Below are 57,671 nucleotides of genomic sequence, written 5' to 3' on the forward strand. Positions count from 1 at the left end.
CCCAGCACCTAACCATGCAGGGAGCATTAAGCGGTTTTGCGTCCAGGCAAAAATCCATGGAATTGCACGCAAGGTTTCCACACCACCCGTCGGGCGACGTTTTGCTGGACGTGAGCCTAATGGTAATTTACCCAGTTCTTGCTCGGGGGTTGCAGCACGGAAGTAAGGGACAAAGTCTGGCTGCTCACGCACATAGTCTCGGTACATAGTACAAGAAACGTCAGACAGCGAATCCATGACAGATTTCCACTCATTTTTTGGCTCTGGTGGTGGTAATAAATTCGCTTCTAAAATCGCACTTGCATACAACGCAAGGCTGCTAATGGTGACTTGTGGTAGACCGAATTTAAAGCGGATCATTTCCCCTTGTTCAGTCACGCGTAAGCCACCCTTTAAACTTCCTGGTGGTTGAGACAGTAATGCAGAATGTGCTGGTGCACCGCCGCGACCGATGGTACCACCACGGCCATGGAATAACGTCAGCGTAACACCTTCTTTTTCACACAGTTTAATTAACGCATCTTGCGCACGATATTGCGCCCATGATGCGGCCATCACACCCGCATCTTTCGCGGAGTCTGAGTAACCAATCATCACCATTTGGCGGTCATCGATAAGCTCACGATACCAGTCAATGCTTAACAGTTTTGTCATGACGCTTTGTGCGTTATTTAAGTCCTCAAGGGTTTCAAATAACGGAGCAACAGGCAGTCGAATAGAAGCACCCGCCTCTTTGAGCAATAATTTGACTGCTAAAACATCTGAAGGGACTTTTGCCATTGAAATCACGTAGGCTGCGATGGAATCATTCTTCGCTTTCGCAATCACGCGACACGTTTCAAACACTTCTTGGGTTTCAGCACTTGGTTGCCAATCTTGCGGGATCAATGGACGGCGGGACTGCAATTCTGTTAATAAAAATTGCTGCTTTTCTTCCTCAGACCACTGTGCATAATCGCCTAATCCCAAATACTGAGTAAGTTCTGCAATCGCATCGGTATGACGTGTGCTTTCTTGGCGCACATCGATACGCACCAGTTGTAAACCAAAGCTGCGAATACGGCGTAAGGTATCTAACAACTGACCATTGGCAATAATTTTCATATTGCAGGCAATCAATGATTGATAACAGGCGTATAGCGGGTCCCATAATTGGGCGTTATCCGTTAACAGATCTGCAGGTGGCAGAACTTGTTCGCCTTTCACACGACGTTCTAAATATTCTAACGTAGAGAATAATTGACTACGCAGGTTTTTTGCGATCTGACGATAAGGTTCGTCAACATCATCTCCCCCTGCTAACGCACGCAGCTCAGGTGTGGCTTCCGTCATGGATAACTCAGAGACTAGAACCTGAATATCTTTGAGGAATAAATCTGCCGCTTTCCAACGGCTTAATAGCAAGACGTGGCGAGTGACATCTGCTGTTACGTTTGGGTTACCATCGCGGTCGCCACCCATCCATGATGTAAAACGGATTGGGTTAGCTTCGACAGGAAGAACAGCCCCAATAGACTCTTCCAGTTGCTCGTTAAACTCGCGTAAAAACGCAGGAACCCCTTCCCACAACGAATTTTCTACAACCGCAAATCCCCATTTTGCTTCATCAATTGGCGTTGGGCGAATTTTACGGATTTCGTCCGTATGCCAGGATTGAGCCACTAATTGGCGCAGACGGCGCATGATGTTATTACGTTCATAGTCGGCAATATCATCGTGATCGAGTTGTGATAAGCAATTATTTACCTCGACCAATTTGTGGATCAGAGTACGACGCGCAATCTCAGTTGGGTGCGCGGTTAACACCAGCTCAATGGATAACTGCTCCACCGCTTTTTGGATATCGTTATCGGTAAAACTTTTGTCTTTTAAGCGGCTGAATAATTTTTTCAGTGCCACTGGGTTGCTTGCCGCTTCCCCGTGTGGAGAAATACTGTGGTACTGCTCAGCCACGTTAGTCAGGTTTAAAAATTGGTTAAATGCCCTTGCAACGGGAAGCAATTCATCATTCGAAAGGTTTTGTAATGTCATCAACAATTTTTGGCGTTGAACTTCATTACCTGCACGGGAGGATTTGGAAAGCTTACGAATGGATTCAACTTTATCAAGTATGTCCTCGCCTAGTGCTTCCTTGATGGTATCGCCGAGTAGCTTACCCAGCATACTGACATTACTGCGCATTGCGGAATATTGCTGATTCATGAGACTCCTGACCTTGTGCTTCTGGCAGAATGCATCCCCGCACTAAGCACGGTTAACAGACTGCGACCTGTTTCCTGTAACAAAATTTCAGTCGGCTGCGTTAGAGTTGTCGTTTTGTGATGCAGCCCGCTAAATTTACCCTTGAGTGTATATTCATATCAGAAAAAAATGGCTTTGGGGGATTTTTCTGAAATTTAATTACAGCCTTATTTTTATTAATTTTTCTTATTTAAGTATTGTTTCAGCGCAATATATCGTCGATTCAGCACTTTTAAGACATGAATAATGTTGAAGAATTAAATCATCAGAATAAAAAAAGGGAAAAAATGGCGAGAATTAAAAAATTTCATGGATGCATTGGCGCTCTTTATAAAAATAAGAGCACCAATACAAACAAAAAATAACTACAGCAATTGAGATAATCGGTTTAAATCCGATTGAATTGCCCCAGCAGTGACATCGCGTCCAGCACCAGGGCCGCGGATGACTAATGGGTTATCACGATACCAACGACTTTCGATAGCAAATACATTATCGCCTGGCAATAATGAGGCCAATGGGTGGTCTGGTTTTACCGCTTCCACACCCACTTTCGCTTTCCCTTTCACTGCATCAAACCGAGCCACATAACGCAGCACTAACCCTAGTTCTTGTGCCGCTTCTAAACGCTGTTGCATTTGCTCGTTGATCACCGCGCTGTTTTCGAAAAACTCATCCAAAGAACCTGTCTGTGCTTGTTTTGGTACTAATGATTCAACACGTACTTCATCGGGTTCAATATCATAACCCGCCTCACGTGCTAAAATAATCAATTTACGCATCACATCTTGCCCAGAAAGGTCAATTCGTGGGTCAGGTTCAGTTAAACCCTGCTGCCACGCTTGCTCGACAAGTTCGCTAAACGGTACTGAGCCATCAAATTGCAAAAATAACCAAGACAACGTCCCCGAGAAAATACCGCTAATCGCCAGTATTCCATCTCCACTTTCTTTCAAGTCACGCACTGTGTAGTTGATGGGTAACCCTGCACCTACAGTCGCGTTATACAACCAGTGGCGACCTGTTTTTGAAAAGGCGTCACGAATTTGGCGATATTGCTCTGTTTGTGCCGCCCCAGCGATTTTGTTGGCACTGATCACATGGAAGCCATAACTGGCAAAATCTATATAGCTTTCAGCTAATGCCTCACTGGCTGTAACATCTAAAACCACTAAGTCATCATAAGGATGGGAACGCATCCAAAGAAATAAGTTGTCGTCTGCATGTTCAATGGCTTCATCGTCAAAAAAGGCTAATGCACGACTTGGGTCGATACCTTGATAATTCAATAAGCTGCGACGACTATCCACCACACCTGCCAACACAAAATCGAAATCACTGCGAGCAGAGATATTCGGTTGTTCTGCCGCGAAAAGCTCTAACCAACGTGCGCCAATATTCCCTTTACCAAATAACACTAAGCCAATACGTTTTTCGGCGCGGAACAAGCTTTGGTGCATACCTTGGATCAGGTGCTCAGTTTGATTAGTTCGCAGCACTGCAACCAAACTAATGGCATCTTCTGAATGCCAAATGAATTCGACAGGCTGGCCTTTAAGCTCTTCATAGAAACGATGGCTATGTAGTGGTTTTTTGCAAACACCTGCGCCAACTAAAGCGACTAAAGAAAAACCTTCCCGTAACGATAATGCCCCTGGTAAAGCCGCTTCTTCGAGAACATTTAGCGCACTTTCGACAATTTCAGAGGTATAACACAATTGAATTAACGCACGGTCATCGTGAATTCCCCGCGCAAGTGGACGTAACTGAACGCGTTTGAGCAGTAAGTCCACATCTTTGCAAATTTGTTTGAAATCACGACCTGCTGCAATACGCAGCTCAATCAAACAGACATCATCATGGCTTGTGACAATTTTTGCCCCTGCACCAGAGGCTAAAACGCGTTCAATTTTTGTAGAGCCCTGCTCTGGCTGGTAACTACACCTAAGTTGCAAATCAATATTGCTTACAGAAACAGGCTGTAAAGTACGTGTATGTAAAACAGGAGCCGCTAAACGCGCTAATTCACTTGCTTCATCAAGGCGCAATAAGGGCAGCAAACAGGCATCTTTCACTTTACGAGGGTCCGCACTGTACACCCCTGCAACATCACTCCAAATTGTGACTTTTGCCACATCTGCCAATGCTCCCACTTGGGTCGCCGAATAATCACTCCCATTGCGCCCCAATAGAACTGTTTCACCCTGCTGATTACGCGAGATAAACCCAGTCACAACAATACGGCGATTAGGTAATTGCGTTAACTGCTGCTGTAATAAATAACGTGATTTTATTTCATCAACTTGTGGCTGTGCAGCACGTTCAGCGCGTAGAAATAGACGTGCATCTAACCAAGCACTTGGCATGCCAGTTTGTGTGAGTACTTCCGCCATTAAGCGTGCCGACCAAATTTCACCATGGCCAACCACTTCCGCATAAACCGCATCATTAACGGGATGATCAAGCAAAGCGCTTAAACGCTCTAAGTCTTGAATAAATAACCGCCCTAAAGTCTCTGCCTGTTTTTCTGGCAAAAGATTTTCAATTAGCTCAAGCTGATAACGACGTAAAGATTGCTGTACCTGATGAGCCGAAATACGGTCACTTTGGCTCAATTTCAACCAATTAATCAATTGATTAGTTGTACTGCCAGCTGCAGAAACCACCATTAAATCATCGGGTTGGCTATAGTTTGCCATAATAGCTGCGACCCGCTGATAACACTTTGCATCCGCTAAACTACTTCCCCCAAACTTATGTAACTGACGGTGACAAGGAGCCACCTCAACCGCTGTTAGTACACTCATCAAAAAACTCCGCTAACGTTGTGCCGCAACCTTAAATGCTTGATCTAAATCTGCAATTAAATCCTGCACATCTTCAATCCCGACTGAAATACGCAATAAACTGTCTGTAATACCTGCCTCAAAACGCGCCTGTGCTGACATCCCTGCATGGGTCATTGTGGCTGTATGTGAAATCAATGTTTCTACCCCACCTAATGATTCCGCTAATGTAAACAGCTTTAGTGCACGCAAGAAATGACGTAATTGTGACTCATCACCTGCAAATTCAAAACTTAACATCGCCCCAAACCCTTTTTGTTGTTTGAGTGCAATTTCATGGCCTGGATGATCTTCCAGTGCAGGATAATACAATTTTTTGACCAAAGGCTGAGCTTTAAGATATTTTACGATTTCATGTGCATTTTGTTGTTGCTGTAAAATACGCGGGGACAAGGTTCGAATGCCCCTCAACAATAAATAGCTATCAAACGCCCCGCCTGTTACGCCAATATTATTGGCCCACCACGCTAATTCTATTGCCCATTTCTCTTCTTTTGCAATCACAACCCCTGCCACAATATCTGAGTGACCATTAAGATATTTTGTACAGGAATGCACAACAAAATCGGCACCGAGCGAGATAGGTTGCTGAAGTATCGGGCTCAAAAACGTGTTATCCACCACGACCAATGCGCCAACTTCATGGGCTAACTGAGTAATCTGCTGGATATCAAAAATTCTTAATAGCGGGTTACTTGGCGTTTCGATAAGAACTAATTTTGGTTTTTTCGCCAACGCCGCTTTTAATGCCGTTTCATCACTTTGGTCGACAAACTGAACTTGATATGCCCCGCGTTCATGCAGACTGTTAAATAAACGGTAGCTGCCGCCGTAACAATCATGTGGGGCGACTAATAAATCTCCTGGTCGCAAAAATACAGTACATATTAGGTGAAGCGCCGACATACCGCTATTTGTCATCACTGCTCCGCTACCACCTTCCAGCTGTGCCAATGTTTTTTGCACAATATCACGTCCTGGGTTGCCACGACGTGAATAATCATGAGCCCGAGGCTCATTAAAGTCAGTAAAATTATAGGTACTGGATAAATAAATGGGAGGCACTACGCAACCAAATTGTTGGTCTTCATTTAATCCATTATGAATTGCGATGGTTGACGGCTTGTAAGTCATAAACGCTTCTCCTGAACAGTGATAGACCAAATCATACCCATTGGATATTTAGACGTCAACATATCTAGACGTCTAAACCTCTTTACGTTTATATCAAGTAATGGAATAATCAGCCTTAATAATTATGTGTTAATTGATAGTCAATCGCATAAGTAGGCTTAGATCGTTAATTTTACGCAATATTTTGTGTTAAACTACATTAAGTCGCGCCTAACATATATGCAGGCATTCTCGATTTAGAGCTTAGAATAAGTTTCTATTAAAAAGAATATGCATATTATTTTTTATTATTACTGAAAATATCCAAGGTATCTCATGGCTGAATGGAATGGTGAATATGTCAGTCCGTATGCTGAACATGGCAAAAAGAGTGAGCAAGTAAAAAAAATTACAGTATCTATTCCGTTAAAGGTACTCAAAATTTTAACTGACGAACGTACTCGCCGTCAGATTAACAACTTACGTCATGCCACTAACAGTGAATTACTGTGTGAAGCATTTTTACATGCGTTCACTGGACAACCACTGCCAAATGATGAAGATCTGCGTAAAGAACGCAATGACGAGATCCCAGAAGCCGCAAAAGAAATTATGCGCGAATTGGGTATTGACCCAGAAACGTGGGAATATTAATTCTTACGAATTGCACTTACGCATTCCAAATACCCGTACTACGCCACAATCTCTGTGGCGTAGTGCCGTTTCCTAGATAAAAAATGGGCTAGATTCTTCTGAATTATTTTCAATTCAGAATCCCCCTCAGGCTTTATTCACTCCCACGTTCTACACTTTCGAGTATTAATCCATAGCCATAGCTAATAGTTAAAATCACGAAGGATAGTGCAATGAATAAATACAATCTGGCTTTAATTGGGCTACTAAGCGGTATGTTACTGGTCACCGCGGGGTGTGGGAATCGCCCATATGCGGAATTCCAAGACAATAAAGATGTCGCAGCCTCCCAATCTTCAGCGAAAAAACTTGGGACAAAATGGGGGGAAGATGTCAATTCTGCGGTTACCACCGTTAATGCCACACGCTTAACCAACACGCCTTTTGATACTGCTGCTATCTATTACCGTGGCGAACGAGTTCCTAACCATCTTCAAACCATGAGCTATATCGCGTTATCTCCCGTCGAAATTCAGGTGACAGATGAACGTGGTCGTAAAATGCCAATGTACCGTAATAACCAAGGGCAATATATTTTGCCTGCTCAAGAAGGCCAACGTTACCAATTAACCATCAAAAATACCGATAGAAATCGGATTTATGAAGTGGTGACAAGCGTCGATGGCATTGATGTATTAAATGGCCGCACAGGTTCTTATCAAAATAGTGGATATTTAATTCGCCCTAGAAGTGAAGTGACTATTGAAGGCTTCCGTAAAAGCCAAGACCAAGTCGCCGCATTCCGTTTTGCCGCTCCGCAAGAGTCCTATGTGAATCAAAATGCCCAAGGCGATGAACGAAATATTGGCGTCATTGGTTTTGCACTTTTTGAAGTCCGTGAAGAATTACCTGATTGTGAAGCCAATCCGTTCCCAGCAGATACGCAATACGCACCGGCTCCGTGCCGTAAGCGATAGATAATAAGCTATCGCTTCTTAGACGCGGGTAAATCTGATGTCAGTTATAACGACGATGGCGATACACTCAAGTCTAAAGTATAAGCCCGTAGTAATGATGGCATGTTCGTCATGCTTAACCGTTTCTAATTTATTCGGTTAAAAACAAGAAACGCCTATTTTAGGCATTAAAAAAGGGAAACTGAGTTTCCCTTTTTTTCGCATTTCACAAGTTCGATTATTTTTTAGAACCTGGGATGCTGAAACGTTGGTTGAAGCGATCAACACGACCACCAGTTGCAACATCACGCTGTTTACCAGTATAGAACGGGTGGCAGTTACCACAAACGTCCAGGTTCAGCGAGTGACCAGCAGTTGAATTAATTTTCATTACATTACCGCAAGAACAAGTTGCAGTAACTTCTTCGTATTTAGGGTGAATACCTTTTTTCATGGGAGAACCTCTATTAAGGCCGTGTCGCCATTCCAGCCCTAACGCCGGACACCACACGTCGTGTTGATTGAATTTACGTATTGGTAAAATTAAGTACCAAAGGCGGCGGATCATACAGAAATTCTGTTTATCACGCAATGAAAACCGAGTAAATTTTGTGATACTCTAGTGAAATATTATTGTTATCATCGCATAAAAAATAGACGGAAACCCAGTTATGATCGTCGTTCAGGTGGCTTTACCTGTTCCTTTAAACCGCACTTTTGATTATCGACTGCCAGATAACATGCCTCTTCCTGTTGTGGGGAGCCGTGTGATGGTACCATTTGGTAAACGCCAAGCCCTTGGTATTGTGGTCAAACATAGCGATAAAAGCGAGTTTACAGAAGATCAGCTAAAAACCATCGAACTGGTTCTCGACACACAAACACTGTTTCCTGATGATGTGTGGCAGCTCTTACTGTGGTCTTCTCAATATTACCATTACCCGATAGGCGAGGTTCTCTTTCATGCCTTACCAATATTACTGCGCCAAGGGAAAGCCGCTGAATTTACGCCAATCTGGCAATGGCAAGTCACTAAAACGGGAAGCGCTGCCGATCTCAATGAATTTAAGCGATCGCCCAAACAGCAACAAGCGCTAGCACTCCTCAAACGCCGCGCGGTTTATCGCCATCAAGTTAGTGAGCTTGAAATCAGTGAAAGCGCGCTACAATCCCTTAAAAAGAAAGAGTATGTCGAACTACATCCTGTGCAACCGACTGCCGAAAAATGGCAATCCACTTTTGAAGTGTGCGGTGAACGGTTACGTCTTAATAGTGAACAAGCTACAGCTGTCGGGGCGATACGTGCTCAAGACGATGAGTTTTCGCCTTGGTTACTAGCAGGTATCACGGGCTCAGGGAAAACAGAAGTCTATTTGAGTGTGCTAGAAAATGTGCTGGCACAAGGAAAACAAGCGCTCGTCCTGGTGCCTGAAATTGGTTTAACGCCACAAACGATTAACCGCTTTCGCGAACGGTTTAAAGCCCCTGTGGATGTGCTACATTCCGCTCTTAATGATAGCGAACGCTTAGCCGTCTGGTTACGCGCTAAATTAGGCCAAACCGCCATTATCATTGGTACGCGCTCTGCCCTTTTTACGCCATTTGCCAACCTCGGCATCATTATTATTGATGAAGAACACGACAATTCATACAAACAACAAGATGGCTGGCGTTATCACGCACGGGATTTGGCCGTTTTTAGAGCGAAAAAAAATAACATCCCAATAGTGATGGGCACTGCAACCCCTTCACTCGAAACCTTACTCAATGTGAAGCAACAAAAATATCGCCAACTAAATCTGACTATCCGCGCAGGAAATGCACGCCCTGCTACACAGCATTTAATTGATTTAAAAGGCCAACCGTTGAAGTTTGGTCTTTCACACTTGCTTATCCAACACATTAAAGAGCATCTAGCACAAAATAATCAGGTGATTTTGTTTTTAAATCGCCGCGGCTACTCCCCTGCGCTGATTTGCCATGAATGTGGTTGGATTGCTGAGTGCCAACGCTGCGATCACTACTATACGTTGCACCAAAACTTCCACCAGTTACGCTGCCACCACTGTGATAGCCAGCGCCCCGTTCCTCGCCAATGCCCACAATGCGGCTCAACCCATTTAGTTCCCGTTGGCATGGGAACGGAACAACTCGAAGAAGGGATATCGGAGCTATTCCCTAATACCCCTGTCACACGCATTGACCGAGATACAACAAGCCGTAAAGGGGAACTTGAACAACACTTGAACCAAGTCCACGAGGGCGGAGCTCGCATTTTAATTGGTACGCAAATGTTAGCCAAAGGCCATCATTTTCCTGATGTTACGCTAGTCGCATTACTGGATGTCGATGGTGCCCTCTTTTCCAGTGATTTTCGCGCCGCAGAGCGTTTTGCTCAACTGTATGTGCAGGTTTCAGGTCGTGCAGGTCGTGCGGGTAAACAAGGGGAAGTACTTTTACAAACTCACCACCCTGAACACCCTTTACTATTAACCTTATTGGAAAACGGCTATAACGCATTTACTCAAGAAGCGATGGAAGAACGCCGTGTAGCAATGCTCCCACCTTATACCAACCATATTTTGATCCGCTCAGAAGATCATAATAACCAGGACTCACGACAGTTCTTACAAAATGTCCGTCAGTACATCACAGAGCACCCACAAAGCGATGCTAAGCTATGGATTTTAGGGCCATCTCCGTCGATTCAAGCAAAACGTGGCGGTCGTTTCCGCTGGCAACTGCTGTTACAGCACCCTTCTCGCCCTTATTTACAACAATTTATGGCGCAGTTACTCCCTGAAATTCTTAAGCAGCCAGAAAGTCGCAAAGTAAAATGGAATGTAGATGTCGACCCAACAGACGGCTAAAGCATGACCGATATTTAAAGGGGTATTTTATTTTACCCTGATTATTCTATCAGTCGTTCTTCGTCTCTTGGCGTTCAGTTTATTGATATTATGAGCTATCTACTTTTTTTGCATAAATATCATTTTTTGTGTGAATTTCGAACAGATTGAGTTTCACCTATCTTTTTGCATCCTAAATTATTTTTGAAATTTGCGAAGCAGCTCTAAAAAATGACGCATGTCACACTTTTTATGCAAACTAGGTAACAGATATTATTGAGAATCCAATTAGAATAACTTCTAATCATAAATAATGACGTGCTTGCGCCATTCAAAAAAAAGCAAACGATTAAATCAATCTAAGGAAGGCGTTGTGGAAAGTAAAAAACACAATAACACAGCAACAATGAAAGATGTTGCTAGTGCCGCGGGCGTTTCGACAGCGACGGTCTCCAGAACATTAATGAACCCTGAAAAGGTCTCCTTACAGACCCGCCAAAAAGTCGAACAAGCGGTTATGGATGTTGGCTACTATCCTCATAACTTAGCAAGAAGCTATAAACGCAATGAATCAAAAACCATTTTGGTGTTAGTTCCCAATATTCGTGACCCGTTTTTTAGTGACGTGGTCTGTGGCATTGAAGAAATTGCCGCACAAGAAGGCTACTTTGTGTTGATTGGTGACTGCAAACACCAAGAAAAACAGGAAAATGCCTTTATTAATCTAATAATCACCAAACAAATCGATGGCATGGTGTTATTAGGCTCAAATATCCCGTTCGATATTTCGACTGAAGAACAAAAAAACTTACCCCCTATTGTGATGGCGAATGAATTCGCCCCTGAATTAAAACTACCGACTGTACACATTGACAACTTAACAGCAGCATTTAATGCCACCCATTACCTTCAAAAACAAGGCCACAAGCTGATTGCGTGTATTGCAGGGCCATCGCATATGCCACTTAGCCAGTATCGTTTAGAAGGCTACAAAAAAGCGATGTTGAGAACAGGGGAAAAATTGCGTGATGACTATATTATTCGTGGTGACTTTACACATGAGGGTGGCGCTGAAGCCGTGAAAACACTGTTATCTCTCCCTGAACCACCAACTGCGATTTTTTGCCACAGTGATATCATGGCTATTGGCGCAATGTGGCAAGCCAAAAAGATGGGGTTAACTCTGCCAGATGATTTATCTTTTGTTGGATTTGATAATTTAGAACAAGCAAAATATACCTTACCTGCGTTAACAACAATTAACCAACCTCGCGCGGAAATTGGTCATCATGCAATGCAATTGCTACTTGAACAAATCCATGGCAACAACGTTACACCAGGTTCACGTCTCCTAGATTCTGATTTAATCATCAGAGAGAGCACAAAAGCGCCTAAAAGCTAGTCAAAATTGTTCAGGTTAAGTAACATGTTAATCCAGATGATGACTAACGATTGATAACTAGTGAATTAATAGCGTGGCACAAAAAGATTATGTAGCTCGTGGGCGGTCATCCGCCCGTAAAAAAGGCAAAGGGAAATCAAAAAAAGCACAAGGTCTACCAATGACCACGCTGGTTGTTGCGGTGGCAATTGTTGTGCTATTTGTTGGTGGCCTGTTTTATATCACCCACAACAAAAAGGATGCGCCGCAGCCGCAAGTTGTTACACCTTCAGCTCCTGCAGGCAGCACGCTTCCCCCCAAACCTGAAGAGCGCTGGCGCTATATTAAAGAATTAGAACGCCGTGGCGTTGATTTGCCAAATACCCAGCAACCTAGCTCGGGTAATAATATTCTGCGCCCTTCAGACTTAACCCCTGAACAACGCCAATTATTAGAGCAAATGGATTCAGATAGACGCCAACCCGTCACGAATTTGCAAGAAGTGCCGTCCAACGGCAAACCTGTTCCTCGTTCTCAAGTGATTATCAATGAGCGCGCTCAACCTATTGAGCCTGTTCAACGTAAACCCGTGGTGAATGCTGAGCCAAAACCAGAAACTCGCCCTACTGCGCCAATTGCCCCTGTACAACCTGCAACACCTGCGGAGCCAAAGCCCGCAAATAGCATGCAAAACATGTTGGTACAATGTGGCTCATTCCGTACCGCTGACCAAGCGGAGTCTGTTCGCGCCACTTTAGCTTTTGCAGGGATTGAAAGCCGCGTGACTGCGGGTGGTGGCTGGCATCGAATTGTTCTTGGCCCTTATTCCAAGTCAACTGCAGAGAAAATGCGTGACCGCGCAGCAGGTGTTGGCGTTTCAGGTTGTATTCTTCGTGCATCAGGGGGTTGAAAAACCCCATCCCCCACCCCATCTACTGTTTTAACGCACTCATGAGCGGTTGTTTTTATCTTTAACCTAATCCAAGTGATAGCTAATCAACAACTATCACTTGGGTTTTATCTCTTGAAAATAAAACTCAACTGCATTTTTTTGTAATAAAACCAGGGGCTAACTCATGACAACAATCGTAAGTGTTCGCCGTAATGGCCAGGTCGTAATTGGTGGTGATGGACAGGCGACGATGGGTAATACCGTCATGAAAGGCAATGTCCGCAAAGTTCGCCGTCTCTATAATGACAAAGTCATTGCCGGATTTGCCGGTGGCACCGCAGACGCATTCACGCTTTTTGAATTGTTCGAACGCAAACTCGAACTGCACCAAGGCCATTTAACCAAAGCGGCCGTAGAACTCGCTAAAGATTGGCGTACAGACCGTATGCTGCGCAAACTAGAAGCACTGCTTGCCGTAGCAGATGAACATACCTCCCTCATCATCACGGGTAATGGTGATGTCGTTCAGCCAGAAAATGATTTAATCGCTATTGGCTCTGGTGGCCCATATGCACAATCTGCTGCACGCGCACTGTTAGAAAATACAGATTTAAGCGCAAAAGAAATTGCTGAAAAAGCACTCGCCATTGCAGGCGATATCTGTATTTACACCAACCATAATGTCAACTTTGAAGAAATTTCTTCAAAATCATAAGGATTGTTAGCATGTCCGAAATGACTCCACGCGAAATTGTCAGCGAACTCGACAATCATATTATTGGCCAAAATAAAGCCAAACGTTCTGTTGCCATTGCTCTGCGTAACCGCTGGCGCCGCATGCAGTTAAACGAAGTGTTACGCCATGAAGTCACGCCTAAAAATATTTTGATGATTGGCCCAACAGGGGTAGGTAAAACTGAAATTGCCCGCCGCTTAGCTAAATTAGCCAACGCGCCATTTATTAAAGTTGAAGCCACCAAATTTACTGAAGTAGGTTATGTGGGTAAAGAAGTCGACTCAATCATTCGTGATTTAACTGACTCCGCAGTAAAAATGGTGCGTTTGCAATCTATTGAAAAAAACCGCTACCGTGCGGAAGAAATGGCAGAAGAACGTATTCTGGATGTGTTGATCCCACCAGCAAAAAATAACTGGGGACAAACGGAGCCTGCAGATGAGCATTCGCCAGCACGCCAAACTTTCCGTAAAAAATTACGCGAAGGACAGTTAGACGATAAAGAAATTGAGATTGAAGTCGCTGCGTCACCGATGGGTGTTGAGATTATGGCACCTCCAGGTATGGAAGAGATGACCAACCAGCTGCAATCGATGTTCCAAAATCTCGCAGGGCAAAAACAAAAACCGCGTAAGATGAAAATCAAAGAAGCGTTCAAGTTGCTGGTGGAAGAAGAAGCCGCTAAGTTAGTTAACCCTGAAGAGTTAAAAGAACAAGCCATCGAAGCCGTTGAGCAAAACGGTATTGTGTTTATCGATGAGTTCGACAAAATCTGTAAACGCGGTGGGCAAAGTTCAGGTCCAGATGTCTCTCGTGAAGGGGTACAACGTGACTTACTGCCACTCATCGAGGGTTGTACCATTTCGACTAAACACGGTATGGTAAAAACCGACCATATCCTGTTTATTGCCTCTGGTGCCTTCCAAGTCTCTAGCCCATCGGATTTAATTCCTGAATTACAAGGCCGTTTGCCAATTCGCGTTGAATTGCAAGCGTTGACCACGGAAGATTTCGTGCGGATATTAACGGAGCCAAATGCCTCTTTAACGGAACAATATAAAGCACTGATGGCCACTGAAGGGGTAAATATTGAGTTCACTGCTGACGGTATTCGTAAGATTGCTGAGTCTGCATGGCAGGTCAATGAGTCTACCGAAAACATCGGTGCACGCCGCCTGCACACAGTGCTTGAGCGTTTAATGGAAGACATCTCTTTTGATGCAAGCGACCGTAATGGCCAAACCATCCAAATTGATGCGCAATACGTGAAACAGCACTTAGATGAGCTGGTTGCGGACGAAGACTTGAGTAGATTTATTTTATAATCTTATTAATTATCAGGTTTTCATGTATCCTTAATATACATCGACTAAAGTGCAGCTTTTATCGCTGCACTTTTTCTATGAAATATTCAGCCCATTGCATTGAATATACTCTGGTATTTCTTCATGCGGTGGGTTATTACATTTTTAAGAACGTATCTCAAAGAGTTTGAATTATAGGTAACTGCATGCAGCCGACATCCACAACAATAAGTCGTAAACAAGCTTGGATTGAAAGTCTTCGCCCTAAAACCCTGCCTCTTGGGGTTATCGCCATTGTCACTGGCTCTGCACTCACCTACCTGACAGGTCATTTCAAATGGCCAGTCGCCTTGCTTGCGCTAATTACAGCAGGCTTACTCCAGATTTTATCAAACCTCGCGAATGATTACGGCGATGCCGTAAAAGGGTCGGATACCGCTGAACGCATTGGGCCACTGCGCGGAATGCAAAAAGGGGTGATTACCCAAGCGGATATGAAAAAAGCGCTGAAACTCAATATTACCGCAGCCTGCCTATCAGGGTTATTACTGATTATTGTCGCCTGCGAAAAGCCTGAAGATGCCTTTGGCTTTCTTGCGCTAGGCCTCGTGGCGATTGTGGCCGCGATTACCTATACCGTGGGCAAAAAACCCTATGGTTATCTGGGGTTAGGTGATATCTCCGTCTTAATTTTCTTTGGTTGGCTAAGTGTGATTGGCACCTATTATTTGCAAGCGAATACATTCAACATCATCACCGTCTTACCTGCTACCGCATGTGGCCTACTTTCTGTCGCCGTATTAAATATCAACAATATGCGTGATATTGAGAACGACATCAAAGCAGGAAAAAATACCTTAGCGGTTCGTTTAGGGCCACAAGGTGCACGTATTTACCATGCCATTATTATTATTGTGGCTATTTTATGTTTAGTGCTGTTCAAGTTGATTTACTTATCAGGCTGGAGTGGTTGGTTATTCTTATTCGCAGTCCCAATATTGCTCAATCACCTTCGCCGTGTCCTGACCGACCCCACCCCCGAAGGGATGCGCCCGCTTCTTGAGAACATGGTTAAAGCCGCCCTTGTGACGAACGTGTTATTCGCTGTTGGCGTGGTAATGAGTAAATAACCTGCGTTATTTGACCATTTTTTGACTTTTTCCGCCTATTTTTAGGCGGGGAATTTTGCCAAGTACAGATCAAAAGGGATATACTGGCATCCTCTTGCAGCAAAAAAAGACCTAAATCCTATGAAATATGATACTTCCGAACTCTGCGATATATACCAAGAAAGCGTTAACGTGGTAGAACCTCTTTTCTCCAACTTTGGTGGACGTACTTCATTTGGCGGTCAAATCATTACAGTGAAGTGCTTTGAAGATAACGGCCTCCTGTATGATTTGCTGGAAGAAGAAGGCGCTGGTCGTATTCTGCTCGTTGATGGTGGCGGTTCTGTCCGTAAAGCACTAATCGATGCCGAAGTGGCAAGGTTAGCTGTCGATAACCACTGGGAAGGCATTGTAGTTTACGGTGCCGTGCGCCAAGTTGATGCCCTGATGGAACTTGACCTTGGGATCCAAGCTATCGCTGCGATGCCTGCGGGCTGCCCTGATGAAGGTATCGGCGAAAGCGATATCCGTGTTAATTTTGGTGGTGTTACGTTCTTCTCAGGTGATTATCTGTATGCGGATAATACTGGCATGATTTTGTCTGAAGAACCGCTCACTCAAGAAACTACAGAGAATGAATTCGACGAATAAGCCTCACCAAATTCAATAAAAAAAGGCAGATTCGAATATCTGCCTTTTTCTTTTTTGTTCTGCCTTCCGCTTTCTGTTTTTTCACTCACTTTTCACATATCTCAGAAAACATACTCCAAAATAATTCGAGTCACAGGTAGGCGGCAAGTGAAGGATATCCCGATGAGCATACATAAGTATGTGATTCGGGTATCCAAACGAAGCCAGCGCTCTACAACGTGAGGTATAACAAACATTTCTCTAAATAATTCGTGTTGTAGGTAGGCGGCAAGTCGATAAGACCCTAGGAGCATACATAAGTATGTGACTAGGGCGAAGAGACGAAGCCAACACCCCTACAACGCGAAGTATGACGAGAAATTACACTTCTTCCATCTTACCTAGCAAAGTCCGTAAACGCTCCTGCCAAGCTTGCTGTTCTTGCTTCAATTGTTCATTTTCACGCACGAGTGAATCGGTCCCTGATTTTGCAGTTTCTAACTCTTGGCTTAATGCACCGTTTTTATCTTTTAATTCGTCGATTTCCATTTGTAACAGGGTAATTGTATCAATCGCTTGTTGAACTTTGGATTCGAGCTTCTCAAATACTTCAAATGACATGTTTCTGGTCTCCCTTATCAGCTTTTACACGATTGTAAGTAGCATGATCCTCTGTGTCCAGCTCCTTCCATCTGAATCAGTACATTGTGATGATAAAAACACTGGTCTGATCACATAGCAAAGGTCGATTACATCACTATTTTTGTTTGTTTTTGTTCGCTTTAGTGATGTAACACACAATTTTCAATTTCGATATTTCTCGTTTATGTTCTTTAACGATAAATTTACAGATAAGGGTTTTCCATTAGAAAATCTTAACTTAAAAAAACATTACAATAATTTTCATTTTCGTAGGATAGAAACATATGAGCCAAATGACCTCAACATCACTCACTGGTCAGTGCATCTCGGAGTTTTTAGGGACTGCGCTACTTGTATTCTTTGGTTTAGGTTGTGTTGCCGCCGTCAGAATCGCAGGGGCACAACTTGGCCTCTGGGAAATTAGTGTTATCTGGGGATTCGGCGTCGCTTTAGCCGTTTATCTCACAGCAGGTATTTCAGGTGCCCACCTTAACCCTGCAGTTACCCTCGCTCTCTGGCTGTTTGCATGCTTTGATAAGCGCAAAGTTGTGCCGTACATCATTGCGCAAATGTTAGGTGGCTTTTGTGCCGCTGCACTCGTTTACGCCATGTATTCCCCTGTTTTTTTCGATTACGAACAAGTTCACCATATTATCCGCGGCACACAAGAAAGCTTATTTACCGCTGGGGTGTTCTCAACATATCCCGCTCCGCAAATTAGCGTCTTTCATGCATTCTTTATTGAAGTCGTCATCGCTGCCATCCTCGTTTGCTTAATCTTAGGCTTAACTGATGATGGTAACGGTGTGCCACGCGGCCCTCTCGCCCCCCTATTAATTGGTATCTTAATTGCGGTTATCGGCGGTTCATTTGGTCCACTGACAGGCTTTGCCCTCAACCCAGCACGTGATTTCGGCCCTAAAGTTGTCGCTTATCTCGCTGGATGGGGTGACATTGCCTTCACGGGTGGTCGAGACATTCCCTATTTCCTTGTCCCATTGACAGCGCCTATTGTCGGTGGTCTGCTAGGAGCCTTCGGTTATCGCAAATTAATCGGTCGCCACTTGCCTTGCATGGTATGTGAAGAAGAGACCAAAGCAGAAAAATTATCCGTCAAAAACCCAAAATCCTCGGAACAGGCTTAAATTATGACAACTGAAACCACCATTGAAAAAAAATATATCGTTGCACTTGATCAAGGCACAACCAGTTCTCGAGCTGTCGTACTCGACCACGATGCGAATATTGTGAGCATTTCACAACGTGAATTCACTCAGGTTTACCCTAAGCCTGGCTGGGTAGAGCACGACCCAATGGAAATTTGGGCATCACAAAGTTCCACATTGGTCGAAGTATTAGCTAAAGCAGATATTCGTACCGATGAAGTCGCAGGGATTGGTATCACCAACCAACGTGAAACAACCATTGTCTGGGAAAAAGAGACAGGTAAACCTATTTATAATGCGATTGTGTGGCAATGCCGCCGTACCGCTGATTTCTGTACTCATCTCAAGCAAAATGAAAAAGATTTAGAAGAGTATATTCGCCAAAATACAGGCCTTGTGGTTGACCCTTATTTTTCAGGAACAAAAGTTAAGTGGATTTTAGATAACGTCGAGGGTGCTCGCGAACGTGCTGAAAAAGGGGAATTGCTATTTGGTACCGTCGATACCTGGCTGGTCTGGAAAATGACCCAAGGCCGCGTACATGTGACTGATTACACCAATGCATCTCGTACCATGTTGTTTAATATTCGCAATTTAGAGTGGGATGACAAAATTCTCAAAGCATTGAATATCCCACGTGCCATGTTACCTGAAGTTCGCCCTTCTTCTGAAGTATATGGTCAAACCAACATTGGGGGTAAAGGTGGTACGCGTATTCCCATTTCGGGCATGGCAGGTGACCAACAAGCGGCACTGTATGGTCAGTTGTGCGTAAAACCAGGCATGGCCAAAAACACCTATGGAACAGGTTGTTTCTTGCTGTTAAATACAGGGGAAACCGCGGTTCGTTCTAACCATGGGCTGTTAACCACCATTGCTTGCGGGCCAAAAGGGGAAGTGAATTACGCCCTCGAAGGCGCAGTGTTCGTTGGTGGTGCATCCATTCAATGGCTGCGTGATGAACTAAAACTGATTGATGAATCCACAGACTCTGAATATTTCGCTACCAAAGTGAAAGACAGTAATGGCGTGTATGTGGTGCCTGCTTTCACTGGTTTAGGGGCACCATACTGGGACCCATACGCACGTGGCGCGATTTTTGGATTAACGCGCGGTGCGAACCGTAACCACATCATTCGCGCAACGTTAGAATCTATCGCTTACCAAACCCGTGATGTGCTTGATGCGATGCAAGCCGATTCTGGCGAACGCCTAAAAGCACTGCGTGTTGATGGCGGTGCAGTGGCAAACAACTTCTTAATGCAGTTTCAATCTGACATCCTAGGCACGCCTGTTGAACGCCCTGAAGTACGTGAAAGCACTGCACTGGGTGCGGCTTATCTTGCTGGTCTAGCGGTTGGTTTTTGGAATAACCTGGATGAGCTGCAAAGCAAAGCGACTATTGAGCGCGTCTTTAAACCAGGTATTGAAACCACTGAGCGTAATTTCAAATACGAAGGCTGGAAAAAAGCAGTCGCACGGGCACAAGAGTGGGAAGATAAAGCGTAGGCATTAACTTAAAACTGATCTCGTTGTCACAAAGGTGGTACTTCGGTGCCGCCTTTTTTATTTTTATAAATCAATTCGCTAATAAATAGAATGTAAATAATCAGACTAATAATAAATTAGAAAGACACTATTTTCTTGTTTAAAATCGTTGCTTCACATGTACATAAAATGACGTATTTTATAAAAGGTACAAGGTTATGGATGACCAACAAAAACAACAGAAAGTATTAAAGTTAGGGTTATATCGAAATAGAGGCAGAGTCGCAGTACTAGATGCAAATTCGCCATGGTTGGACGCATTACAAAAAAATCCCGTGTCCTCTCAGGAAGCAAAAGCGTCACATAGCCTATTCAGCTGGCTAATTGATAAGCCTAGAATGATTGGAGAAACTAAGTATCACTTTGTGCTTAGCACCCTACCCGAGGAAACATTTTCGGGTTTTGCCTTTCATTCACTACAGGGCCTATTTGTTGATAGTTTTAATTCACCCCACGAATGGCGTGAAGGCGAACCCCGCGCTCAAGAACAAATTGCCGATTTGCTACTACCCAGCGGCCAATGGCATCGCCATTATGATATCGTGGTGCTTTCTGAAAGCGCCAACGATAAACAAGTTGAATTAATTCGTCACTGGCTGGAATTAACTGGGGGGAGTCTGTTAATCATTCGAGATAGCCAAAAAGCAGCATCTCAACCAGTCCAGCAATTGATAGCTGAATTATCCCCTGTAGAGCAAAATAAAATTCGGCCATCACGAGTGAAACACCATGGTTACCAACACACCATTACGCTTTCCCCAACCTCAATCAATGCACTCAAATTAACCGATGCTTTATTGGAAAATACACAATATTTTTCGATTGCCATTCACGACACTGATGGCAAACCACTTGTTACGTTGCATGATATTGCCCTTGAACGCCACACATCATGGAATTCTATCGCTCAAGCGATTGAATTCCATGTAAATCAAGAGATAGCAGCATTACAGCAAAACCCTATCACGGTGAGATATCAAAATAACACGCTGAATATGACGGGAAAGCACATTGTTTTTTCACAATTTCAGCTAAAGCAACAACGAGGGGAACAAATACTACCGATTTTAGTGACTGAAAACCCCCATAAACATCCCAATCAACTGATTATTGGCACCGTAACAGGGCAATTAGCTCAGCATGATAATATTCAGCGATATCAGATTCTTGAGCAGGCTAAATTTGGCGATGTGACCGTCGATCCGCAAACTGGAGAATGGATCTATATCCCCCATGAAACTGCATTAAGATCAAACCTAGATCAATTTGATTTAGCGACAATCAGCCACGATGGTCGCCAATCTGCACCGATTTCCATTCATTTACAAACGGATGAAGCTCCCCAAGTCGTTATACCAGGAAAACGAACCTTTACCCTTTCAGACCCGATTTACCAGGCTCCCAAACGACGATATCACCCCACACCAGAGGGTATGCAGGTTCATGCTATTCAACTGGCGCAAACTCACTTACAGTCACCAAATGACCCTTATTTTAGCCTAACCGCTAACCGCTGGGCACTGCTCAAAGTGGATATCACGCATCCCTATTCAGCTAATTCCCCTGATTTAGTGGCTATTGTCAGCAATAAAGAAAAAAAAATATTGGCACGAGTCGCTCTGACGGGGCCTGACAACCTACCAACTCAATTAACCCCCCTCCCTAATACCACGAATCCCTTAGCCTACCACCAGCACGCCCAAAGTTTTACCGCACCCATAAAAGGTGAATGGGTACAACCTGGTTTTCAAATTGTTATCGTTGCCAACCAAAAAGCCTTGATTACCCCAGAAACAAACCAATACGGCCTCATTTCACCCAACGTCACATTGGATAGTCATATCACCGCCTATGTTGATAACTATACCCTATACCAGCACGGCCACGGTATTTATGCTTATTCTCCACTGAGCTGGGGACAAGAAGCAGTGACGATGTTGCCAATTAAGCAACTCACTCTGTATAGCTCCCCTGCAACCACTCGAAGCCCAGGCGTGCCCCCTTATAAAGAACTCGCTTATGACGCAGAAAATTTAATTCACCCTAAATATGATAATCCCAAAAAAGCTCCTCACCATCTCAACTCACAAATCAACTGGGCATATTTAAATAGTTCACAATTTCACAATTCAAATCATTCAGATGAAATTTACCATTATTCGGCGATTCAGCCATTTACCGCATCACTCCGTTATCATGTTCTCGGCTTGGCGAGGCAACATGTAGGCGGCGGCATACATGACCCAGCAACCTTATGGCATGAAATCTTTGGTCATGGGTTAGGCTTATCTCATACCAATGTTAAAAATACGAAATACCCTTATGACCCAACAGCCCACGGCCCAACGCCTGCCTATAACCAACACCGCCAGCACTATTCCACTTATCAATACCAAGATAAACATGGAACCACTGTTCCCCTTTACCCAGCGATGTACTCCAGCCTCTCCGATTTTACTAGCGAACAATATGATGCATTTTTGCCCCACGCTGATTATTTTAACCAACGTATTTCGCAATTTTTAAGCCAAAAAACACGCTGGCAACCGAATCACATTAAAGGGGAAGATATTGAGGATAACAACTTTGCAGGGGATGGTTTTTACCAACGTTGGAACGAAGCAGAAAAACAGTGGGAAACCTTAACGCAGGAAAATTTCACCCAATATTATCCATACAAAAATATCGATGAATGGCCCCATCAACGTGATGTACCAGTGTATTGGCTTCGCGGTCAGTTATCCTTCAAGGACGACATTCCTCATCCTTATAATACTTTACTGGTGGACCGTACAATCGGTAACCTATCCGCTGATTATCATAACCTTGAAACGGGTAAAGGCCGCCCTTATTACCCCTATCATAGCCATGCCATTGTGGTGACTTATGCAACACCCAAAGGCCTAATAACAGAAAAGTTACAAGTCAAAATATATAAAAATGATATTAGCTTAAATATTGCAGACAAAGGAGAGCTGGTTAAATTCGCAATATACCCGCTCAACCCTCAAAAAGAACTGGGGCGAGAAATTATCCGATACACCAACCCTTCCTCATTGGCAAATCGTTTATTTGCAAATAGCCACACTGATGAATTGCCAGAGAGACTCATTTTGGATAACTACTGGCAAGGAAATACACTTTTTTGGGCAAGTACAGATGCAGATGCTATTGATTTTTCAACGGGTAAAGTAAATAAAGAAAAAATTACACCACTAAGTGCACTAAAGGCAAATTGGGTTGTAGGTGGCAAACTACATCAACAGTATTTTTCTTTATCTGACCCATTTGGCGTGAAAGATAACGTGTATACTTCTCAATCTTTCACGCCAATAAATCACCTCAATAAACAGATAGAAACATCACAGGAAGTTGTATGTATCGCCGTCCGCGCTGAACAGTTATTGATTGCTGATATGAATATTTACCAGGAAATTGACATAACGAGCTTATCATTACCTGAAGGTGAGTATCGTTATTGGGTAACTCTAAAGATGGTTGATAAAAAGGGTGAACAACAAGAAAAGACGCCACTGGAGGATTGGCACTTTTCACATGAAAAGACGACATTAACAGTAAGAGGAACCATTGACAGCACACCAGGCTTAGAATGCACTGATATCGTTATTCATATTGACTCACATTTACAAGATAGTATCAACGCGAGGAAAATTTGGCTTGTACAAGACAAAAACTCACTGCTAACAGAGGATAAGACATTTTTAGATTATCATCGTCCAGTTGTGTTTAATGCACTCGCCAACCAAGCGGAACTTATATCGGCGCTTCCAACACAGGAGGCATACACGGCGACTTCATCGTCCGATATTGCCACACCGAAACCCTATTTAATGGGGATACCTACTCAATAAATAATTAGGCGGGTGCCCCGCCTAACTATTTAATATTAAACTGTTCTTTCCGAATGCCCCATACGACGAGCCAGCGGCAGCCAACACAAGAGTACAAGAACCGACATCAAAAACATCAGCAAGCCAAGACTAAATTGCCCATGCTGTGGCATTAATGAAGAAACCCATGTTGCAACCCCAGAACCGACATTTTGTAAGCCCCCCACAAGTGCGCCCGCAGCGCCCGCCAAATAAGGGAATGGCTCCATCGCTCCTGTGGTCGCAAGCGGAAATAACATACCTGCTCCAAAGAAAAATACGGCGGCAGGGACTAACAACGTCCACGTATTCATGATGCCAAACCAACTCGGCATCCACATCATTAAACCTGCAAGCAAACAAATCAATACCGATTGCCACATCAAGTTGTAGAACGTTTTTCCTTCACGCCCTGCATACCACGCACCAAAAAAGGCAGCGGGGATAGGTAATATAAATAAAATACTGACAGTAATGCTACTGAGGCCCAATACACCGCCCATTAAAACACCGCTACTCGCTTCAAAAACAGCAATTCCCGCCAGCGCACCAATTAACATCGATAAATAAGACAAAAATGCCCCATTAGAGAGTAACTCACAATATGACGCCACCATTTTACGTTTTTCTGGGGATACAGGCCGTGTTTCAGGTAGCCACCGATACATGCTAAATAATACGCCCGCACCTAGGATAAATAGGAAAATATAACAGGCATGCCAACCAAAAAAGTGAGCCAATATTCCACCAAACATCGGCGCTAATAATGGACTTACCAAAACACCCATATTTAATAAACTATTTGCATAGCGCAATGCCGTGCCTTTATATAAATCTCGGGGCATGGTTCTCGCCATAACACCCGCAACCCCTGTACCAAGGCCTTGCATACCGCTTGCGATAGTGAGCGTATTTAAAGTCGGCGCAAAAATCGCCACAATGGTCGAAAATAAGAAAATAGTCAGCCCCGCTAAAATAACAGGACGACGACCAATTTGGTCGGATAATGGCCCATATAATAGTTGCGAAAAACCATATGAAAATAAATATGCCGCCATCACCTTCTGAACGGCACCAGAAGGTTCATTAAAGTACACTGCAATTTCAGCAATCACAGGGACATAAATAGTTTGCGTCATTTGGCCAACAGCCGCCAATGCAATAAGCATTAATAACAGATTGAAATGTTCCAGCTTTCTCATTTTTCTCTCGGACACAGCAAAAATTCCAGACACACAGCAACCCAGTATTATTAAAAGTTAATAATACAAACCGAATATTGGAATTTAATGACGAATATTTAAATGTTGTTTTTACGCATTAGAACTATCCCAGATAAACAACAGATAGCACGTTTTGCTCTAATGTGATTAAGATAACAAAATTTACGATTTTTTCTAAGTAGCTCGACATTTTAGTTTACACACCAACGGCAGCTATATTCGCCACATCTGTCAACATAACTGTACATTAAAATTAATAAATAACTATTATTAAGAATAAAACACTGGAACACATTATCGATAAGCATAAATAGTGAACTGTTTTAGTATTAAATCCTAATGAGCAATACCCCGACTAACTTAAGGTAAAACATCACTCACTTAGCGGGATTGATTTTGAAATAATAAGAGGTGGATTTATGGCAAATTGGGTAACTGGGAAAGTGATTGAAGCCAAGTTTTGGACTGATACATTGTTTAGCCTTGTCATCGACGCCCCCATTAAACCTTTTACTGCAGGACAATACGCTAAACTTGGCCTTGAAATCGAGGGAGAACGAATTCAACGTGCCTATTCTTATGTGAATGCCCCCAGCGATAACCGACTTGAGTTTTATTTTGTGATTGTTCCCGGGGGCAAACTGAGTCCCAAATTAGCACAGCTAAAGCCTAACGATACATTACAAATAACAGATGAAGCGGCAGGTTTTTTTGTCTTAGATGAAATTCCAGCGTGTAAAAATTTATGGATGCTTTCAACTGGGACAGCTATTGGCCCATTCTTATCAATCTTACAAGAAGGAAAAGATCTCGAACGATTTGAAAAAATCGTTTTATTGCACGCTGTTCGATATGAAAAAGACTTGAGCTATCTGCCATTAATGCAGGAACTTGAGCAACAGTACCAAGGAAAATTAAAAATTGTCACTGTTGTCAGTCGAGAGCAAACCCAAACATCTTTGCATGGTCGAGTCCCTGCCTTAATTGAAAGTCATGCTCTCGAAAATGCGGTTGGTTTATCCCTTTCGCCTGAAACTTGCCATGTGATGTTATGTGGTAACCCTGAAATGGTACGTGACACACGAGATACGCTAAAAATTAGCCATGGAATGATTAAGCATTTGCGCCGTAAGCCTGGTCATATTTCCAGCGAGCAATACTGGTAAAGAGAGATAAACACTACCCTGAATATTTCAGGGTAGTCAATGCGTTATAAATAACTCACAGTCTCAGTTTTTTCACCGTATTTATTCGCACTATCCATTCCGACAAACACACCACAATCCAATAGCATAATCATCGCAATAAATAGGGGTAAGAATCGCCCAATTCCCCACTGCCAAATAGGTTCGAACTGGCTGACATCCATTGAATAAAGCGCAAAAGCCAATACAATTAATGCGAACCACCCACCTGATTTCCCTCTGTCGTGTAGGCGCTTTGAAAAAATCGCGGCTAAAGGATAAAGCAAGAGGACAAAAAGAAAAAGAGTAACCATTTCAGGTAATAAAAACGTATTCTGTAACAGGACAATCACAGCCACCAAAATAAAGCTGGCAGCGATACCGACCCAAAATGGTCGCCGCCCTATTCGACCTTTGAAGGAAAAAGCCCATTGTTGTAATGTCATTACTTATAATCCTGATACAATGTGAAAACCCAAAGAATGAGTGGCAAAAAAATGACTCAAACCTTAATTCGTTCGATATCCGCCATCATAACCATTTTTACACTCAGTGCGCCACCATTGGCATTCGCCCAAAAAGTGCCAACCTTACCTGATACTGATTTTGAAGTCGCTTACTTAGCCCCTGATGCGGCTTCTTTTAACCTCACCATCCCTGAGTTACGCACTCAGTTTAATCAAGCCTATAAAGATTTATATCTTCATGAATATAAAGTCATTGCGAGCCAAGACATTGCAGCTCCTTATATTCGTGCCGCTTCCCGTATCAATCAACAAATTTATTCTTCTGCAGTGTTAGAACGCGGTAGTGAAAAAATTAAAAGCTTACAAATTACCTTACTCCCAACAGATAACGTACAAGAAGCCCAAGAAAACCGTCAATTAATGGAACGCTATACGCTTGCAATCATCCATCAATTTGCCCCAGATGTTTCTTTAGATAAAGCCCCAGAGCTAACCACTGCCTTAAATAAATTTATGGCAGATCAAAACCCAACCCGTGCAGAAGAAGCTCGGTTAGGCGACCTGCGATATATTTTAGTAAAAAGTGACAATAATGTGCTTACTTTTGCTGTTGAACCGATTAAGCTAGAGCAACAAACACCCTAAACAGACTGTGATCACGCTCTAAGAACAAGCATGATGAAAAGCAAAGCTATTATGCCCTAATGTTCTTATAATACTTAAGGTGAATGGCGACAAAACTGTCCCGTTGCGTTGGCAACATTAATGCGCAATGAATAACTTATTGATTAATCATTCAAACTCTCTGGTTGGAGGAAATAACATGCGACATCCATTGGTAATGGGTAACTGGAAATTAAACGGCAGCACCCATATGGTCAATGACCTGATCGCAGGTCTGCGTAACGAACTGAGCAGCGTCGATGGCTGTGATGTAGCTATCGCACCACCCGCAATCTACCTGACTCAAGCAAAACATGCTCTAGCGGGCAGCCGCATTGCATTAGGTGCACAAAACGTTGACGTTAACTTGTCTGGCGCATTCACGGGTGAAACATCGGCTGAAATGCTTAAAGATGTAGGTGCAAAATACATTATTATTGGCCACTCTGAGCGCCGTACTTACCACAAAGAGAGTGATGAGTTTGTTGCTCAAAAATTCGCAGTGCTGAAAGAGCAAGGCTTAATCCCTGTTCTGTGTATTGGTGAAACCGAAGCGGAAAACGAAGCAGGTAAAACTGAAGAAGTTTGTGCTCGTCAAATTGACGCAGTGCTGAACACCTTAGGTGCGCAAGCATTCCAAGGTGCCGTCATCGCATATGAACCAATTTGGGCTATCGGTACAGGCAAATCCGCAACGCCAGCACAAGCACAAGCTATTCATAAATTCATTCGTACCCATATTGCGAAAAAAGATGCGGCGATTGCTGAGCAAGTCATCATCCAATACGGCGGCTCAGTCAATGCAAGCAATGCTGCTGAATTATTTACTCAGCCAGATATCGATGGCGCATTAGTGGGTGGCGCATCCCTGAAAGCAGATGCATTTGCTGTCATTGTCAAAGCAGCCGCTGAAGCGAAAAAAACAAAATAAATTTATTTTGTTTTTAATGATTAGCCGCCATTATTGGCGGTTTTTTTATTTAACGAGTAGCAAATTTTTAATTATTAAAGTTACGAATAATTTAAATTAATATTATTTTTAAAATCAAACGTTTGAGAAAACTCATTACCTCACACAAAAAATAAAAAACAATAAAACCAATTAAATTCAAAGTGATAAATATAATATTCACATCTTTAGTTTATCCACTATCAAATAATAACAATAGACACTACTGAAAGTTTAATTCAAATTTATCCTGCTTAACAAATTAGTAAATAACAATTAATAAAGTTTACTTTAAAGGATGAAAATGAAATATATAATTAGTTTAGTATTTAATATTATAATTATATTTCCAGCCATTTGCTTTTCAGAAACAAATAATGATTTTTGGCGAATTAAAACCAATGTCTATATGGAAATAGAAGAATATCAAGGGCAAGTCGATGCATTTAAAAATAAAGTGTACGATAAAATCAGTACCGTAGGCCAATTATCCCTGACAAACCCAGCATCTCAGTGGCGATTTGACATAGAACACCGCGAATCACTGAGAAACCATGGGCGTAATTTCAGTACTTCCCGTGATTCTTATCTTCGTAGCCGCACTCAACTTGACATTACAAAACAATTTGTTAAAACACCACAATCAGACATTGAAATTGGCGCACGATATCGAAAAGAATCTAATGACTCCCCACCAGGAACCAAAATACGCTCCTCCAATAGCTTATACGCACTAACACCAGCGGGTAACTATCATTTTAATGATAAATGGTCTTTTAATTTCTGGCTTTCTTATTATTATTACAGTAATTATTTTAGTTCTAATAGCCATGAAGCAGAAACAGAATTTGGAGCCACTTACCAACACTCTGAGGCCTTAAAAGCAAAACTGACCTTATACTTTGACAAAGCATGGGATAAACACTTCAGTACTCGGTTTATGCAATCACAAGTCCGCGTTTATTTACCTTTCACTTTAAAGTCTGATTGGCGTATTACGCCTTATGTTCGTTATGCTTTACAGGAAGACACCTATGATGAACATTTTTATCTCGTTCAAAAAATTAATAACGGTTTTCGTCTAGGAACAAATATCGAATATCAAGCCACTCCATCCTTAACATTATGGGGTGGTGTCGCCTATGAACCCTCAACATGGAAACATCCAAAAGATGATGGTACAACATCTGGTAATAATAATAAGCAGACGCTTTATCTCGGAAACATTGGCGTAAAATACCTTTGGTAACCGCACTAGTTAGTACACATAAGTATGTGACTCTACGGTTTAAAATATCAAAATACCAATTTTCAAAATAGTTTGAGTTGCAGCTAGGCGGCAAGTAAGTGAATCCCTAGAAACATACATAAGTATGTGACTAGGGTGAGCGCACGCAGCCAACAACGCTGCGGCTCAAAATATGAAGAAAATACAGGAGCATACATAAATATGCGACTAGGGTGAGCGCACGCAGCCAACAACGCTGCGGCTCAAAATATGAAGAAATTTCCCTGCAAATTGAAATATGACGAGTATTAACGCTGAATTATCTCATCAAATACTCCCCCATTCGCAAAATGTGTTTTTTGCGCTGCCTGCCAGCCACCAAAATCCTTATCTACCGTTAGCAACTTCAATTCTGGAAACTGCTGCTGGTATTTTTTTGCAACTTCACTATCTCGTGGTCGATAATAATTCTTAGCAGCAATTTCTTGCCCTTCTGGTGAATAAAGATGTGTAAGATAGGCCTCTGCGACCTCTCTGCGATCACGCTTATCAACTGTTTTATCAACAACTGCGACCGTTGGCTCTGCTAAGATGGAAATACTGGGTGTAACCACTTCAAACTGGCCATTTTCACCTAATTCATTGATAGCAAGTAACGCTTCATTTTCCCAGGCAATTAATACATCACCAATGCCGCGTTCAACAAAGCTATTTGTCGCCCCTCGAGCCCCTGAATCTAATACTTCTACGTTTTGATAAAGCTGCTTCACAAATTGCTTCGCTTTTTCAGGATCTTGTTGATTTTTATTTAGTGCATAACCCCAAGCAGCTAAATAATTCCATCGTGCACCGCCTGAAGTTTTCGGATTTGGCGTCACCACAGAGACATCTTTGCGGACTAAATCATCCCAATCGCGAATGTTTTTTGGATTATCTTTACGGACTAAAAAGACAATCGTTGAGGTATAAGGAGCTGAGTTATCGGGGAGTTTTTCTATCCAGTTTTTATCTATTCGCCCACTTTGCGCAATAGCATCCACGTCATAGGCTAAGGCTAACGTAACAACATCCGCCTCTAACCCATTAATAACTGAGATAGCTTGTTTACCAGATCCACCATGAGACTGACGCACGGTAACAGTATCCCCCGTTTTCTTTTGCCAATAATCACTAAACTCCTGATTATATTGCTGATAGAACTCACGCGTAGGATCATAAGACACATTCAACAGTTGAATATTTTTCGCCCAAGCCCCCGTCGTCAATATTAATAACAATGCGGTCGTTAATTGTGATTTTGTTACCTGCCATGAACGTGCCATTTTGAGCCCTCATCAAATTGTCGATAAGGCGAGGCTGACAGATAGCATCAATAACTGGAAATAATTAAAAAGAAAAACTTATGCTTACGGGGAATATATGAACAGATAAGGGAGAGATTTAAGTTGTGACTAGGGTTAGTGAGCGTAGCTAACACCCCTACTGCTTGAAATATGACAAATATCCATCTTCTAAATAGTTCAAGTTGTAGGTAGGCGGCAAGCAAAGCTAATCCCTAGGAGCATACATAAGTATGTGACTAGGGTTAGTGAGTGTAGCCAACACCCCTACTGCTTGAAATATGACAAATATCCATCTTCTAAATAATTTAAGTTGTGCCTAGGCGGCAAACGAGGATAGCTCAGGGAGCATACATAAGTATGTGACTAGGGTTAGTGAGCGTAGCCAACACCCCTACTGCTTGAAATATGACAAATATCCATCTTCTAAATAATTTGAGTTGTGACTAGGCGGCAAACGAGGATAGCTCGGGGAGCATACATAAGTATGTGACTAGGGTTAGTGAGCGTAGCCAACACCCCTACTGCTTGAAATATGACAAATATCCATCTTCTAAATAATTTAAGTTGTGACTAGGCGGCAAACGAGGATAGCTCAGGGAGCATACATAAGTATGTGACTAGGGTTAGTGAGCGTAGCCAACACCCCTACTGCTTGAAATATGACAAATATCCATCTTCTAAATAGTTTAAGTTGTAGGTAGGCGGCAAGCAAAGCTAATCCCTAGGAGCATACATAAGTATGTGACTAGGGTTAGTGAGCGTAGCCAACACCCCTACTGCTTGAAATATGACAAATATCCATCTTCTAAATAATTTAAGTTGTAGGTAGGCGGCAAACGAGGATAGCTCGGGGAGCATACATAAGTATGTGACTAGGGTTAGTGAGCGTAGCCAACATCCCTACTGCTTGAAATATGACAAATATCTATCTTCTAAATAGTTCAAGTTGTAGGTAGGCGGCAAGCAAAGCTAATCCCTAGGAGCATACATAAGTATGTGACTAGGGTTAGTGAGCGTAGCCAACACCCCTACAGCTTGAAATATGACGAAGATTTTAGTAGAGCTTCTTAGCTGTATCAAACCAATCCTTCTTAAAGACGCGTTTCATATTCATTACCGCATCAATGATATCATGGTGAACCAATTTCTCATTTTGGATACCCACGCAGCGGCCGCCGTAGCCTTCAAGTAGTAATTGAATGGAGTATGCGCCCATGCGTGATGCTAAAATACGGTCATAAGCCACTGGCGAGCCACCACGTTGAATATGGCCGAGAACCGTTGCGCGAGTTTCGTGGTGTGTTTCTTGCTCAATATATTTGGCTAACTCACCCACGTCACAAACGTGTTCAGTGATAGCAACGATTGCATGGCGTTTGCCTTTTTCAATACCGCGTTTGATTTCAGATAACAATTCTTCGCGATCGAACGCCATTTCTTGCTCAGGCAATACAAGGAATTCGCACCCGCCCGCGATCGCCGCAGATAATGTTAAATCACCACAGTAACGTCCCATCACTTCAACAATAGAGATACGTTTATGAGATGTAGAGGTATCACGCAAGCGGTCAATTGCTTCAACAACGGTTTCAAGCGCAGTAAAATAACCAATGGTGTAATCGGTTCCTGCAACGTCATTATCGATTGTACCTGGTAGACCAATGCACGGGAAGCCTGCTTCGGTCAGTGCTTTCGCACCCAAATAGGAACCGTCACCACCAATAACGACTAGCGCATCAATATGATTTTTCTTCAGATTTTCAAAGGCTATTGCACGTACTTTTTCATCACGGAATTGTGGGAAACGAGCTGAGCCTAAAAAGGTGCCACCGCGGTTGATCATATCCGATACGCTGTATCTATCTAATTGTTTCATGCGGTTTTCATACAGGCCAAGGTACCCATCAAAAATACCCATCACTTCTAGCCCTTCACCTAAAGCAGCACGTACCACACCACGGATCGCGGCATTCATACCTGGTGCATCGCCACCACTCGTTAAAACCCCAATTCTTTTAATCTGCTTGACCATGATGACCTCTGATTAATGAACATAAAATTGCAAATCGATAAAACCGTTACGCTGCTAATCTTTTTAACGCTAATTACGCTGGCTTACTAGTGCTGAATTGATTCACCTAACAGCATAATACGGCAAAGAGTGAATTATGCATCTGCTTTCCATCAAGCTTTTATGTTTTATTGTGATCCAGTTTACATAATTCTAGCCGATCACCCCAATAGGTAAATCTTTCAATGCAAAAAAAGCCCTAGAGTACCAACTCAAGCGAATTACCCTAGTTGAATCTTAGTTTGAAATAAAAATTAAGTACTGATGATAACACTTAAATTCCTTCTATGCTGTACCTATAAAACAAAAGAAAAGCACCATTTGGTGCTCTTTTAATTAACGAACAAAAACGAAAATAAAATTGGCCTATGTATAGTAATAACGCGTTAAATGGAAAAAAATAGGCGCGGCAAAACACAATGAGTCAATGCGATCCAGCATGCCCCCATGCCCTTCAATAATCGCCCCAAAATCTTTAATACCACTATCACGCTTAATGGCTGACATACATAAACCACCCACAAACCCCATAATCGTGATCGCCAATGACATTAAACCAGCAACCCACCAACTGAATGGCGTAACCCAATATAAGCAAATTCCAATCAGTACAGAGGATAAGATCCCACCAACAAAGCCTTCTATCGTCTTATTTGGGCTCAATTTAGGTACAATCGGACGTTTACCCATCAGTTTACCGAATACATACTGCAAGACATCGGAAATTTGCGTCACAATAATTAAGAAGAGCAATAATTTCACACCCTCCCCTTCATAACCCTCAATATTGAGCATCAACAACGCGGGAACGTGGCTTAAACAGAAAACCGTCACCAACATCCCCCATTGAATTTTTGCCGTGCGCTCAAGAAAATGAAAGGTATCCCCTGCGAGTGCAATACGTGTAGGTAAAAAGAGGAAAACAAACACAGGCACAAAAATTGAAAACATCCCATACCACTCAATACCGACCAGAAGGTATTGCAATGGAATGAAAATAAAGAAACACCAAAATAACGCTTCATGATCACTTCGCCGTGTTGGCGTTAAAGTAATAAACTCGCGCAACGCAAAGAATGATATCAATGCAAATAAAATAACGACTGCAATGTTGCCAAGTACTACCGCCAATACGCAGATAATACACATCACCCACCATGCCCGGATACGAGCATTCAGGTTATCAATTGTTGGATTGCTTTTATCACCAGAATAACGGTAAGCCAAGATCCCACCAACGACACTCGCAAATACTAATATTCCAAACACACCCGATAACAGTAAGGCTAATTCGCTGTCCCAAACGCTCATGGCATCAACTCCTCTAGCGCTTCTTTGGCGCGTTGCAAAAATTCAGTTTTATTTTCAGCTTCGGTTAAAGGAGAGATAGGCTTACCGACTACCGCAGAGCAAATAACAGGCACAACTAATTTAGACCCTTTTGGTAATACGCGGTTAAGGTTTTCAAGGTAGATGGGGACGACTTCAACATCGGGATATTTTTTCGCTAAATGGTACAGGCCACTTTTAAATTGACCTAGCACTTCGCCACTACCACGGGTTCCCTCGGGGAAAAATATCAATGAATGCTTTGCTGCCAAAACGGACTCAAGAGGCTCCAAGATATTACCTTGCGCAGGTTTGTCCCCTTTTCTATCGACAAGGACAGCGCGAAAAACGTTATTCACTAAATAACGGCGAAATGGCGTTTTATCCCAATAATCTTTCGCGGCGACAGGGTGAACAAAATGGCGCATCAGCGGCGGTAAACCAGACCAAATGACTAACCCATCTAAGTGGCTTGAATGATTTGCATAATAAATACGCGGGGTTATGGCAGGCTGGCAGCCAACCCAACGAGTACGAACCCCTGTTAATAAACGGCAAGTTCCCGATAACAGCATTCCCATTCCTTTTGCAAGAAGGGAAATTTTCTGCACTTTTTCCATCTTTTTTCCTTGTTAGCGTTTTATCAAACATAAAACTGCAACACCATGAAAAAACCTGAATATTATTTAATAGATAAGATAGTGAGTGATTTAAGGAAGTACAACGGGGGAAGTTCTGATTTCTAATTCTGAAATAAGAATATCTGCAAGAAATACATAATAGGTGCAACAATGCTTATTTACACTGTTACACCTTATTATCAAAAAATAATTAATAATTATTTTTTATCAGCAGCGATACGGTCACGGATGTTTTGTGCGCGCTCACTTGAAGGTGGGTGAGAGTCAAACATGCTGGTCTCTTGGCTACCCATTTTTGCCAATTTCTCAAAACCAGTCACTAAACCGTCAGTTTTTACACCACGTTTTTTCAGTAAGTCATAAGAGAAGTTATCCGCTTCGCTTTCTTGGTGTTGAGAGAACTGGGAGTTGATCAGTTTTTCACCCAACGCAGCAACTTGTGATGCGCTCAGTTGTTCAACTACGCCGCCAGCTGATGCTGCCGCTGTACGCGCTGCAACTGCTGCATAAGCAACTTGCATTGCTTTACGAGTATGGCCTAATGCTACGTGACCCATTTCATGGCCCAGAACGCCTTCAACTTCGTTGTCGTTCATGACATCCATCAGGCCGCTGTATACACGCACACAACCATTCGCCATCGCCCATGCGTTTACATCGTTAGTCATGTAAACTTTATAGTTAACGGGTGTACCATCAACTTCGTTACCCAGAGCTTTAGCGATTTTGTCTAAACGTTTGGAATATTTGCTTGATGAAGGAGCAATTTTGTTCTGTGCGTCCATCTCTTTACAAGATTGATCGCTTAATTGCTTAACATCTGAATCACTCAGTGTTGCTGCTTGGAATAATTGCATTCCAGAGTTAGTCAACATCCCTTGGTCCATATTTTTACAGCCAGTTAAAATCACAGCAGAGACAGCAACGGCGACAAGCGCTTTCATTTTCATAGATCATTTTTCCTTTAAGAAATACCATTCTTATTTTTTTAGTGACGCTAAAGACTATAAATTTTGCGGAAAATAACAATAGGAATAAAGCCATAATTACAGGTTCTATGAATTTGATAACATTTTTACTAAAATAATTTAATCGACAGAGTAATATCCCAACCTAAAAAATAATTAATGCTAAAAATATTGGAAAAACATCCAAATAAATAGCATTAAGTCCCTAACTATTTAATAAACAACTCTATTATGCAGAAATCTTGTCCTGCAGATTGCTGGGTTGAAAATTGCAGTGGCTGGATATTATTTCTCACTAACAACGTTTCAAAATGTTTTAACACAAACGGTTGCGAGTTTACGTCCAAGCTCATACTTGGCGCAGTACTGAAAATGAGAATTTGGGCTGCATCGCTAATCCAAGAACTACCCGATGCTGAATTTACCCACTGTAGGCGTGCTGAATATTTTGCAGGATTATAAATGAGATTAAAATCACGAATAGCGCCTTTAACTAATTCAGCATGCACATTGCTCTCCCCCTTGAAGGCAAAGAATTCTTTTTGCTGTAACGTCACTGGGCTCTGGTCATCCACAAGCAAAGTCATCCCATTCCCTTCCAGCACACCAATAATACGTTGGCGATTTAAAAAATGAGAAAAAGGCCCCGCAGCTTTCACATCCGCAATTGATACCCGCCAGTCAAAATCATCAAGCCCTTCACCATGGCTTCTCGCCACTTCCAACGTGACGCCTTGCCCATTTTTCCAAGGCATACTGCGATAATCCTGAGCTGTTAACACCTGAACCATAACGTTATCCTATTTTTTAGTAGAGAGGTAATAGCAAGATAATGAGATAAGAAGTTTTTATTTTAATAAAAACAGAGTATTAAATACTTTTAAATTGTAGCTTCAAACCAAGAGAGTTAACTATTTTTATGATTGTGGTGAATGTAGGATTACCTTGACCTGATAATGCTTTATATAAACCTTCACGGCTCATCCCTACCTCTTTAGCTAGTTGACTCATATTGCGAGCTTTTGCTATATCCCCGAGAGCCGATAATACTAAAGCAGGGTCACCCTCCTCCAAGATCTCATTAAGATACAATTGGATTTCTTCTTCGCTATTTAAATGCTCAGCAATATCATATTCTTTTAATTTTATGGCCATAATTCACCTTCAATTTGACTAAAAACCTGTTTGGCTTTGATGATATCTTTTTGCTGGGTTCCTTTACTCCCTCCTGAGGACAAAATGACCATAACGTTATTTTTCTGTTTTAAATAAACACGATACCCTTGCCCCTCATGTATCCTCAGCTCTGAAAAGCCATCACTAATTGGCTCAATATCGCCAAAATTTCCATTTTTTAGGCGCCGAATTCTCACTTGAATCTTTGTTTTCGCCCTTAAATCCTTGAGATCGCGTATCCAGTTGTCGAATAGATCTGTCGTTAATACTGTTATCATAAGACGTCTCCTTGTCTTAATACCTGTATCTTAATCGCCCTCGACAAATTGTCAACTATAGTTAACATCCAACCTATTTAAACAAAAAAAAAGCCCCTAAAAGGGGCTATAAAAGACAGGGATGGTGTTCGTTATTAAATTGTAAGTTATTGTTATATATTAATTTGCAATTCTCACCGTCCACGTTCCGTCCACATCGACCATTATTGATATATGCAAGTAAGGCCCCGAATAAAAAAGGGGCTTAACTTTATTTACATAACTCCCTACTCAAACACGTGTATTCCTACATATATCAATCTAAGTAAAGTCAGTCTAAAATCATATGTAACATTCAATGATATATAAGATTAAATTTTGCTTATTCTTTATTAACAAAGTATAGTTTTTATATTTTCAACTATAATGAACTGTAGGAATAAATATGGATAGCACTGATAGAAAAAAAACCAAGTATATTCTTAATCTTAATTTATTAGAGCCTGGAGATATTATATTAGAACGCGGTTATAATATACAATCCCCTATTATTAGCATTGCTACCGGTAGTCATTATTCACATGCCATGATATACATAGGAAATACTATTATCGAAGCTACACTAAAAGGTGGGGTTTTCAGCAGAATACCTAATAGAATCTCAGTTAGAGAAAAATTAGACTTGAAAGTACTTAGATTAAAAAATAAGCCAACTGAGGATCAAGTAAGGAAAATAATAAAGAAAGCAGGGTTAATTTCTAGCACGCCATATAGTTTGAAAGAAGCTGTACTTACCATCAAAGATAAAAAGCCTGCTGCAACTCAAAAACAATTTTGCTCTAGGTTAGTTGCCACCTGTTACGAATATGCCGATATTAAATTAGTTTCTGATGCTAACTATTGTTCTCCTGCAGATATAGAACGCTCAGTCTTGCTACAAGAAGTACAGAATGCAGTTATACTAGGTACACCAGAAGAAATTCAACATGCAACAGAGAAATCACTCCATGAAGAACATACTAAATCTACAAAGCTATTTTGTGATAAATCAAAAACTATATTGGCATCACACGGTATTAGAACTGTTAATATAGAAAATGATATCGTCCCCATTGAAAACATAAATGATATATTTTGTGCTGTATATCAAAATAAAAACAATACTGCACTGGACTTAGAAATATCAAATCTAATGAAAAGTTCAGGATATATGGATGGAGTAAATCATGATAAACAACAAAACCCATACAGGTATAATATAGATTTATTTTTCAAACAATATAGTATTTTCAATGATGAGCAAAAATTTAATTATCTTGCTGATGAAATTAGAAGAGAGCACTCACACCTTGAGCATCGAATAAATAATTTCATCACTAGCAAGGACAATGCAAAATCTGGACTACTTTTATTTAAATATGAATTTGATATTAATAAAGGCATGTTAGAATCGATATTATCGCGATTACTTATTATTCAAGAGTATTGTACTAAACTAAATAATCATGGCTTCTTCTCTGATCATTTAAAAAACTCAAATAATATGATTAATATAATAAAAAAATATTTGAACTAACTAAGAAAGAAAAACCTCTTCCGAGGTTTTTCTCTTTACATCGGTAACAATAACTGATTCTCACCGTAGTGACTTTTCGGAAACGCATCACCAGGTAATTTAAAATCAGCTGGTAACGGTTGAGGGTTGGGTATCGTTAAATAGCGTTCGACACTTTGTAATGTCGTGAACGTACAGCCACATAAAACATTTTGACATTGATGATAACTGCGTTTTGTTTCTTCTGTTACTGGCTCACTGGTACGAGTGTAAGATGCGGCGCCGCATTTTGGACAATTAAACGCCATTGTAAAGCCTTGGTTCTTGGATTTGCCTAACCTAATTATAACACGTTATATCAATTGGCTGAATTATCACCGTCCACCATATTGTCATTATCAATCTTTAACTCTAATTCTAATTGCGTTTGAAACCCGTTATCACTGATTTGATGTACCACGCGAGAAATGATCCACCGGTGACTATCAATAACCGTTTTAAAACCAACCACCGCCGCTGGCATTTCTGGGTATAAATCGGCGCGCCCTCTTGCTAGGGTAATGTTAAATTCTGCTGCACCTCTTTGCAGTTTTAACCACTTCGCCGCTGCTGCACGTTTTGCGGTCTCTTCGGTCTTATAGGTCTGACGTAATACATAAACATTACCCTCAGCTCCCTCTAAATATTCGCCCTCTTTACTACTGGATTTCGCCTTTTTCTCTTTTTTTGGCTTGGTCGTTTTTTTCTTTTTGCGCTTAACACTCGTGGCTGGCTTTTTACCAAAATTCAAGTCTAACCAATTGGCTTTAACGCCTGTGTAGGCGTCACGGTCTGCCACTCGAAAGCTGTGCTTGTCACCCACATCACGCTTAATCACCACTTCGGGTATTGGTGTTCCGCTTTGCGTTAGCCCACGGTTAGGAATAATAAACAGTAAGTTACCATTTTTAATCGTCGCAATAGCTCCAAGCATTTCAGCTATACGGGATAAAAAACTAATATCGCTCTCGTTTGTTTGGTCTGCGTGGTCGATTTCAATATCAATTAACTGCTTACTGACGGCAGGCGTTAAGTTGTAGCGCCCTGCGATTGCACTCACAACTTTACCGACTTTGATATCATGCCAACTATATTCGCGCTTAACGTTAAATTCTTGGCGAAAGTCTGCAGACCTGGCTGTGATGATCACTTGGTCAGGCGCCCCACTATGGCTGATTTCATCAACAGTAAAAATACCTTTGTGTATCAGTGGCTCTCTCAACCAACCAATTGCGATACTGACCTCAACACCGCGTGGCGGCAGTTCTATTTTTCCGTCAGTGTCATCAATGGTGATTTCCAGCGTATCAGCTTCAAACCCGCGATTGTCGGTTATCGTCAGACCAATTAGCCGGTCATTCAAACTCAGTATTTGCTTACCGCCTATCGTGATATCAAACGCCGGTTGTTTCACTAGCTCAGAATCAAAATATTGCTCAAACATAATCCTCTCCCCGTATGCCGACACTTTCCCACATCGCGCGCGCGAGTTGGTATAGCTTTTCCTTGTCGTGTGAATGTGACAAGTCAAACCGCATGATTTTACAGGTTTTTATTAAGACAATAGTGTGACTGATATTATTCTAGTGAGGCTCAATTATGACTTATCATCACGGCGTGGAAGTCAAAGAGACAACAAAACTCACCACATTAATTCGTGACTTAAACACCTCAACTATTGGTGTTGTCTGTACGGGTGATGATGCGGATGAAAGCTTGTTTCCTCTCGATACGCCCGTATTAATTACGCGTATTAATAATGTGTTAGGTAAAGCAGGTAAAACCGGCACATTGTATAAAACGCTCAAGGCGATTTCTGACCAGTGCAGCCCTAAAGTGGTTGTTATTCGTGTTGCCGATGCTGCCAATGTGAAGCCCGAAAATGGCGAAACAAAAACACAAGACCAGCTTGTGATTGGCGGCAATGGTGCAGACGGACGCTACACCGGTATGTATGCCTGGTTAACTGCTAAAGCGAAAGTGGATGAACAGCCACGTATTCTTATTGCACCTTGGTTAGACACTAAACCCGTTGCGCTACAAATGGCTATCTTTGCCGAAAAGCTCAAAGCGTTTGCTTATGTTTCTGCAAATGGCTGCGTCACCATTTCAGAAGCGAAAGAATACCGCAAAGACTTTAGCCAACGTGAAGTGATGGTGATTTACCCTGATTACTTAGGGTTTAACACTGAGACCGGTAAAAATGAAGTGATTGCGGCACCGGCTATTGCTGCAGGCTTACGTGCTCGTATTGATGATGAGCAAGGTTGGCATAAATCACTATCAAACGTGCCGGTTAATGGTGTACTGGGTATTTCTGCAGATGTGTACTGGTCATTACAAGACAAAGATACCGACTCAAACGACCTTAACGAAAAAGGCATCACCACCTTAATTAAGTACCAAGGTTATCGTTTTTGGGGCAACCGTACGTGCGATGAAGATATTTATGTTTTTGAAGTATATACCCGCACGGCGCAAATCTTAGCTGAAATGATCGCAGAGGCGCATTTTGCCTATGTTGATAAGCCACTCACTCCATCATTGATAAAAGATGTGATTGACGGCATTCAAAAGAAAGGTGATCAACTGGTTACACAAGGTCGCCTACTTGGTTTTAATTGCTGGTATGACCCATCGGCAAACCCAACAACCCAATTACGTGATGGTCACGCCATCATTAAATATAAATACACGCCAGTACCACCGCTTGAGCGTCTTGGATTAGAGCAGACCTTCACCGATGAGTATTTCGCCGTATTCGACCAATTAGGCTCAGGAGCGTAACACATGGGAATGCCTAAAAAACTCTATATGTTTGACCTTTTCATTAATGGTCAAACCTACCTTGGACAAGTAGAAGAGGTCACGCCCCCGAAACTTACGTTAAAAACGGAAGATTACCAAGGTGGGGGAATGCTCGGTTCCGTTGCACCGCAATTCGGCTTTGATGCTGGCGCATTAGATATGGATATCACGATGGGCGGTTTAAATATTGAACTTATCAAAGATTGGGGCGGCACGATTGACGGTACACAGTTCCGTTTCGCTGGCTCTTATTACGATGATTCAACGGGTGAAACAACCGCCTATGAACTTCAAACCCGTGGTCGTTTTAATGAACTTGACCAGGGAACCGCAAAAGCCGGTGATAACACTCAGCATAAGTACACCCTGAAAAATACTTATTGCAAGATCACGGCTAACGGTGAAACGCTTATTGAAATTGATTTACTCAATATGAAGTGGATTTCTGGCGGCATAGATCGCCTTGCCGAGCACCGAGCCAATATCGGTCACTAATTTTTGATAGCGTCATGCGTGGCGCTAATACCCTCTTTTGTTGGAGAATAAATAATGTCTATTGTTAAATTTAATAGCCCTGTACAAATCCAAGGTGGACGTGAAATTACAGAAGTCACGATCACAGATACGATGCACCAAGCGGGTGCATTGCGTGGTTTAAAATTGTGGGAAGTCGCAACCGGTGATGTTAACTCACTGATCACGCTGTTACCTCGCGTCACTCAACCTCGCCTCACGGAACAAGATATTGCCTCAATGCCAATTGATTGTTTTGCTCAGTTAGCCAATGAGGTCGCCACTTTTTTAGCGCCGAGTGCCCCACTCGAAGAGACGGACGCACAGGAAAACTAATCCCCGAAATACCCGCAATCGATATTGATGACATCATCGCCGATATTGCGATGGTGTTTCATTGGCCTCCCTCCTCTTTTGATGAAATGACAATTTCAGAATTGATAAAGTGGCATAGGCTCGCGGCGGCTCGCATAGGACAAAACGAATGACAGATCGCAATCTCAACATTCGGGTATCTCTCAGCGCCGTAAATCGTCTTACATCACCGGTTAGTGCTGCACAACGCAGTGCTACCGGTTTTGCTTCTCAAATCAGGGCCACACAAAACAGTATTCGAAACCTGGCTGGCCAAGCTAGCACATTTGACCGGCTCTCACAGTCAGTTAAACGCAACAATACGGCGTATGAAGAAGCAAAAACGAAAGTTAAGGCACTACGTGATAGTTACCCCGCATTAAATCAACGCACCGAAGAACAAAAACGCGCACTCGATCAAGCGAGGCTCGCCCGTGACCGTCTAGGCCGATCATTGGATAGTGAAAAACGAAAGTTACAAGCGACTGCAGCACAGCTATACCGACACGGTATTTCTATTCGCAATAGCGATAACGCTACCGCCCAAATCACTAGACGAACAGAAGCATATAATCGACAACTTGACATGCAGCGGCAACGGCTTACGGCGGTGACTCGCGCACAATCTCAATATCAAAAAGCCAAAGAAACCCGTAATAAGTTAGCAATTGGCGGTGCAACTGCGGTTGCTACTGGTGGCGGGGCGCTTTATGCAGCCTCGCGCGTCATGGCACCAGGTCGTGATTTTGACGAGGGTATGTCAGGTGTTCAAGCCCTCACCCGACTAGATAAAAACTCGCCTCAACTGGCGATGCTACGCCAACAAGCGCGTGAACTTGGCGCAAGTACAGCTTATACATCAACGGATGTTGCCTCCGGTCAAAAGTTTCTAGCAATGGCAGGCTTTACTCCCGAGGCCATTAAATCCGCTTTACCTGGTGTTTTAAACATGGGGTTAGCCGGTGATATGGATCTCGGCGAAGCCTCAGACATTGGCTCTAACGTTCTGACACAGTTCAAGCTTGATGCTGACCAAATGAACCGTGTATCAGACGTCCTTACCGCCACATTCACCCGAAGCAATACCGACTTACGAATGCTCGGCGAAACGATGACGTATGCTGGCCCCGTTGCTGCACAACTTGGCGTTAGCCTTGAAAGTATGGCAGCAATGGCGGGCACAATGGCAGATAATGGTATTCGTGGCTCTATGGCGGGTACATCCATGCGAGCGGGTTTATCTCGACTCGTAGCCCCGTTAGGCAAAGGGCAAGCCGCTATGAGCGCCCTAGGCGTTTCTGTAAAGGATGCCAACGGTAAATTACGTGATACTGGCGATATTTTAAAAGATGTGGGTAAGGCGCTGCGAAAATATGACCAGGCTAGCCAGATCCGCATTAAAAAAGACATTTTCGGTGAAGAGGCGATGGTGGGTATGGGCGCCGTCATTGATGCCACTCTCAGCGGGCGATATGACGAACTTCTCAAAGCCAACCAAGGCGCACTTGGCGAGGCCGATAAAAACGCAAAAATAAAAATTGATAACTTAAAAGGTGACTTGAAACAACTGGAATCAGCCTGGGAAGATCTCGGTATTCAAATGCAAGAAAGCGTTGATTCCCCGCTACGTAGCTTGACCCAAGGCATAACCAACGTTGTCGGCAGTATTGGAAAGTGGATGCAAGCGCACCCGCAATTAACTTCTATGTTGATAAAAGCAGGGTTAATCATTGCTGGTCTGACTGCAGCATTAGGAACATTAGCAATTGGCGCCGCTGCGGTAATGCTCCCATTTGCTGCCTTGCGTTTAAGCCTCTCACTCTTAACGGGAGGGCAAGGCCTATTAGGTGCTCAAGGCGCATTCTCTAATTTCTTCAATGTAATAAAAGCAGGTAGTTCTATCGCACGCGTTGCATTAACAACAATGTTTGGCCCAATTGGCTTAGTTGTTACCGCCCTAGTCATTGCTGCCCTCACTATTTATAAGTATTGGGATCACATCAAGGCTTTCTTTAGTGGTTTCTTTGATGGGCTTATGATTGGCCTTGCCCCAATAAGAGAGGCATTTAGTGGTGCATTTTCTGCCGTTGCCCCTCTTTTCGATGCAATTTGGAACGCTATTAAAAAAGCGTGGCAATGGTTAACTGAATTATTTGCGCCTATTAAGGCCTCCGATGAAGCATTAAAAGATTGTACTGAGGCGGGTAAAACCTTTGGTGAAGTTGTCGGATTCGCTATTTCGGCATTGATGACACCGATAACGATGGTTGCCAAAGGGATTAACTGGATACTTGAAGCGCTAGGCATGGCGCCGCAGGTTGCCAGTGATACGGTAAACCAAATTAATAAAATGAAGCCGGTTGAACTGACAGCGGAAACCAAAGCGGTCATGGATTCGTTTAGCTCACCGCTGCAGGGCATCGCCGCCGTTATCAAAGCAGGAAACCAGGAGCAAGCCAAAACCAATCAAGAGACAGCAAAGCACAATGAAAATGTCGAAAATGGCAATATCACACCACCAAAAGTAAAAGTACCTGAATTTGGAACGGATGTTTACAACCCTGGCGAAGCCAAAAACAAAGGTTCTAGTGGTGGCGGTATCTCTACGCCCGATAAAGAAGTACGGGACCCAAACAAACTTGGCGAAATTGTTTTTAAAAACTTCCCAGCCATTAAAGCGGTCGATGGACTTTACCAAGACCCAACTGTGCGCGGGGTATCAGTGCCTAATGTGCTCGCAGCCTCTGACGTTGCACCGGCGAAAATGGAAATGCAACGCCCTGTTAAGCAAGATATCAAGCAAGAGGGGAATAAGTACGAATTCCATTTTCACGGTGTTGATATGAAAGATGCCAAAAGTATCGCCTCCATTGTTCGCCAGGAACTGGAAAAACTTAAACGTGAAACGGATACGCGCCGTCGTTCTCTCTTAACCGATATAGGATAATCATTATGATGATGATTTTTGGTATGTTTGTTTTCATGTTGGAAACCATACCGTATCAAAACTTACAGCGTTCAATGAATTGGCGCTACGCCAAGAATGATCTGATTGGTCGTTCAGCATCTTATCAATACATTGGCGCCGGTGAAGATAAGATCACATTAACCGGTGTGTTAGTACCCGAAGTGACTGGCGGTGATATTTCCCTGGAACTATTACGTACATCGGCTTATCGCGGGCGCCCTTATCCACTGATTGATGGCACTGGCTTAATTTATGGTATGTATGTCATGGATAGTATGAGCGAGGGCAGGACGTTATTTTTTGGTGATGGTAAAGCCAAGCGAATCGAATTTACGATCACGTTGACCAGGGTAAGTGAGGATTCAAGAGAGAAGTTAGCCGGTATGGATTTAAACGATATACTTTCACTTTAGTTTATAAATAGTTAAGGGGCATAACGCCCCTTTTATTATTCTGGTTTTTCAGGCCATTCGATATCAGGAGCCGTTGAAGTATCAACACGATTTAACAGAACACGGTATTTTTTCCACGCTGTTAATTTTGCTTGGTAATCGTCATCATCAAGACCGACTTCAATGGCATCTTGTAAATACGTGATAGCGGCATTCGCTTCCTCTAATCGCTGCGCCTTTTCCTGCTCTGCTTGTGCAATAAATGCCGCTTTTTGAGCTTCGGTATCTGTTACCCACTTTTTGCTGTTCCACTTATCAAATTCTGTTTTTGGTGCTAACAATGTTAAATCGCTTTGCAAGTCACCAATAAAATCAATCTCCAGTGGTTGACGGGTTTCCGTGCTGTACGCCGTTTTCCCACGGTTATCTGTTACGATTTCCCACTTAGTGCCATCTTCACTGCGAACAACCGCGAAACCTGCTTTTGTGGGTAATTCAGGCGCATCAACATAAGCGCTGGCCGACACGCTCACATCAAAATAAATATTTTCCATCGTTGCATTTACATATTCGCGCGTTTGTGGGTCTGCGATATACGTTTTAATCCAACCCGATTTTGTTGCTAAACCATTTTCGCCGATTTCGGCTTGTTCAATTTCTAAATTATAGTTTTTCATTATGCTGCTCTCACAATATATAAAAATGCAATGTTGCGTGGTCGGTTTTCGTTTGCTGTAGGAACGACACGAGAAGCATCAAACGTATATGAAATTCCTCCGAGTGACTGATTCGTGTGTGATTTCAATCCCGTTAAGTTTTTCTTGAATGCTCCAGTTGCCCATCCCGATTTATTATCTGGCTGATTTCCTTCGCCGTTCATTGCAAATTCGCCCGTAATATTTCTAATCGCGTCATCCTGTGCAGATAACACAGTTCTAGAACTGTCAATATTTCGCCCTGCATCAAGTCCGCGGATGAACTCACCTCGTAAATCAGGTAATTTTCCCGATGGATACGCCAAGGCTAATAATGGATAAGTTGTTTTGTTGAAAGTTTGACCATTACAAACTAAAAAACCAGTCGGGGCAGTCGCTTGAGGCCACGGAATCGGCGAACCCACAGGACAATCACTTAATGCGCCTGAAGAACTAACATCTCTTAAATTACCGTTTCGGTCTATTGTTGTGTTGCCAGTGTGATACAACGTGCACCAATCCAGCACAGCATTGTTATTTATGACTCGAAAACCAAAGTCACTTTTACCACCAATTGGAAATGCTAGCTGGGCGCCGTAGTTACCTGTTGTGTGTGCGAAAATATTAAAGAGTGTGTGGTTTCCTTTGTTATAAGTATCGGAAGTAGCTCCACCATAACAGTATCCGGGGCCATTTATACGATAATCCGAAACAACAACACCGCTTTGCGCTAGCATGACACCGCTATTTTTACCAATACCAAAATCGCCAATCTTTACAATTTCTGAACTACCTATTAACGCTTTTCCATCCGCAGTCAATTTTAATGTAATGCCAGAGCGCGTATTACTAACAACAAAATCATCTGTTGTGTTTCCGTATCCAATAAGCCCTCGGCGATAGCCAGAAGCATCTAAAAAACCAATGTAGTTTGCTTGATTTGCACTTGCCAATTTGATTGCCAGTGCCTGGTCATTTTTTGTTATTTGACCGCCAGTTTTATCAAGTTTCTTACTAAGCTCATCATTGAGTTCTTTGGGTGAAACATAACTCCCCGCGGGTTGAGCACCTATATCAGCAGGAGTGATTTTAATATCTTCCCCTTGTCCTTGGAATGTATGACCTGCGATACGACTTGGTTTATCCAGTTTTTTTGCTGCAATCGCAGGGTTATTGATTCCCAAATAACGCTGATTAAAATCTAAAAAATCCGTTGGGATCACGCGCCCTTTTAAAATGAGACTGCCACTGGATGATAAAGAATAAATGAGATTTGTTGGCTCAGCACCTGTCGCTATTTGAATGCCATCTTTCGTCACAATTTCATGAAAAATAGTCGAGTTGTATAAGTACCTAAACTTCCTTAGATAATTTGCAATTTCATCTTTGTTACCCGTTAAACTTTCAATGTCATACGCTAAAGGGGCAACACCGTTAAATTTCAATGTTCCTGTGACACTATCACCTGCTTTATTGACTTTATTATCAATTTGTTTTTGTAATTTGATATCCAGCGCAGTAATCAAATCATCCACATACTTTCGGGTGGCTAAAACGACGGACGGATCTATCTTTAAGGTGACTGACTCGGTATGGCTAACAACTAATATCATGCGAATAGCTTGTGTACGACCCGACCCCTCGGCAAGTTGCGGCTTATACGTTTCAGGGCAGTTCGCCACGGCAATTAAATTACCAGTCTTATCAAATAAGCCGATTTCACGTATCCACCAACCGCCCTCTGCTTCGGGAATAATTTGTTCAGCAATGATTTGATTTTTATTTTTATCATCAATAAACAATGTATTAATTGCTGCACGGCGTTTTTCGGCAATTAATTTAGTTTGATTTGTGTCAGGCGTTGGTAGCTTTCCGCCGCCATCACCCACCGCCATGTGCGTTAATTCAAGCTTTGTGCCTAATGCTGTCGCTTGGGCTAATAAGTTCTCACCTAATTTTGTGAGTAAGGCAAAGTATTTCATTGTGGATTAATCCTCATTTCATCAATTAAGTGAATCGCAGTGCCTTGAACATCAAGGCCAGAAACAGAAATTAAAGGCGGTGTATACGCATAAACCGTAAGCGAATCCCCCGTGTAACTAGAAGCTGCGCAATAAAATTCACCACGAGTTTCAAGTTGAATAGTGAGCCCGACTAAATGGCGGCTCGCTGGCTTCGCATCAAAAATTAGTGCTTCTAACTCTTGATGCATTTCCTCAGTGATACCCGTTTCAAGCACGCCAATATCAAGGCGAAACGTGCCTGGTGTTTCATTGGTTTTCCACCATTCAACAACCCGAATTAAATAGCCCAACGGTTCAACAACACGGCGTAATGCCCCTATCGTGCCTTTGTGTTTATGAATAAACATCGCGGATTTAATAGCGTCACGCTTGGCTTTTTCAGTCCAGTTTTTATCCCAACGGTCAACACTGAACGCCCAGGCTAAATAGGGAAGTAAATGTACAGGGCATAGATCAGGGTTCCACAATTCGCGAATAGGAACAGGGACTTTCTCAATTTGAGCGCAAGCCTCAGCCGCCGCAATTTCCAGCTTTGATGAACCTACGGGTAACAACTGGCTATTCATCGGAACCGCCTAACACCACATTAATATTGGTGCAGTAGCTGGCCTGTGTTTTATCCAGTTTGATATCTGCAGCCGGCTTTTTAATTTCGACCCGCTGAACACCTTGAACGTGCAAGGCCGCATAAATGGCACTCAGTACAATGTCACGGCCTAGCCGATGTTGTTGTGTTGTATAGCGTTTTAGTTGTGCTTCTGCCGCTTCGGTGATGGGTTCATATTCAGGCGCTGGATAGCAATAAATCACCGCTTCAATTTCATAATTCACTATTTTTGCGGATTGAACGGTCACACGGTCAGCCACTGGCCTAACATCTTCATCGTTTAAAGCCACATTCACTTTTTCAATCAAATCAGCCGGTGCGGTGCCGTTCCCCTCACGAGATAACACCGTAACAGTGACATAAGCCGGCTTTGGGCTAATTACGGATGCATCGGCGACACGACCATCGGCGCTACGGGCATGATATTCATAACTGCCAATTGGACCCGCCACACTTAACGCTTCAAATGCACCAGGTATACGCACTCGGAGATCAGAATCGGATTCATACACTGGCGAAATAGGTGGAATAGCAGTTTCATCACCGGCAAATAGCACCAAGCGCTTAACGCCATTATTGGCGGCTAACTGATCAAGGTCTGCCCCTGTTGCAAACGCGACCATTGAAGCCCTTGCCGCCTCATTCACACGTTGTCTCAAAAGTAACTCACGGTAACAGTTAACTTGTAATAGCTTAACGAGCGGCTCAGACTCTAATTCTAATGTTCGCGCAATAGCGGCTCGCTGTTCTTCTGGCGTAGCTTCAATCAATGCCGCCTTGTGCTCTGCAAATAAAATCTCAAAATCAAGCGATTCCACAACATCCGGCGGCGGTAATAAACTTAAGTCAATAGTTGGCATGGCTTACCTCACGGGGATTGTTGTTGCTAAAGGTTGACCGTCATTTTTCATGCACTGCAGGTAAAGCGTTGTAACGCCCTCATCATTTTGTTTCACTTCAATTTTTTGCAAACTTACACGAGGTTCCCAACGTAATAACGCCATATAGCAGGCACTCATTATTTTTAATCGCAGTGGCTTGTTATCTGCCTGGTCAATCAATTCCATCAAAAGCGAACCATATTCACGGCGCATCACTCGCGAACCAATTGGAGTCATTAAAATGTCATTAATGCTCTGGCAAATATGCGCATCATCATTAATTTTCCGCCCAGTGTTTCTGTCAAATCCGCTATACATTATTTGGGTCCATCCGTTCTACTACCGCCGCGTTGCACACCACCGTGATCGTGGTCATCAACAACAACACCGTTAGAGGAAAACGCGCCGCCTGTATGGGTAATATTTCCGCTCATTTTTCCACCTTTTGTTACATTCAACGTAGCGCACGTCAGGTTTTCCGAACATATAACAGTTGGCGTATTGAAATTAATTTTACTGCTAGCATTAACCGTGACGGTTGGCGCCGTTGCGTCAATGGCATCACTGGCATTAACGACAGCTTTTTTAATACCGGTCACAGATAATTGCCCCGTGGCTGGCTCATATTCAATCACCGCACCATCACTAAACGTCTTGTGCATGGCCTCTGCTGAATGGCTTGGCGCATCATGAGTAAAGCTATACAACGAGCACAAAATAAATGCGGTGCTTAGTTCACCACCAATCGCACCGATCAACACTTGCTCGCCAACACTTGGCGCCCACCAAGAACGACCCGCACCGGCTCGGTCTGCACCAAACATGATCCAATCGGTGAGATTTTCACCCGTTCTTACGCGACATACTTTTTTCGCCAGGTCGATTTTTTCAACAATGCCGACCCGCAAAATATTTGAAATTAGGCGCTCAAGTTCAGTAATACTCATTTTGCACTCATTAAATCCTGGTAAATGATTTCCAGTAATCCAATTCGTTCATGAGGTGATAGCCCCAATAACTCACGTTGTGGATACTGTGTTTTTGCAAGTTCGTTAATCGTTCCGTTAAGCCCGTATTGGTGCTGCCTTGCAATCGCCGCCGCACGACCTTGAAAACCAACAACGGCAGCGGCTGGCGTTGATTGCATCCGTAGAAATCTGGCGGTGCGTAACCGTTGAAACATGGGATCAGGTCGCTTAGTGCTACGCCGTGTTTCTGATAAATTAATCGCTAAAAATCGGTCAATATCACTACGGTAGAATGACCTTAGCGCGCCGCGCTCCTCATCAAATCCTGTTATCATCCGACCATTACGACCTTTCGTACTGCGCCAGCTACGCAACCGGCGAACCTCGCCTTTATACAAAAATTCAACACTTTGCTTTGACCGAAGCACTTTTGTTTTTCTTGCCTGGTACGCTGACCCGTCAGGATTTTTTTGACTACGAATACGTTTTTGTTGATCTGTTCTAATCGCTTTTGCCAGCCTGGCAGATAATCTGCGACGATAAGCGGGGCTTGTTGTTGAAAGCAATCGTGATAATTCATCATCTAGCTGTGCAAACAGTGAATTTTCATTACTCACGATTTACCCCTCGTTATTTAGGTTGAAATTTCGGTTCTGGTAAGTGCGTGATCACATCTTTACCGCTGGAACTGTCAACGGTGACACGTTCAGTCACTTGCAAAACAATCAAAATGTCGGCGGTATCGTTATCTAAAATATCTGCATCAAAACGAATGCCGGCTTCACGTTTATCTGGGTTGAATATCAAATCAGGCTGCTGTTCACGAACCCACTTCATCACCGGTAACGTTAAGTTATCCAAGGGATTCGGGTAATCCATTGCCAATACATTCAATTTGTAGCGATACAAAAATGAATTGCTTGCCGTTCCGGTGGCGATGACTTGCCCCTCAGTCACATAGACTTCAAGTGCTTCGGCACTTTGCTGAAAAATGGGATCGCTTTTTGCGATAAACTCCCTTAATAATTTCGGCTTTAACATCACTGCCCCCTATAATGCTCAATGGCACGAACACAACGTTTTTCAAGGCTTGGCTTATCCACTTTGCAACTGTTATCGATAGAAATGTAAAAGCTAAATCCCCAAAAAATGCACAAATATAAAATGATGCCGATTGCACAAAGTGCTTTTTTCATAGTGTTAACCTGCATTGCTTTTCAAGCTTTATCGCCCTGGCTTGCCAATAATCTAGTTTGGCTTGGTCACTGATAATGCCGGCTCGGATATCGTAAATAAGCTGTCCAGCTTCTGCAGAGAATCGGATTTCGGTTCCATCGCCCACGCTGCCGCTGCTGGTATTTCGACTTGCTGACAACTCACAGATAGCAAGGTCGGCTTTGGCGAACCGCAACCGCTTATCACCATTAGCCAGGGAACGACGAAGACGATCATTTTCATTAAGTTCATGCTTAAGTTTTCCTGAATATTCCGCATCTAATTCAGCGGCGGCACGTTGTGCTAACTTCATACGCTCAATCACGGCATCACTGTGCATCTTCGCCTCAAGGGCTATCGCGGTGATGGTTGTTTCATGCATTGCCGTTTGTACCGCTAGCTTTTTGTCGTAATGCCATTTACCCACAATCACCAATAGGGCCAAACCAATAACGAGATACGTTGAAAGGCCACTTTTATTCATCATCAAGCCCCCAACACGCTAACGCTGATTCTTGCTCACGGCGTAACACCTGCCCGTAACACCCGTTTTTCTGCCCTTTTGTTTGACGACAATCTTTGCCGCCATCAAAAATCCAACGTTTGATTTCTTGGCAAGCCCCTTTTTTATCGCCGCTATTGAGCTTTTTATAAAATGTCGAAGTAAAGCATTTACCAGGGCCGATATTGTAGGGGCAAAAACTGGCAATACCGGCAACCTGTGCGTCTGTTAAGGGGACTTTGATATTACGTAGCACCCAGTTAACCGCCTTTTCAGCTTCAATACGGTTAACCTTGGCGCACTGTTCATCGGTCATCGTCATGCCTTTTTGTACGGGCTTACCCTCTATTCGTGTAACACCTCGGCATATTGTCCAGATACCGCCCGCATCTTGGTAAGACGTCAGCAAATTCCCTTCTTTTTCATCAAGGAATTGGTCAAGGATTGCTGTTGCACCAGCTCCACCTAATAACAAGCCAATCATGGCTTTACTGAATAAGTTCACGTTATTTTGTCGCATTACAAATCCTGTTTAGGTGCGGTAATAAAGTCTTTCACTGACTCGGAGGCATTACCTAATTCACTTTGTTTTTTTAAGGTGTTCACATAGTCGGCCCATATTTCCGTCCTTTTTTGCTGTGAACGACGATTAAGCAAATAATTCAGAACACCCAAAACAACACTGACAATAAGCCCAAATAGAAAGCCAACTTCATAAAGTGTGAAACCAGAAAAGAACGCGCCAACGGTGGCGAAAAAGTAAGTAAGCTTGCTGTGAAGTTCGCTGTAAAGTTCGTCCATCCCTAATCCCACAATTGAATAATGTCTTTCTGTTTAGGCTCGGTAATGTCGGGCATATCAACCCATTGACCCGCATTTAATTCAGTTGTCAGGCACAACCCCGGGTTAGTTTCTAAAACCTGCTCAACGACACCGTGTGTTCGCCCGTAATAGCGGAAGCACAACAAATCTACGGTATCGCCTTGATGTGCCTGAATTTTCATTACGCTAACTCCGCAATCATGCGTTTCTCGCCAGTCAAATCACGGATCGCATTTTGGGTATCACGTTTTAAATCATCAATTTGCGTGCTCAATGCCTCGGCGTGCTTTTCACCATCTCGCGTTGTGTCAATATCACGATAGTTTTCAATCAAGTACGCTTTGGTGTAGCTGTACACCGCATGACGATACAAAAAGGTATGATTAGTTTCGTTATTCACGGGCGGTGACGGTATTTTTTCCAATGCATCAACCGCTTGCTGACTTTGCCAGTGACTTAATAAATTATTGACATAGATAACCGAATTCGTGGTGGCATGTTTTAGCCTGGCAGTTGTGACTGTGCCATTGATACGCATCGCCCATCGGAGATCTGAAAGCTTAATCTCAGGGTAAAAAGGGATGCTTTTAACCGTTTCGCCCTGGTCATTGATATCGATGGTTTCATCTGTTGTCGCAATGGTTTTCTTAGCAACTAGCCCGTTCATTCGGTCACCTCAATAAAAAACGGCGGTGGACGATGAAACAACGTTATTTACCCTGTTTCACCGTGCCGCCGTGGCACACGGGGGTGCATTCGGTTAAGACGCGGCTTTTTTCCGTGTCGTTGTTGTCTTTTTCGTGGTGGCTTTCTTCACTGCCGCCTTTTTAGGCTCTGGATTTTCGGCAATGACAGGCTCTTGTGGTGGAGTATCATCTTGTTTTACTGTGATTTTTTTGATTTCTCGCTGCAGTAATTCAATATCACGCTTAACACCCACTTTTTCATGCAGTAACACTGCGCTTTGCATCAGCTCAACCGCCCGTGACTTGTCGTTAATGTCATCATTTAAACGCAATGTATAAGCCAATGATTTATAGAGTTTTGCCCGAACTTCATTAGGCACATCGTATGATTTAGTTAGCCCACTTAAACGCTCTAATACATTGATAGAAATTAATTTTTCTTTATCAACACCCGCCGCAAACAGCGTCAGCGCTCTATCACAAATTTCATCAATCACCATCGTTGCCGGTGTGCGGCTATAACGTTCTGGCAACGGCAAGTTATAGGCGAGAACGTAATCAGCCATATCAAGCGCACGGTCATAGTTTTCACAATCAATTTGCCAAACAAGGAGCGTTGTAAAAACTTCGTCTGATTGCCCTGTATTGGCAGATAACACGCCGTCAATCCAAGGTTCGTACTGTTCAAGTATTGTTTTTTTATACTCAACCTTAAATTCCGTACCTTGAATATTGCTAAGTCGGGTTTGGTCGTGACGTAAACGATGTAAAATTTGTTCGTATGCCGTCATGTTTTCGGTTGTCTGTTCATCGCCTCGGCGTTCTGCCATGACGTGGCGCCAGTGTTTCTGCGCCGGTGTGAGTTGTTCCATTGCACGCTCCCCGTTAAAATACCGGTGCCACAATGACACCGGTGGTTTTACTGTTACTCGCCGCTGTTAGCACCAGCAAAGGTAATATCTTCAATCAGACAACCTAAGCCGTAATCTTCAACCGCATAGCCGTCATTGCTTTGTGCATAAGTTGCAATACGGTTATATTCCGGTTCATTTTTGATAAAGCGGGTTAACTTCCCTTTCTGCCAGTACAGCGATAAGTTTTTCATGGTCGTGATAAATACCGCACCATCAGGCATATAAGGCACTTGAACCGTCGGAATGCCCCCCAAGGCACTGAGTTTTAACAATTCATTACCGGCGAGCAGTTCCATATTTGGATTTTGCTGGCTGTGCTGATTGATAACTTTGAAGTTTTTCTGTGTGACCAGTTGGCGACCAACAATTGCAACAAGCCCCACGGCCTGTCTGTGCCACGGATCAAGTAAGCTATTCACAGCATCGAAAACGAGCGCATCAATATTGGCATATTGCCCTTTTGTGATAATTTTCCCGTCCTCATCACGAGAAGTCAGGGTGATACCTTTCATCACACGTTGTGGCGCACGTTCACGCATTAATTGCAGCCAACCAATATTGACATCTTGCAGTAATGGGTAGGTGTTACGGTCAGATTTCAGCGCACATTTCTCACCGTTAAAACCAATCATCAAACGGTCTAAGGCTTCACGCTGTAAAATTTGCTGATTAATCAAATTCTGAAACTCAGGATGCCCCGCCCAGGCATCTAACTGCGTATAAGAAATCATGGTGTCAAAGTTGGTTTGTTCACATGAATATCGATTTGCAGTTAAATCATGTACTGACTGTGGTTCACGGCGATCAGTTGTCGAGGTGTTGCGACCCGCGATAGGCTTATTTACAGCGATTAAAATCGTTTCGCCTTTTTGCTCGGTGACACCGAATGAGTTGATTTCTTTTAGAAATGGGTGATTTTCCATCACCGCTTTTTCAATTTTTTGCTGTACAGACGGATCAACCGAAAACTGCAGCTTATCATCTGTTCTGACAGTATGATTTAGACGCGCTTGATTATCTAAATAGGATAAAAACGCCTTTTGCACTTCTGGTGTATATGACATTGAGGCCATTCCTTAATAGTCGGGTTTAATTAATACTCAGACTGAACAAACCCGCCGTTACCGGTGGAAAGTTGACGTTGTTCACCGCCCGCATCTGTGTTACTCAATTGCGTTTTCAGGGCTTCAATTTCCTGCGTAAGTTTGCTGATATCACCCGCTTGAGCTTCATTTTTCGCTGTTAGCGCTTCCACTTCTTTTAACGCATTGGCACACGTTGTTGCCGTGAGGTTAATCCCCTCTCTGAGAGCTGAAATTTCTTGTGACGCCGTATCACGCTGAATACCTAATACTTTCTTTAGCCCATCCAAGAATTGCTCTGATAATGATTGCTTATCAGTTTTATCTTTCACTGCTGCTGCAGTTAGCTTTACAACGGTTTCCAGGGATGCCGTATACGTGTTGTTTGCATCATCTGGTAAGCCACGTTCGCGGTTACTCAGTTTGATAACTTGCGTACCAAATGCCGCTGGTGTGTCTGTTAACGCAACACCTGTCAGATAAGCCCCTTTTGCGGCATCATTCGGGCAATCCGGTAAAAACTCGATACTGGAAAAGATTTTTTGACCACTTTGATTAAGCGCTAATAATCCAGCGTCTTTTACGGGATCAATGGTCGCGGTAATTTCTAAGGCTAATTTCCCTTTTAATGGCCCATCTTCCAATTCAACAGCACGAACGGAATCGACCATGGAAAAATGGCGCCATTGGCTATCAGGGAAAATACTGGTGATGTGTTCTAAGTTAATTCGTGCAGCATAAAGTTGCGGGCTGTAGTTGTCCGCCATCTGCTGGATTTGGTCACGCGATACAGCAAAGCCGTTAAGCGTTCCACCCTCCGTACAGACGATGACTTGTAGTGTTTTATTGTCCTTTGGCATTGGGTTTTTACTCCGAAGATAGCGACAATTCTGTGTGCTTATATCTTCGCAAGTGATTGTTTATGATTCAAAACCTTTGCCTTGTCGTGTCAATGTGACAAGTTAAAACCGTGGAGGACTACGCGCGCGATGTGGGAAAGTTGATACATGATGACAGACTCATTACGCGATCCGAGACAGGAAGCGAAAAGCCTCTACTGGCAGGCCTACAGCATTTCACAAATTGCCACTCACTTAAATGTGAGTGCGAATACTATTTATTCATGGCGCCGGCGGGATAAATGGGATGAAACCGAGGTAATGCAACGCCTTAGCGGTGAAACCCATGTCCGTATATTGCGGTTAATGTCA

Annotated in this window: 57 protein-coding genes (2 of these 57 running past the window's edge); 24 read left to right on the top strand and 33 right to left on the bottom strand. The window is 42.9% G+C overall.

Going from position 1 to position 57,671, the window contains the following annotated elements; all coding sequences use genetic code 11:
• The 3 genes from ppc to metB form a co-directional block, all read right to left on the bottom strand.
• Window positions 1-2,202 carry the 5' portion of a phosphoenolpyruvate carboxylase gene (gene ppc / locus M1F05_RS20315; RefSeq protein WP_206085979.1) on the bottom strand. The gene continues 438 nt to the left of window position 1, outside the view, so 2,202 of the gene's 2,640 nt are visible here — the first part of the coding sequence; its start codon is at window positions 2,200-2,202; its stop codon lies beyond the left edge, outside the window.
• A gap of 404 nt (window positions 2,203-2,606) precedes the next feature.
• A complete protein-coding gene (locus tag M1F05_RS20320) occupies window positions 2,607-5,048 on the bottom strand; it encodes a bifunctional aspartate kinase/homoserine dehydrogenase II (protein ID WP_206085978.1) in 2,442 nt (813 codons plus the stop codon).
• Window positions 5,049-5,060: 12 nt separating this feature from the next.
• Window positions 5,061-6,221, bottom strand: coding sequence for a cystathionine gamma-synthase (gene metB, locus M1F05_RS20325; RefSeq protein ID WP_206085977.1), 1,161 nt, complete (start codon window positions 6,219-6,221; stop codon window positions 5,061-5,063).
• 315 nt (window positions 6,222-6,536) lie between these two features.
• Between metB and metJ the strand changes: the two genes are divergently transcribed.
• Window positions 6,537-6,854 (top strand): met regulon transcriptional regulator MetJ, encoded by a 318-nt coding sequence (metJ, locus tag M1F05_RS20330; RefSeq protein WP_004265315.1) that lies wholly within the window; start codon window positions 6,537-6,539, stop codon window positions 6,852-6,854.
• A gap of 212 nt (window positions 6,855-7,066) precedes the next feature.
• Window positions 7,067-7,810: a hypothetical protein gene (locus tag M1F05_RS20335; RefSeq protein ID WP_206085976.1), complete on the top strand. Its 744-nt coding sequence runs from the start codon at window positions 7,067-7,069 to the stop codon at window positions 7,808-7,810.
• 217 nt (window positions 7,811-8,027) lie between these two features.
• Here M1F05_RS20335 and rpmE read toward each other — a convergent pair whose 3' ends face one another.
• Window positions 8,028-8,243 carry a 50S ribosomal protein L31 gene (gene rpmE, locus M1F05_RS20340; RefSeq protein WP_004265313.1) on the bottom strand — a complete coding sequence of 72 codons (216 nt, stop codon included), beginning with the start codon at window positions 8,241-8,243 and terminating at the stop codon, window positions 8,028-8,030.
• 217 nt (window positions 8,244-8,460) lie between these two features.
• Between rpmE and priA the strand changes: the two genes are divergently transcribed.
• The 7 genes from priA (at window position 8,461) to rraA (ending at window position 16,711) form a co-directional block, all read left to right on the top strand.
• Window positions 8,461-10,659, top strand: coding sequence for a primosomal protein N' (gene priA, locus M1F05_RS20345; RefSeq protein ID WP_206085975.1), 2,199 nt, complete (start codon window positions 8,461-8,463; stop codon window positions 10,657-10,659).
• A 352-nt stretch (window positions 10,660-11,011) separates the two neighbouring features.
• Window positions 11,012-12,040: a DNA-binding transcriptional regulator CytR gene (cytR, locus tag M1F05_RS20350; protein ID WP_206085974.1), complete on the top strand. Its 1,029-nt coding sequence runs from the start codon at window positions 11,012-11,014 to the stop codon at window positions 12,038-12,040.
• Window positions 12,041-12,113: 73 nt separating this feature from the next.
• Complete coding sequence (gene ftsN, locus M1F05_RS20355; protein WP_206085973.1) at window positions 12,114-12,929, top strand: cell division protein FtsN; 816 nt, start codon at window positions 12,114-12,116, stop codon at window positions 12,927-12,929.
• 166 nt (window positions 12,930-13,095) lie between these two features.
• Window positions 13,096-13,626 (top strand): ATP-dependent protease subunit HslV, encoded by a 531-nt coding sequence (gene hslV / locus M1F05_RS20360; protein WP_004265304.1) that lies wholly within the window; start codon window positions 13,096-13,098, stop codon window positions 13,624-13,626.
• A gap of 11 nt (window positions 13,627-13,637) precedes the next feature.
• Entirely contained in the window at window positions 13,638-14,972 is a 1,335-nt protein-coding gene (gene hslU, locus M1F05_RS20365) for an HslU--HslV peptidase ATPase subunit (protein WP_206085972.1), read from the top strand.
• A 185-nt stretch (window positions 14,973-15,157) separates the two neighbouring features.
• Window positions 15,158-16,081, top strand: coding sequence for a 1,4-dihydroxy-2-naphthoate polyprenyltransferase (locus M1F05_RS20370; RefSeq protein WP_206085971.1), 924 nt, complete (start codon window positions 15,158-15,160; stop codon window positions 16,079-16,081).
• A gap of 120 nt (window positions 16,082-16,201) precedes the next feature.
• Entirely contained in the window at window positions 16,202-16,711 is a 510-nt protein-coding gene (gene rraA, locus M1F05_RS20375; RefSeq protein ID WP_206085970.1) for a ribonuclease E activity regulator RraA, read from the top strand.
• A gap of 360 nt (window positions 16,712-17,071) precedes the next feature.
• On the opposite strand, the gene zapB is transcribed toward rraA, so the two are convergent.
• A complete protein-coding gene (gene zapB, locus M1F05_RS20380) occupies window positions 17,072-17,311 on the bottom strand; it encodes a cell division protein ZapB (RefSeq protein ID WP_004265299.1) in 240 nt (79 codons plus the stop codon).
• Window positions 17,312-17,616: 305 nt separating this feature from the next.
• On the opposite strand from zapB, the gene M1F05_RS20385 reads away from it, so the two are divergent.
• The 3 genes from M1F05_RS20385 (at window position 17,617) to M1F05_RS20395 (ending at window position 23,918) form a co-directional block, all read left to right on the top strand.
• Entirely contained in the window at window positions 17,617-18,477 is an 861-nt protein-coding gene (locus M1F05_RS20385) for an MIP/aquaporin family protein (RefSeq protein WP_206085966.1), read from the top strand.
• A gap of 3 nt (window positions 18,478-18,480) precedes the next feature.
• Window positions 18,481-20,007 carry a glycerol kinase GlpK gene (gene glpK / locus M1F05_RS20390; protein ID WP_206085963.1) on the top strand — a complete coding sequence of 509 codons (1,527 nt, stop codon included), beginning with the start codon at window positions 18,481-18,483 and terminating at the stop codon, window positions 20,005-20,007.
• A 197-nt stretch (window positions 20,008-20,204) separates the two neighbouring features.
• Window positions 20,205-23,918, top strand: coding sequence for a hypothetical protein (locus M1F05_RS20395; RefSeq protein ID WP_206085961.1), 3,714 nt, complete (start codon window positions 20,205-20,207; stop codon window positions 23,916-23,918).
• A gap of 35 nt (window positions 23,919-23,953) precedes the next feature.
• On the opposite strand, the gene emrD is transcribed toward M1F05_RS20395, so the two are convergent.
• Window positions 23,954-25,138, bottom strand: a complete 1,185-nt coding sequence (gene emrD / locus M1F05_RS20400) for a multidrug efflux MFS transporter EmrD (RefSeq protein WP_206085999.1) — start codon at window positions 25,136-25,138, stop codon at window positions 23,954-23,956.
• A 440-nt stretch (window positions 25,139-25,578) separates the two neighbouring features.
• Between emrD and fpr the strand changes: the two genes are divergently transcribed.
• A complete protein-coding gene (gene fpr / locus M1F05_RS20405) occupies window positions 25,579-26,325 on the top strand; it encodes a ferredoxin--NADP(+) reductase (protein WP_206085959.1) in 747 nt (248 codons plus the stop codon).
• A gap of 44 nt (window positions 26,326-26,369) precedes the next feature.
• Here the strand turns inward: fpr and M1F05_RS20410 are convergent, their stop codons facing one another.
• A complete protein-coding gene (locus M1F05_RS20410; RefSeq protein WP_206085957.1) occupies window positions 26,370-26,789 on the bottom strand; it encodes a DUF805 domain-containing protein in 420 nt (139 codons plus the stop codon).
• A gap of 51 nt (window positions 26,790-26,840) precedes the next feature.
• Here M1F05_RS20410 and M1F05_RS20415 point away from each other — a divergent pair, with 51 nt between their 5' ends.
• From M1F05_RS20415 to M1F05_RS20425, 3 genes are all read left to right on the top strand, one after another.
• Window positions 26,841-27,455 carry a DUF1454 family protein gene (locus M1F05_RS20415; RefSeq protein WP_206085955.1) on the top strand — a complete coding sequence of 205 codons (615 nt, stop codon included), beginning with the start codon at window positions 26,841-26,843 and terminating at the stop codon, window positions 27,453-27,455.
• A 178-nt stretch (window positions 27,456-27,633) separates the two neighbouring features.
• Window positions 27,634-28,404, top strand: coding sequence for a triose-phosphate isomerase (gene tpiA / locus M1F05_RS20420; RefSeq protein ID WP_206085953.1), 771 nt, complete (start codon window positions 27,634-27,636; stop codon window positions 28,402-28,404).
• Window positions 28,405-28,726: 322 nt separating this feature from the next.
• Window positions 28,727-29,671 (top strand): autotransporter outer membrane beta-barrel domain-containing protein, encoded by a 945-nt coding sequence (locus M1F05_RS20425; protein WP_206085951.1) that lies wholly within the window; start codon window positions 28,727-28,729, stop codon window positions 29,669-29,671.
• Between the two features lie 287 nt (window positions 29,672-29,958).
• On the opposite strand, the gene M1F05_RS20430 is transcribed toward M1F05_RS20425, so the two are convergent.
• From M1F05_RS20430 to M1F05_RS20465, 8 genes are all read right to left on the bottom strand, one after another.
• Window positions 29,959-30,972, bottom strand: a complete 1,014-nt coding sequence (locus M1F05_RS20430) for a sulfate ABC transporter substrate-binding protein (protein ID WP_206085944.1) — start codon at window positions 30,970-30,972, stop codon at window positions 29,959-29,961.
• A gap of 1,075 nt (window positions 30,973-32,047) precedes the next feature.
• On the bottom strand, window positions 32,048-33,025 hold the full coding sequence (gene pfkA / locus M1F05_RS20435) for a 6-phosphofructokinase (protein WP_047756829.1): 978 nt from the start codon (window positions 33,023-33,025) through the stop codon (window positions 32,048-32,050).
• A gap of 405 nt (window positions 33,026-33,430) precedes the next feature.
• Window positions 33,431-34,375 (bottom strand): phosphatidate cytidylyltransferase, encoded by a 945-nt coding sequence (locus tag M1F05_RS20440; protein ID WP_206085942.1) that lies wholly within the window; start codon window positions 34,373-34,375, stop codon window positions 33,431-33,433.
• Complete coding sequence (locus M1F05_RS20445) at window positions 34,372-35,013, bottom strand: lysophospholipid acyltransferase family protein (protein WP_206085940.1); 642 nt, start codon at window positions 35,011-35,013, stop codon at window positions 34,372-34,374. The genes M1F05_RS20440 and M1F05_RS20445 overlap by 4 nt, the downstream gene beginning before the upstream one ends.
• A gap of 218 nt (window positions 35,014-35,231) precedes the next feature.
• Entirely contained in the window at window positions 35,232-35,984 is a 753-nt protein-coding gene (locus M1F05_RS20450; protein ID WP_047756827.1) for a M48 family metalloprotease, read from the bottom strand.
• Window positions 35,985-36,211: 227 nt separating this feature from the next.
• On the bottom strand, window positions 36,212-36,793 hold the full coding sequence (locus M1F05_RS20455; protein ID WP_206085938.1) for a HutD family protein: 582 nt from the start codon (window positions 36,791-36,793) through the stop codon (window positions 36,212-36,214).
• 79 nt (window positions 36,794-36,872) lie between these two features.
• Window positions 36,873-37,157 (bottom strand): addiction module antidote protein, encoded by a 285-nt coding sequence (locus tag M1F05_RS20460; protein ID WP_206085937.1) that lies wholly within the window; start codon window positions 37,155-37,157, stop codon window positions 36,873-36,875.
• Window positions 37,148-37,456, bottom strand: coding sequence for a type II toxin-antitoxin system RelE/ParE family toxin (locus M1F05_RS20465; RefSeq protein WP_206085935.1), 309 nt, complete (start codon window positions 37,454-37,456; stop codon window positions 37,148-37,150). The genes M1F05_RS20460 and M1F05_RS20465 overlap by 10 nt, the downstream gene beginning before the upstream one ends.
• 424 nt (window positions 37,457-37,880) lie before the next feature.
• Here M1F05_RS20465 and M1F05_RS20470 point away from each other — a divergent pair, with 424 nt between their 5' ends.
• A complete protein-coding gene (locus tag M1F05_RS20470; RefSeq protein WP_206085933.1) occupies window positions 37,881-39,011 on the top strand; it encodes a YiiX/YebB-like N1pC/P60 family cysteine hydrolase in 1,131 nt (376 codons plus the stop codon).
• A gap of 35 nt (window positions 39,012-39,046) precedes the next feature.
• On the opposite strand, the gene M1F05_RS20475 is transcribed toward M1F05_RS20470, so the two are convergent.
• Together M1F05_RS20475 and M1F05_RS20480 are read right to left on the bottom strand one after the other, a co-directional pair.
• On the bottom strand, window positions 39,047-39,298 hold the full coding sequence (locus tag M1F05_RS20475) for an ogr/Delta-like zinc finger family protein (RefSeq protein ID WP_206085932.1): 252 nt from the start codon (window positions 39,296-39,298) through the stop codon (window positions 39,047-39,049).
• A gap of 50 nt (window positions 39,299-39,348) precedes the next feature.
• Window positions 39,349-40,473, bottom strand: coding sequence for a phage late control D family protein (locus M1F05_RS20480; RefSeq protein WP_206085930.1), 1,125 nt, complete (start codon window positions 40,471-40,473; stop codon window positions 39,349-39,351).
• Between the two features lie 155 nt (window positions 40,474-40,628).
• Between M1F05_RS20480 and M1F05_RS20485 the strand changes: the two genes are divergently transcribed.
• The 6 genes from M1F05_RS20485 to M1F05_RS20510 are packed head-to-tail and all read left to right on the top strand — an operon-like array spanning window position 40,629 to window position 46,085.
• Window positions 40,629-41,816, top strand: a complete 1,188-nt coding sequence (locus tag M1F05_RS20485) for a phage tail sheath subtilisin-like domain-containing protein (RefSeq protein ID WP_206085928.1) — start codon at window positions 40,629-40,631, stop codon at window positions 41,814-41,816.
• A gap of 3 nt (window positions 41,817-41,819) precedes the next feature.
• Window positions 41,820-42,332, top strand: a complete 513-nt coding sequence (locus M1F05_RS20490; RefSeq protein ID WP_206085921.1) for a phage major tail tube protein — start codon at window positions 41,820-41,822, stop codon at window positions 42,330-42,332.
• Window positions 42,333-42,386: 54 nt separating this feature from the next.
• On the top strand, window positions 42,387-42,686 hold the full coding sequence (locus M1F05_RS20495; protein WP_206085919.1) for a phage tail assembly protein: 300 nt from the start codon (window positions 42,387-42,389) through the stop codon (window positions 42,684-42,686).
• A gap of 44 nt (window positions 42,687-42,730) precedes the next feature.
• The gene (locus M1F05_RS20500; RefSeq protein ID WP_318826064.1) at window positions 42,731-42,838 is read left to right on the top strand and encodes a GpE family phage tail protein; all 108 of its coding nucleotides are present in this window, start codon (window positions 42,731-42,733) and stop codon (window positions 42,836-42,838) included.
• Window positions 42,835-45,651 (top strand): phage tail tape measure protein, encoded by a 2,817-nt coding sequence (locus tag M1F05_RS20505; protein ID WP_272516359.1) that lies wholly within the window; start codon window positions 42,835-42,837, stop codon window positions 45,649-45,651. Before M1F05_RS20500 ends, M1F05_RS20505 begins: the two co-directional genes overlap by 4 nt.
• Window positions 45,652-45,674: 23 nt before the next feature.
• Window positions 45,675-46,085, top strand: a complete 411-nt coding sequence (locus M1F05_RS20510) for a phage tail protein (protein ID WP_412990632.1) — start codon at window positions 45,675-45,677, stop codon at window positions 46,083-46,085.
• A gap of 35 nt (window positions 46,086-46,120) precedes the next feature.
• Here M1F05_RS20510 and M1F05_RS20515 read toward each other — a convergent pair whose 3' ends face one another.
• From M1F05_RS20515 to M1F05_RS20590, 16 genes are all read right to left on the bottom strand, one after another.
• Window positions 46,121-46,741, bottom strand: coding sequence for a tail fiber assembly protein (locus M1F05_RS20515; protein ID WP_206085914.1), 621 nt, complete (start codon window positions 46,739-46,741; stop codon window positions 46,121-46,123).
• On the bottom strand, window positions 46,741-48,741 hold the full coding sequence (locus tag M1F05_RS20520) for a phage tail protein (RefSeq protein ID WP_272516360.1): 2,001 nt from the start codon (window positions 48,739-48,741) through the stop codon (window positions 46,741-46,743). The genes M1F05_RS20515 and M1F05_RS20520 overlap by 1 nt, the downstream gene beginning before the upstream one ends.
• Window positions 48,738-49,349 (bottom strand): phage tail protein I, encoded by a 612-nt coding sequence (locus M1F05_RS20525; RefSeq protein ID WP_206085912.1) that lies wholly within the window; start codon window positions 49,347-49,349, stop codon window positions 48,738-48,740. The genes M1F05_RS20520 and M1F05_RS20525 overlap by 4 nt, the downstream gene beginning before the upstream one ends.
• On the bottom strand, window positions 49,342-50,250 hold the full coding sequence (locus M1F05_RS20530; protein ID WP_206085910.1) for a baseplate J/gp47 family protein: 909 nt from the start codon (window positions 50,248-50,250) through the stop codon (window positions 49,342-49,344). Before M1F05_RS20530 ends, M1F05_RS20525 begins: the two co-directional genes overlap by 8 nt.
• A gap of 3 nt (window positions 50,251-50,253) precedes the next feature.
• A complete protein-coding gene (locus tag M1F05_RS20535; RefSeq protein WP_206085908.1) occupies window positions 50,254-50,589 on the bottom strand; it encodes a GPW/gp25 family protein in 336 nt (111 codons plus the stop codon).
• Entirely contained in the window at window positions 50,589-51,218 is a 630-nt protein-coding gene (locus M1F05_RS20540) for a phage baseplate assembly protein V (protein ID WP_206085907.1), read from the bottom strand. Before M1F05_RS20540 ends, M1F05_RS20535 begins: the two co-directional genes overlap by 1 nt.
• Window positions 51,215-51,856 carry a phage virion morphogenesis protein gene (locus M1F05_RS20545; RefSeq protein WP_206085904.1) on the bottom strand — a complete coding sequence of 214 codons (642 nt, stop codon included), beginning with the start codon at window positions 51,854-51,856 and terminating at the stop codon, window positions 51,215-51,217. The genes M1F05_RS20540 and M1F05_RS20545 overlap by 4 nt, the downstream gene beginning before the upstream one ends.
• A 13-nt stretch (window positions 51,857-51,869) precedes the next feature.
• A complete protein-coding gene (locus tag M1F05_RS20550; RefSeq protein ID WP_206085902.1) occupies window positions 51,870-52,280 on the bottom strand; it encodes a phage tail protein in 411 nt (136 codons plus the stop codon).
• A gap of 151 nt (window positions 52,281-52,431) precedes the next feature.
• Window positions 52,432-52,941 carry a lysis system i-spanin subunit Rz gene (locus M1F05_RS20555; RefSeq protein ID WP_206085900.1) on the bottom strand — a complete coding sequence of 170 codons (510 nt, stop codon included), beginning with the start codon at window positions 52,939-52,941 and terminating at the stop codon, window positions 52,432-52,434.
• The gene (locus M1F05_RS20560) at window positions 52,931-53,476 is read right to left on the bottom strand and encodes a lysozyme (RefSeq protein ID WP_206085898.1); all 546 of its coding nucleotides are present in this window, start codon (window positions 53,474-53,476) and stop codon (window positions 52,931-52,933) included. Before M1F05_RS20560 ends, M1F05_RS20555 begins: the two co-directional genes overlap by 11 nt.
• Window positions 53,476-53,757: a hypothetical protein gene (locus M1F05_RS20565; RefSeq protein WP_206085896.1), complete on the bottom strand. Its 282-nt coding sequence runs from the start codon at window positions 53,755-53,757 to the stop codon at window positions 53,476-53,478. The genes M1F05_RS20560 and M1F05_RS20565 overlap by 1 nt, the downstream gene beginning before the upstream one ends.
• A gap of 2 nt (window positions 53,758-53,759) precedes the next feature.
• On the bottom strand, window positions 53,760-53,960 hold the full coding sequence (locus tag M1F05_RS20570) for a tail protein X (RefSeq protein ID WP_206085895.1): 201 nt from the start codon (window positions 53,958-53,960) through the stop codon (window positions 53,760-53,762).
• Entirely contained in the window at window positions 53,960-54,445 is a 486-nt protein-coding gene (locus tag M1F05_RS20575) for a head completion/stabilization protein (protein ID WP_206085893.1), read from the bottom strand. The genes M1F05_RS20570 and M1F05_RS20575 overlap by 1 nt, the downstream gene beginning before the upstream one ends.
• 93 nt (window positions 54,446-54,538) lie before the next feature.
• A complete protein-coding gene (gene gpM, locus M1F05_RS20580) occupies window positions 54,539-55,336 on the bottom strand; it encodes a phage terminase small subunit (RefSeq protein ID WP_206085885.1) in 798 nt (265 codons plus the stop codon).
• A 53-nt stretch (window positions 55,337-55,389) separates the two neighbouring features.
• Window positions 55,390-56,442 carry a phage major capsid protein, P2 family gene (locus M1F05_RS20585; RefSeq protein WP_206085883.1) on the bottom strand — a complete coding sequence of 351 codons (1,053 nt, stop codon included), beginning with the start codon at window positions 56,440-56,442 and terminating at the stop codon, window positions 55,390-55,392.
• 29 nt (window positions 56,443-56,471) lie between these two features.
• Window positions 56,472-57,320 carry a GPO family capsid scaffolding protein gene (locus M1F05_RS20590; RefSeq protein ID WP_206085881.1) on the bottom strand — a complete coding sequence of 283 codons (849 nt, stop codon included), beginning with the start codon at window positions 57,318-57,320 and terminating at the stop codon, window positions 56,472-56,474.
• Window positions 57,321-57,467: 147 nt separating this feature from the next.
• Here M1F05_RS20590 and M1F05_RS20595 point away from each other — a divergent pair, with 147 nt between their 5' ends.
• Window positions 57,468-57,671, top strand: partial view of a terminase large subunit domain-containing protein gene (locus M1F05_RS20595; protein ID WP_206085879.1) — the start only. It continues 1,515 nt past the right edge of the window; the window shows 204 of its 1,719 coding nt (coding positions 1-204); the start codon lies at window positions 57,468-57,470; its stop codon lies beyond the right edge, outside the window.

Origin of the sequence: Providencia sp. PROV252 (assembly GCF_033676005.1) — a bacterium.
GTDB classification, from domain to species: domain Bacteria; phylum Pseudomonadota; class Gammaproteobacteria; order Enterobacterales; family Enterobacteriaceae; genus Providencia; species Providencia vermicola.

Bases quoted from the DNA above. Each gene is read 5' to 3' on its own strand.
- tpiA (WP_206085953.1), top strand. From the start codon at position 27,634: ATGCGACATCCATTGGTAATGGGTAACTGGAAATTAAACGGCAGCACC.
- M1F05_RS20445 (WP_206085940.1), bottom strand. From the start codon at position 35,013: ATGGAAAAAGTGCAGAAAATTTCCCTTCTTGCAAAAGGAATGGGAATG.
- M1F05_RS20555 (WP_206085900.1), bottom strand. From the start codon at position 52,941: ATGATGAATAAAAGTGGCCTTTCAACGTATCTCGTTATTGGTTTGGCC.
- metJ (WP_004265315.1), top strand. From the start codon at position 6,537: ATGGCTGAATGGAATGGTGAATATGTCAGTCCGTATGCTGAACATGGC.
- M1F05_RS20495 (WP_206085919.1), top strand. From the start codon at position 42,387: ATGTCTATTGTTAAATTTAATAGCCCTGTACAAATCCAAGGTGGACGT.
- M1F05_RS20415 (WP_206085955.1), top strand. From the start codon at position 26,841: ATGACTCAAACCTTAATTCGTTCGATATCCGCCATCATAACCATTTTT.
- M1F05_RS20335 (WP_206085976.1), top strand. From the start codon at position 7,067: ATGAATAAATACAATCTGGCTTTAATTGGGCTACTAAGCGGTATGTTA.
- M1F05_RS20460 (WP_206085937.1), bottom strand. From the start codon at position 37,157: ATGGCCATAAAATTAAAAGAATATGATATTGCTGAGCATTTAAATAGC.
- rraA (WP_206085970.1), top strand. From the start codon at position 16,202: ATGAAATATGATACTTCCGAACTCTGCGATATATACCAAGAAAGCGTT.
- fpr (WP_206085959.1), top strand. From the start codon at position 25,579: ATGGCAAATTGGGTAACTGGGAAAGTGATTGAAGCCAAGTTTTGGACT.
- M1F05_RS20585 (WP_206085883.1), bottom strand. From the start codon at position 56,442: ATGTCATATACACCAGAAGTGCAAAAGGCGTTTTTATCCTATTTAGAT.
- M1F05_RS20320 (WP_206085978.1), bottom strand. From the start codon at position 5,048: ATGAGTGTACTAACAGCGGTTGAGGTGGCTCCTTGTCACCGTCAGTTA.
- M1F05_RS20430 (WP_206085944.1), bottom strand. From the start codon at position 30,972: ATGGCACGTTCATGGCAGGTAACAAAATCACAATTAACGACCGCATTG.
- zapB (WP_004265299.1), bottom strand. From the start codon at position 17,311: ATGTCATTTGAAGTATTTGAGAAGCTCGAATCCAAAGTTCAACAAGCG.
- M1F05_RS20475 (WP_206085932.1), bottom strand. From the start codon at position 39,298: ATGGCGTTTAATTGTCCAAAATGCGGCGCCGCATCTTACACTCGTACC.
- M1F05_RS20575 (WP_206085893.1), bottom strand. From the start codon at position 54,445: ATGAACGGGCTAGTTGCTAAGAAAACCATTGCGACAACAGATGAAACC.
- M1F05_RS20550 (WP_206085902.1), bottom strand. From the start codon at position 52,280: ATGTTAAAGCCGAAATTATTAAGGGAGTTTATCGCAAAAAGCGATCCC.
- M1F05_RS20520 (WP_272516360.1), bottom strand. From the start codon at position 48,741: ATGAAATACTTTGCCTTACTCACAAAATTAGGTGAGAACTTATTAGCC.
- M1F05_RS20505 (WP_272516359.1), top strand. From the start codon at position 42,835: ATGACAGATCGCAATCTCAACATTCGGGTATCTCTCAGCGCCGTAAAT.
- M1F05_RS20525 (WP_206085912.1), bottom strand. From the start codon at position 49,349: ATGAATAGCCAGTTGTTACCCGTAGGTTCATCAAAGCTGGAAATTGCG.
- M1F05_RS20530 (WP_206085910.1), bottom strand. From the start codon at position 50,250: ATGCCAACTATTGACTTAAGTTTATTACCGCCGCCGGATGTTGTGGAA.
- M1F05_RS20455 (WP_206085938.1), bottom strand. From the start codon at position 36,793: ATGGTTCAGGTGTTAACAGCTCAGGATTATCGCAGTATGCCTTGGAAA.
- M1F05_RS20570 (WP_206085895.1), bottom strand. From the start codon at position 53,960: ATGAAAATTCAGGCACATCAAGGCGATACCGTAGATTTGTTGTGCTTC.
- M1F05_RS20440 (WP_206085942.1), bottom strand. From the start codon at position 34,375: ATGAGCGTTTGGGACAGCGAATTAGCCTTACTGTTATCGGGTGTGTTT.
- metB (WP_206085977.1), bottom strand. From the start codon at position 6,221: ATGACTTACAAGCCGTCAACCATCGCAATTCATAATGGATTAAATGAA.
- M1F05_RS20385 (WP_206085966.1), top strand. From the start codon at position 17,617: ATGAGCCAAATGACCTCAACATCACTCACTGGTCAGTGCATCTCGGAG.
- M1F05_RS20515 (WP_206085914.1), bottom strand. From the start codon at position 46,741: ATGAAAAACTATAATTTAGAAATTGAACAAGCCGAAATCGGCGAAAAT.
- M1F05_RS20485 (WP_206085928.1), top strand. From the start codon at position 40,629: ATGACTTATCATCACGGCGTGGAAGTCAAAGAGACAACAAAACTCACC.
- rpmE (WP_004265313.1), bottom strand. From the start codon at position 8,243: ATGAAAAAAGGTATTCACCCTAAATACGAAGAAGTTACTGCAACTTGT.
- M1F05_RS20480 (WP_206085930.1), bottom strand. From the start codon at position 40,473: ATGTTTGAGCAATATTTTGATTCTGAGCTAGTGAAACAACCGGCGTTT.
- M1F05_RS20425 (WP_206085951.1), top strand. From the start codon at position 28,727: ATGAAATATATAATTAGTTTAGTATTTAATATTATAATTATATTTCCA.
- M1F05_RS20565 (WP_206085896.1), bottom strand. From the start codon at position 53,757: ATGGACGAACTTTACAGCGAACTTCACAGCAAGCTTACTTACTTTTTC.
- M1F05_RS20470 (WP_206085933.1), top strand. From the start codon at position 37,881: ATGGATAGCACTGATAGAAAAAAAACCAAGTATATTCTTAATCTTAAT.
- M1F05_RS20465 (WP_206085935.1), bottom strand. From the start codon at position 37,456: ATGATAACAGTATTAACGACAGATCTATTCGACAACTGGATACGCGAT.
- gpM (WP_206085885.1), bottom strand. From the start codon at position 55,336: ATGGAACAACTCACACCGGCGCAGAAACACTGGCGCCACGTCATGGCA.
- hslV (WP_004265304.1), top strand. From the start codon at position 13,096: ATGACAACAATCGTAAGTGTTCGCCGTAATGGCCAGGTCGTAATTGGT.
- M1F05_RS20590 (WP_206085881.1), bottom strand. From the start codon at position 57,320: ATGCCAAAGGACAATAAAACACTACAAGTCATCGTCTGTACGGAGGGT.
- M1F05_RS20410 (WP_206085957.1), bottom strand. From the start codon at position 26,789: ATGACATTACAACAATGGGCTTTTTCCTTCAAAGGTCGAATAGGGCGG.
- M1F05_RS20395 (WP_206085961.1), top strand. From the start codon at position 20,205: ATGGATGACCAACAAAAACAACAGAAAGTATTAAAGTTAGGGTTATAT.
- priA (WP_206085975.1), top strand. From the start codon at position 8,461: ATGATCGTCGTTCAGGTGGCTTTACCTGTTCCTTTAAACCGCACTTTT.
- M1F05_RS20560 (WP_206085898.1), bottom strand. From the start codon at position 53,476: ATGCGACAAAATAACGTGAACTTATTCAGTAAAGCCATGATTGGCTTG.
- M1F05_RS20535 (WP_206085908.1), bottom strand. From the start codon at position 50,589: ATGTATAGCGGATTTGACAGAAACACTGGGCGGAAAATTAATGATGAT.
- M1F05_RS20490 (WP_206085921.1), top strand. From the start codon at position 41,820: ATGGGAATGCCTAAAAAACTCTATATGTTTGACCTTTTCATTAATGGT.
- M1F05_RS20370 (WP_206085971.1), top strand. From the start codon at position 15,158: ATGCAGCCGACATCCACAACAATAAGTCGTAAACAAGCTTGGATTGAA.
- hslU (WP_206085972.1), top strand. From the start codon at position 13,638: ATGTCCGAAATGACTCCACGCGAAATTGTCAGCGAACTCGACAATCAT.
- M1F05_RS20510 (WP_412990632.1), top strand. From the start codon at position 45,675: ATGTTTGTTTTCATGTTGGAAACCATACCGTATCAAAACTTACAGCGT.
- pfkA (WP_047756829.1), bottom strand. From the start codon at position 33,025: ATGGTCAAGCAGATTAAAAGAATTGGGGTTTTAACGAGTGGTGGCGAT.
- M1F05_RS20540 (WP_206085907.1), bottom strand. From the start codon at position 51,218: ATGAGTATTACTGAACTTGAGCGCCTAATTTCAAATATTTTGCGGGTC.
- emrD (WP_206085999.1), bottom strand. From the start codon at position 25,138: ATGAGAAAGCTGGAACATTTCAATCTGTTATTAATGCTTATTGCATTG.
- M1F05_RS20450 (WP_047756827.1), bottom strand. From the start codon at position 35,984: ATGAAAATGAAAGCGCTTGTCGCCGTTGCTGTCTCTGCTGTGATTTTA.
- glpK (WP_206085963.1), top strand. From the start codon at position 18,481: ATGACAACTGAAACCACCATTGAAAAAAAATATATCGTTGCACTTGAT.